At 65.2% G+C, this 55,867-nt stretch carries 52 protein-coding genes, 1 tRNA gene, 1 other RNA gene and 2 pseudogenes (2 of these 56 cut by a window edge); 23 read left to right on the plus strand and 33 right to left on the minus strand.

Translation table 11 applies throughout. From position 1 onward, the window contains the following. Positions 1-242, plus strand: the 3' portion of a protein-coding gene (locus M1E07_RS04010) for a CoA-binding protein (RefSeq protein ID WP_461189000.1). 184 nt of this gene lie to the left of the window's left edge; the window shows 242 of its 426 coding nt (coding positions 185-426); its start codon lies beyond the left edge, outside the window; it ends in the stop codon at positions 240-242. 13 nt (positions 243-255) lie between these two features. Here the strand turns inward: M1E07_RS04010 and M1E07_RS04015 are convergent, their stop codons facing one another. Next, positions 256-1,281 carry an isopenicillin N synthase family dioxygenase gene (locus M1E07_RS04015; RefSeq protein WP_461189001.1) on the minus strand — a complete coding sequence of 342 codons (1,026 nt, stop codon included), beginning with the start codon at positions 1,279-1,281 and terminating at the stop codon, positions 256-258. A 45-nt stretch (positions 1,282-1,326) separates the two neighbouring features. Between M1E07_RS04015 and M1E07_RS04020 the strand changes: the two genes are divergently transcribed. The 4 genes from M1E07_RS04020 to M1E07_RS04035 are packed head-to-tail and all read left to right on the plus strand — an operon-like array spanning position 1,327 to position 2,951. After that, positions 1,327-1,743: an MmcQ/YjbR family DNA-binding protein gene (locus M1E07_RS04020; RefSeq protein ID WP_461189002.1), complete on the plus strand. Its 417-nt coding sequence runs from the start codon at positions 1,327-1,329 to the stop codon at positions 1,741-1,743. Beyond that, on the plus strand, positions 1,740-2,312 hold the full coding sequence (locus M1E07_RS04025; protein ID WP_461189003.1) for a DUF1990 family protein: 573 nt from the start codon (positions 1,740-1,742) through the stop codon (positions 2,310-2,312). Before M1E07_RS04020 ends, M1E07_RS04025 begins: the two co-directional genes overlap by 4 nt. Continuing rightward, positions 2,309-2,626: a putative quinol monooxygenase gene (locus M1E07_RS04030; protein ID WP_461189004.1), complete on the plus strand. Its 318-nt coding sequence runs from the start codon at positions 2,309-2,311 to the stop codon at positions 2,624-2,626. The genes M1E07_RS04025 and M1E07_RS04030 overlap by 4 nt, the downstream gene beginning before the upstream one ends. Before the next feature lie 31 nt (positions 2,627-2,657). After that, entirely contained in the window at positions 2,658-2,951 is a 294-nt protein-coding gene (locus tag M1E07_RS04035) for a DUF503 domain-containing protein (protein WP_461189005.1), read from the plus strand. On the opposite strand, the gene M1E07_RS04040 is transcribed toward M1E07_RS04035, so the two are convergent. From M1E07_RS04040 to purS, 4 genes are all read right to left on the minus strand, one after another. Further along, positions 2,952-3,776: an SGNH/GDSL hydrolase family protein gene (locus M1E07_RS04040; protein ID WP_461189006.1), complete on the minus strand. Its 825-nt coding sequence runs from the start codon at positions 3,774-3,776 to the stop codon at positions 2,952-2,954. A 110-nt stretch (positions 3,777-3,886) separates the two neighbouring features. Beyond that, positions 3,887-6,274 (minus strand): phosphoribosylformylglycinamidine synthase subunit PurL, encoded by a 2,388-nt coding sequence (gene purL, locus M1E07_RS04045; RefSeq protein WP_461189007.1) that lies wholly within the window; start codon positions 6,272-6,274, stop codon positions 3,887-3,889. Beyond that, the gene (gene purQ, locus M1E07_RS04050) at positions 6,274-7,050 is read right to left on the minus strand and encodes a phosphoribosylformylglycinamidine synthase subunit PurQ (protein WP_461189008.1); all 777 of its coding nucleotides are present in this window, start codon (positions 7,048-7,050) and stop codon (positions 6,274-6,276) included. The genes purL and purQ overlap by 1 nt, the downstream gene beginning before the upstream one ends. Before the next feature lies 1 nt (position 7,051). Next, complete coding sequence (purS, locus tag M1E07_RS04055; protein WP_003798434.1) at positions 7,052-7,303, minus strand: phosphoribosylformylglycinamidine synthase subunit PurS; 252 nt, start codon at positions 7,301-7,303, stop codon at positions 7,052-7,054. A 269-nt stretch (positions 7,304-7,572) separates the two neighbouring features. On the opposite strand from purS, the gene M1E07_RS04060 reads away from it, so the two are divergent. Together M1E07_RS04060 and M1E07_RS04065 are read left to right on the plus strand one after the other, a co-directional pair. Then, complete coding sequence (locus tag M1E07_RS04060; protein ID WP_461189009.1) at positions 7,573-7,755, plus strand: hypothetical protein; 183 nt, start codon at positions 7,573-7,575, stop codon at positions 7,753-7,755. Between the two features lie 281 nt (positions 7,756-8,036). Then, positions 8,037-11,141, plus strand: coding sequence for a S8 family serine peptidase (locus M1E07_RS04065; protein WP_461190320.1), 3,105 nt, complete (start codon positions 8,037-8,039; stop codon positions 11,139-11,141). Positions 11,142-11,236: 95 nt separating this feature from the next. On the opposite strand, the gene M1E07_RS04070 is transcribed toward M1E07_RS04065, so the two are convergent. Genes M1E07_RS04070 through M1E07_RS04085 form a run of 4 tightly spaced genes read right to left on the minus strand, consistent with a single transcriptional unit; the run spans position 11,237 to position 13,724 of the window. Then, positions 11,237-11,584: a serine protease inhibitor gene (locus M1E07_RS04070; protein WP_461189010.1), complete on the minus strand. Its 348-nt coding sequence runs from the start codon at positions 11,582-11,584 to the stop codon at positions 11,237-11,239. Further along, positions 11,581-12,534, minus strand: a complete 954-nt coding sequence (locus tag M1E07_RS04075) for a 3-methyladenine DNA glycosylase (RefSeq protein ID WP_461189011.1) — start codon at positions 12,532-12,534, stop codon at positions 11,581-11,583. The genes M1E07_RS04070 and M1E07_RS04075 overlap by 4 nt, the downstream gene beginning before the upstream one ends. Continuing rightward, positions 12,491-13,186 (minus strand): SSI family serine proteinase inhibitor, encoded by a 696-nt coding sequence (locus M1E07_RS04080; protein WP_461189012.1) that lies wholly within the window; start codon positions 13,184-13,186, stop codon positions 12,491-12,493. Before M1E07_RS04080 ends, M1E07_RS04075 begins: the two co-directional genes overlap by 44 nt. A gap of 34 nt (positions 13,187-13,220) precedes the next feature. Then, positions 13,221-13,724 (minus strand): MarR family winged helix-turn-helix transcriptional regulator, encoded by a 504-nt coding sequence (locus M1E07_RS04085; RefSeq protein WP_461189013.1) that lies wholly within the window; start codon positions 13,722-13,724, stop codon positions 13,221-13,223. A gap of 80 nt (positions 13,725-13,804) precedes the next feature. Between M1E07_RS04085 and M1E07_RS04090 the strand changes: the two genes are divergently transcribed. Next, positions 13,805-14,047 (plus strand): hypothetical protein, encoded by a 243-nt coding sequence (locus M1E07_RS04090; protein WP_461189014.1) that lies wholly within the window; start codon positions 13,805-13,807, stop codon positions 14,045-14,047. Positions 14,048-14,172: 125 nt separating this feature from the next. Continuing rightward, positions 14,173-14,388, plus strand: coding sequence for a hypothetical protein (locus tag M1E07_RS04095; protein WP_461189015.1), 216 nt, complete (start codon positions 14,173-14,175; stop codon positions 14,386-14,388). Positions 14,389-14,506: 118 nt separating this feature from the next. On the opposite strand, the gene M1E07_RS04100 is transcribed toward M1E07_RS04095, so the two are convergent. Further along, positions 14,507-15,865: an aspartate kinase gene (locus tag M1E07_RS04100; protein WP_461189016.1), complete on the minus strand. Its 1,359-nt coding sequence runs from the start codon at positions 15,863-15,865 to the stop codon at positions 14,507-14,509. A gap of 243 nt (positions 15,866-16,108) precedes the next feature. On the opposite strand from M1E07_RS04100, the gene M1E07_RS04105 reads away from it, so the two are divergent. Both M1E07_RS04105 and M1E07_RS04110 read left to right on the plus strand, forming a co-directional pair. After that, a complete protein-coding gene (locus M1E07_RS04105; RefSeq protein WP_461189017.1) occupies positions 16,109-17,074 on the plus strand; it encodes an ABC transporter ATP-binding protein in 966 nt (321 codons plus the stop codon). After that, complete coding sequence (locus tag M1E07_RS04110; RefSeq protein ID WP_461189018.1) at positions 17,071-18,204, plus strand: ABC transporter permease; 1,134 nt, start codon at positions 17,071-17,073, stop codon at positions 18,202-18,204. Before M1E07_RS04105 ends, M1E07_RS04110 begins: the two co-directional genes overlap by 4 nt. A 10-nt stretch (positions 18,205-18,214) precedes the next feature. Here the strand turns inward: M1E07_RS04110 and M1E07_RS04115 are convergent. The 5 genes and pseudogenes from M1E07_RS04115 to M1E07_RS04135 all read right to left on the minus strand — a co-directional run. Further along, positions 18,215-18,352 (minus strand): annotated as a pseudogene (locus tag M1E07_RS04115) (GNAT family N-acetyltransferase); the annotation flags it as partial. Between the two features lie 49 nt (positions 18,353-18,401). Then, positions 18,402-19,001: a recombination mediator RecR gene (gene recR, locus M1E07_RS04120; RefSeq protein WP_256249526.1), complete on the minus strand. Its 600-nt coding sequence runs from the start codon at positions 18,999-19,001 to the stop codon at positions 18,402-18,404. Between the two features lie 37 nt (positions 19,002-19,038). Next, positions 19,039-22,587, minus strand: coding sequence for a DNA polymerase III subunit gamma and tau (locus M1E07_RS04125; RefSeq protein ID WP_461189019.1), 3,549 nt, complete (start codon positions 22,585-22,587; stop codon positions 19,039-19,041). Positions 22,588-22,638: 51 nt separating this feature from the next. Next, positions 22,639-22,735, minus strand: an RNA gene (gene ffs / locus M1E07_RS04130) — signal recognition particle sRNA small type. Positions 22,736-22,753: 18 nt separating this feature from the next. Then, positions 22,754-23,104 (minus strand): hypothetical protein, encoded by a 351-nt coding sequence (locus tag M1E07_RS04135; protein WP_461189020.1) that lies wholly within the window; start codon positions 23,102-23,104, stop codon positions 22,754-22,756. 327 nt (positions 23,105-23,431) lie between these two features. Between M1E07_RS04135 and M1E07_RS04140 the strand changes: the two genes are divergently transcribed. Further along, positions 23,432-23,516 (plus strand) — tRNA-Ser (locus tag M1E07_RS04140). A 47-nt stretch (positions 23,517-23,563) separates the two neighbouring features. Here M1E07_RS04140 and M1E07_RS04145 read toward each other — a convergent pair. Next, positions 23,564-24,505, minus strand: coding sequence for an oxygenase MpaB family protein (locus M1E07_RS04145; protein ID WP_461189021.1), 942 nt, complete (start codon positions 24,503-24,505; stop codon positions 23,564-23,566). A gap of 543 nt (positions 24,506-25,048) precedes the next feature. Between M1E07_RS04145 and M1E07_RS04150 the strand changes: the two are divergent. Continuing rightward, positions 25,049-25,402, plus strand: a pseudogene (locus M1E07_RS04150) (M23 family metallopeptidase); the annotation flags it as partial. Positions 25,403-25,716: 314 nt separating this feature from the next. On the opposite strand, the gene M1E07_RS04155 reads toward M1E07_RS04150, so the two are convergent. Then, complete coding sequence (locus M1E07_RS04155; RefSeq protein WP_461190485.1) at positions 25,717-26,139, minus strand: hypothetical protein; 423 nt, start codon at positions 26,137-26,139, stop codon at positions 25,717-25,719. A 257-nt stretch (positions 26,140-26,396) separates the two neighbouring features. Between M1E07_RS04155 and M1E07_RS04160 the strand changes: the two genes are divergently transcribed. Further along, positions 26,397-27,326, plus strand: coding sequence for a phosphodiesterase (locus tag M1E07_RS04160; protein ID WP_461189022.1), 930 nt, complete (start codon positions 26,397-26,399; stop codon positions 27,324-27,326). Positions 27,327-27,336: 10 nt separating this feature from the next. On the opposite strand, the gene M1E07_RS04165 is transcribed toward M1E07_RS04160, so the two are convergent. After that, positions 27,337-28,974, minus strand: coding sequence for a stealth family protein (locus M1E07_RS04165; protein ID WP_461189023.1), 1,638 nt, complete (start codon positions 28,972-28,974; stop codon positions 27,337-27,339). 60 nt (positions 28,975-29,034) lie between these two features. Next, positions 29,035-29,964 carry a hypothetical protein gene (locus M1E07_RS04170; RefSeq protein WP_461189024.1) on the minus strand — a complete coding sequence of 310 codons (930 nt, stop codon included), beginning with the start codon at positions 29,962-29,964 and terminating at the stop codon, positions 29,035-29,037. A gap of 147 nt (positions 29,965-30,111) precedes the next feature. On the opposite strand from M1E07_RS04170, the gene M1E07_RS04175 reads away from it, so the two are divergent. Beyond that, positions 30,112-30,411: a type II toxin-antitoxin system VapB family antitoxin gene (locus M1E07_RS04175; protein WP_461190321.1), complete on the plus strand. Its 300-nt coding sequence runs from the start codon at positions 30,112-30,114 to the stop codon at positions 30,409-30,411. Next, a complete protein-coding gene (locus tag M1E07_RS04180) occupies positions 30,404-31,078 on the plus strand; it encodes a LytR C-terminal domain-containing protein (protein ID WP_461189025.1) in 675 nt (224 codons plus the stop codon). The genes M1E07_RS04175 and M1E07_RS04180 overlap by 8 nt, the downstream gene beginning before the upstream one ends. A 72-nt stretch (positions 31,079-31,150) precedes the next feature. Here the strand turns inward: M1E07_RS04180 and M1E07_RS04185 are convergent, their stop codons facing one another. Together M1E07_RS04185 and M1E07_RS04190 are read right to left on the minus strand one after the other, a co-directional pair. Continuing rightward, a complete protein-coding gene (locus tag M1E07_RS04185) occupies positions 31,151-31,801 on the minus strand; it encodes a TetR/AcrR family transcriptional regulator (protein ID WP_461189026.1) in 651 nt (216 codons plus the stop codon). A gap of 36 nt (positions 31,802-31,837) precedes the next feature. Next, complete coding sequence (locus M1E07_RS04190; RefSeq protein WP_461189027.1) at positions 31,838-32,536, minus strand: DsbA family oxidoreductase; 699 nt, start codon at positions 32,534-32,536, stop codon at positions 31,838-31,840. 225 nt (positions 32,537-32,761) lie between these two features. Between M1E07_RS04190 and M1E07_RS04195 the strand changes: the two genes are divergently transcribed. After that, positions 32,762-33,853 carry a glycosyltransferase family 4 protein gene (locus M1E07_RS04195; RefSeq protein WP_461189028.1) on the plus strand — a complete coding sequence of 364 codons (1,092 nt, stop codon included), beginning with the start codon at positions 32,762-32,764 and terminating at the stop codon, positions 33,851-33,853. 26 nt (positions 33,854-33,879) lie between these two features. Further along, positions 33,880-36,027, plus strand: coding sequence for an amylo-alpha-1,6-glucosidase (locus M1E07_RS04200; RefSeq protein WP_461189029.1), 2,148 nt, complete (start codon positions 33,880-33,882; stop codon positions 36,025-36,027). 31 nt (positions 36,028-36,058) lie between these two features. Here the strand turns inward: M1E07_RS04200 and M1E07_RS04205 are convergent, their stop codons facing one another. The 5 genes from M1E07_RS04205 to M1E07_RS04225 are packed head-to-tail and all read right to left on the minus strand — an operon-like array spanning position 36,059 to position 40,673. Further along, positions 36,059-36,592 (minus strand): GNAT family N-acetyltransferase, encoded by a 534-nt coding sequence (locus tag M1E07_RS04205; RefSeq protein WP_461189030.1) that lies wholly within the window; start codon positions 36,590-36,592, stop codon positions 36,059-36,061. A gap of 17 nt (positions 36,593-36,609) precedes the next feature. Beyond that, entirely contained in the window at positions 36,610-37,605 is a 996-nt protein-coding gene (locus M1E07_RS04210) for a sugar phosphate isomerase/epimerase family protein (RefSeq protein ID WP_461189031.1), read from the minus strand. A 1-nt stretch (position 37,606) separates the two neighbouring features. Further along, positions 37,607-38,749, minus strand: coding sequence for a Gfo/Idh/MocA family protein (locus M1E07_RS04215; RefSeq protein WP_461190322.1), 1,143 nt, complete (start codon positions 38,747-38,749; stop codon positions 37,607-37,609). Positions 38,750-38,787: 38 nt separating this feature from the next. Next, positions 38,788-39,930, minus strand: coding sequence for a Gfo/Idh/MocA family protein (locus tag M1E07_RS04220; protein WP_461189032.1), 1,143 nt, complete (start codon positions 39,928-39,930; stop codon positions 38,788-38,790). Next, positions 39,927-40,673: a sugar phosphate isomerase/epimerase family protein gene (locus tag M1E07_RS04225; protein WP_461189033.1), complete on the minus strand. Its 747-nt coding sequence runs from the start codon at positions 40,671-40,673 to the stop codon at positions 39,927-39,929. Before M1E07_RS04225 ends, M1E07_RS04220 begins: the two co-directional genes overlap by 4 nt. A 154-nt stretch (positions 40,674-40,827) precedes the next feature. Between M1E07_RS04225 and M1E07_RS04230 the strand changes: the two genes are divergently transcribed. Further along, on the plus strand, positions 40,828-42,039 hold the full coding sequence (locus M1E07_RS04230; RefSeq protein ID WP_461189034.1) for an ROK family transcriptional regulator: 1,212 nt from the start codon (positions 40,828-40,830) through the stop codon (positions 42,037-42,039). Positions 42,040-42,066: 27 nt separating this feature from the next. Here the strand turns inward: M1E07_RS04230 and M1E07_RS04235 are convergent, their stop codons facing one another. Then, positions 42,067-43,026, minus strand: a complete 960-nt coding sequence (locus M1E07_RS04235; protein ID WP_461189035.1) for a D-2-hydroxyacid dehydrogenase family protein — start codon at positions 43,024-43,026, stop codon at positions 42,067-42,069. 137 nt (positions 43,027-43,163) lie between these two features. Here M1E07_RS04235 and M1E07_RS04240 point away from each other — a divergent pair, with 137 nt between their 5' ends. Next, positions 43,164-44,360: an MFS transporter gene (locus M1E07_RS04240; protein ID WP_461189036.1), complete on the plus strand. Its 1,197-nt coding sequence runs from the start codon at positions 43,164-43,166 to the stop codon at positions 44,358-44,360. 190 nt (positions 44,361-44,550) lie between these two features. Here the strand turns inward: M1E07_RS04240 and aceB are convergent, their stop codons facing one another. Both aceB and aceA read right to left on the minus strand, forming a co-directional pair. Continuing rightward, a complete protein-coding gene (aceB, locus tag M1E07_RS04245) occupies positions 44,551-46,203 on the minus strand; it encodes a malate synthase A (protein WP_461189037.1) in 1,653 nt (550 codons plus the stop codon). Positions 46,204-46,423: 220 nt separating this feature from the next. Then, positions 46,424-47,740, minus strand: a complete 1,317-nt coding sequence (aceA, locus tag M1E07_RS04250) for an isocitrate lyase (protein ID WP_461189038.1) — start codon at positions 47,738-47,740, stop codon at positions 46,424-46,426. A gap of 149 nt (positions 47,741-47,889) precedes the next feature. Between aceA and M1E07_RS04255 the strand changes: the two genes are divergently transcribed. Further along, positions 47,890-49,404 carry a helix-turn-helix domain-containing protein gene (locus M1E07_RS04255; protein WP_461189039.1) on the plus strand — a complete coding sequence of 505 codons (1,515 nt, stop codon included), beginning with the start codon at positions 47,890-47,892 and terminating at the stop codon, positions 49,402-49,404. A 1-nt stretch (position 49,405) separates the two neighbouring features. Here M1E07_RS04255 and M1E07_RS04260 read toward each other — a convergent pair whose 3' ends face one another. The 4 genes from M1E07_RS04260 to M1E07_RS04275 all read right to left on the minus strand — a co-directional run bounded on the left by M1E07_RS04260 (position 49,406) and on the right by M1E07_RS04275 (position 52,871). Then, positions 49,406-49,612 (minus strand): hypothetical protein, encoded by a 207-nt coding sequence (locus M1E07_RS04260; RefSeq protein WP_461189040.1) that lies wholly within the window; start codon positions 49,610-49,612, stop codon positions 49,406-49,408. A 136-nt stretch (positions 49,613-49,748) separates the two neighbouring features. Then, positions 49,749-50,765 carry a TAXI family TRAP transporter solute-binding subunit gene (locus M1E07_RS04265; protein ID WP_461189041.1) on the minus strand — a complete coding sequence of 339 codons (1,017 nt, stop codon included), beginning with the start codon at positions 50,763-50,765 and terminating at the stop codon, positions 49,749-49,751. Further along, positions 50,758-52,206 (minus strand): sensor histidine kinase, encoded by a 1,449-nt coding sequence (locus M1E07_RS04270; RefSeq protein ID WP_461189042.1) that lies wholly within the window; start codon positions 52,204-52,206, stop codon positions 50,758-50,760. The genes M1E07_RS04265 and M1E07_RS04270 overlap by 8 nt, the downstream gene beginning before the upstream one ends. After that, positions 52,203-52,871 (minus strand): response regulator transcription factor, encoded by a 669-nt coding sequence (locus M1E07_RS04275; protein ID WP_461189043.1) that lies wholly within the window; start codon positions 52,869-52,871, stop codon positions 52,203-52,205. The genes M1E07_RS04270 and M1E07_RS04275 overlap by 4 nt, the downstream gene beginning before the upstream one ends. A gap of 326 nt (positions 52,872-53,197) precedes the next feature. On the opposite strand from M1E07_RS04275, the gene M1E07_RS04280 reads away from it, so the two are divergent. Both M1E07_RS04280 and M1E07_RS04285 read left to right on the plus strand, forming a co-directional pair. Further along, positions 53,198-54,592, plus strand: a complete 1,395-nt coding sequence (locus M1E07_RS04280) for an MFS transporter (protein WP_461189044.1) — start codon at positions 53,198-53,200, stop codon at positions 54,590-54,592. Positions 54,593-54,845: 253 nt separating this feature from the next. After that, a protein-coding gene (locus M1E07_RS04285; RefSeq protein WP_461190323.1) for a serpin family protein crosses the window boundary here: on the plus strand, positions 54,846-55,867 show its 5' portion. Its footprint extends 199 nt past the window's final position; only the first 1,022 of its 1,221 coding nucleotides appear in the window; the start codon lies at positions 54,846-54,848; its stop codon lies off the right edge, out of view.

Here is a 55,867-nt window from a genome sequence, read left to right on the forward strand (position 1 = left end):
CGGGCTATCGAAGCCTCGGTGACATTCGCGCTGACAAGCAGCCCATCGACGTCGTGGACTGCTTTGTGAACTCACAAAAGGTGGGGGACGTGGTGGACCAGGCGATTGCCGTGGGAGCGAAGGCCGTGTGGCTTCAACTGGGCGTCGTCGACGAGGCCGCGGCCGAACGGGCCAAGGCCGCAGGCCTGGACGTCGTGATGAACGTATGCCCGGCCCAGCAGGCCTGGAAATACAACCTCTGACGGGCTCGGCGCTTCAGCGCTGCAGAAGTGCCGGATAATGCCGCTCCGTGACGTCGGGGTGGGCGCGCATCCTGCCCTTGAGCATATTCATCCCGAACGAGGCCAGGAGCGGGTTGGCGGGGTCGTCGGAAATTCCCCTTGCTTCGGCCTTCAGTTCGGGCGGCAGGGGGACGGGATCGATCACGGCATCAAGCCGCGGAGACCAGAAAAACGGGACAGAGTACCTGTCAACACCAGGGGGCGGCGCCTGTACCCGGTGGATGGTGGCCACCAGATAGCCTTCGGTGGCTACCTCCAGCATCTCGCCGAGGTTCACCACCAAGGCGCCCGGGATAGGCTCCACAGGCAGCCACTCCGTGACGCCGGGAGGCTGGACCTCCAGCCCGCCTACCTCGTCCTGCAGGAGGAGCGTAACGAATCCGTAGTCCGCATGGGAGCCGACTCCCTGGTCGCCGGCGGCCTCGACCACGCCACCGACGTAGTGCACCAGTTTGCCCATCCAGGCAGGTGAATCGCGGAAGGGGTCATCGAAGTAGTCCTCGGGCAGTTCCAGGGAAACCGCGATGGCACGAAGGAGCTCCATTCCAACCGTGGACATCAGCTCGGCCCACTCCATCGCCGCAGGCTTGAGCTCGGGGAAGGACTCGTCCGGCCACAGGTTCGGACCCTGGAGCAGCCAGTACGGCTGGTCCGCCGGATAGTCCGTGACGGGCTCACGCTCGGGAGAGTAGTCAATTTGTTCGCGCGCGTCCGCCCTGCCCTGGGTCACCTCGGTGCCCATCCGGGTGTATCCCCGGAAGTGGGGCGACAGGCGGTTGTCCAGCTTCATCCGTTCCTCCAGTGGCAGGCTGAAAAAGCGCCGGATGACGTCCAGCAGCTGCTCGGCCTGTCCCGGGGCGGCACCATAGCCGGTGATTTGGAAGAAGCCCACATTGTGGGTGGCGTACCGAAGCTGTTCAATGAATTCCGGACTGAAAGACCCGTAGGGCTGCCGCGCGGTGCTCAGGTCCAGAACAGGTATCCCCTGATCGTGTGACATCCTCGCAGACTAGCACCGGAGGAGACTGCTTTATAGGCTGACTTTATGGACCCCGACGCGCTGAGGAAGATCTGCCTTTCATTCCCGGGCGCCTTCGAGGATTACCCGTTCGGGCCCGAAACTGCCGTATTCAAAGTCCGCGCAAGCGTTGCCGGCGGGGCCCGGCACGAGGCCAAGCTGTTTGCCTTGTCCTCGATGGACGCCAGCGACTTCTACGTAAACCTCAAGTGTGAGCCCACGCTGGCCGTTCAATTCCGCGCTGCGCATCCTGAGATCAGCGGGGCTTGGCACATGAACAAAACGCACTGGAACGGCGTCCGCCTGGATGGAAGGTTGCCGGACAGCATGGTCCGGGACATGGTGGAGGACTCCTACGACCTGGTGGTGGCAGGCCTGAGCAGGAAGCAGCAGGAGCAGCTCGGGTGGGCCCGCCTGGCAGGGACCAGGGGCGAGAGCCTTTGAAGGCCAAGCGCAAGGCAGGCGGCGATGTGAACTCCCTCGGCGGATTGAGCTACCCCTGCATCGGGGGCACGGAGCACGGTTCGGCGCCGGCGGGCTACGCGACCGTGCTGGAGGAAGTCCATGTGGGCAGCGGCCTAAGTGTCTACCAGCGGGTGGCCGGCGGCATCCTGTCGTGGGAGTTGCAGCGGCGTGCGGGCCTCCGCGTCCGCACTGATTCGCCACGGGTGGTGCCGGGAGCGCGGGTGGCGAGCGGCTTCGGCGTCGGGCCCTTTCGGCTGAATGCGCCCTGCGAGGTGGTGTGGGTCCGTGAGCCGCTGCCGGCCGGCATGCCCCAGTCAGCAGGATTCGGGTACGGAGCACTGCCCGGGCATCCGGCGCGGGGAGAAGAATCCTTTGAGGTGGAGATCAACGGAAACGGCGAGGTTCTGCTTCGAATCCGGGCGTTCAGCAAACCGGGCAACTGGTTCTACGCGGCCGGCGGACTGGTAACGCGCGCGGCGCAGCGCCACGTTACTTCCCGGTACATTGAAGGGGCACGCCAACTCGCCGCGGAAGGACAATCCACGTGATTTTTATCGTCGTCAAATTCAAGGTCAAGCCTGAATGGTCGGAGCGCTGGCCCGATCTCGTGGCCGGCTTTACCCAGGCAACCAGGCAGGAGCCGGGCAACCTCTGGTTCGACTGGTCCCGCAGCCTGGAGGACCCGAACGAATACGTCCTGGTTGAAGCGTTCAAGGATGACGGTGCAGGAGAGCATGTCAACAGTGCACATTTCAAGCAGGCCATGGCTGATATGCCCCAGGCCCTCGCCGAAACACCCCGCATCATCAGCCGCCAGCTCGACGGCGAAGGCTGGGACCGGATGGGCGAACTCACCATCTAGCCCTGCAGCAGGGGGTCGGTAGGCTGAAGCCATGTGGATCGGCTGGATTGAATTCGACATCCTCCTGGGCGACGTTCAAAGCCTGAAGGAGAAGCGCTCCGTCATCAGGCCCTTGCTGGCAGAGATCAAGCGCCGCTACGACGTCTCTGTCGCCGAGGTGGGTGACCACGACCAGTACCGGCGCTCCCAAGTGGGCGCCGGACTGGTGGCAGCGGACCGGGCACACGTCGTGGAGGTGCTGGCCGCCGTCGAGCGCCTTGTAGCGGGACGTCCCGAAATGGAACTGCTCAGCGCAAGGCAGCGGGAGCTGCACAGCGAAGATTGATTACCGGTCCTCCCGGGCGGTCTGCCACGTGATGTCTGCCAGCGTGGCCTGACCTTTGACGCTCGGGTGGAAGTAGTCGAGCCCACTCACGTCGCTTGGGCTGACGGCGTGAGCATAGATCGCCCCACCATCAGTACGGCAGCTCTGGTAGCGGGCACAGGCTTCTGCGAGGATCGCGTTGAAGGCGAGCCCGCGCTGAACCACCTGCTGACGCATCTCCTCAGTGTTGGAAGCAGCCAGCATGGATTGGCAGATCCGGCCTGCGGACCAGGTGTTCTGGGCAGCCGCGTCGCCTTGGAGCACGCTCCAGAGCTGGTACATATCAGGGATGCTGCCGACAAAAACCTGGGGCCGTGGCTGCATACTGTCCAAAGTACCCAGTGCCAGGGTCACGGAGTCCCGGAAGTCCTCGACCGGCGTCATGGTTTCCAGCGACGGTGCGCAAAGATCGTTCGCGCCCACCAGCACAGTGACATACTCAGCCCGTTGTCCGGCAGCTGCACCTGCCTGGCGCGGCAGGTCGGACACCTTTGCCCCGCTTACGGCATTGTTGAAGTTGTTTCCCCTGATGCCGGGCGTCAGCTGGAGCAGCCGTTCGTAGTGACTGGCCACGCCGTCGCTCGCACCGTTACCGGTGGACCAGGACTGTGCAGGATAGTCGCCAGCCAGACAGCATGCATTGTAGGCCTGTGTGATGGAGTCCCCAAGGGCAGCCATGCTTTGGGGGTAGGCAGCTTCCGGCGCTGATTGTGGCGTTGGTGCCGCAGAAATCAGGATCAGGAACAGCAGCAGCGGGACGCTGAGGAGTCTCGCCATCTTGCCCATAGCACGATTAAAGCGGAATTGCGGCGGTTCCGGACATCCACGCCCCTCATTAGAGGAGCGCGGATGTCCGGAACCGCCGCGGCCTTGCGAGCCGGGGGTGGCGGCGGGGACTAGCCGAAGTACTTCGGCAGCGTAGCCTCATGGGCTTCGCGGAGGGCGTCCAGGGACAGGCCGGCCACACCGTTGATCTCCAGGGTGCCGCTGGCTGCGTCCACCACGCCGATGCGGGTGTGGGCGAAGCCGCGGGCGGTGCACATATCCGTGAAGCGGACTTCCTCCGAGCGGGGGACGCCCACAACGGCACGGCCCTGGGACTCAGAGAAGAGCGCCGTGAACAGGTCCACGCCGTCCCGGTCCAGAACGTCCTGCAGGGCGATCCGGGCACCTACGCCATAGCGCAGCGAGGACTCCACCAACGCTGCCGCGAGGCCGCCCTCGGAGAGGTCGTGGGCGGAGTCGATCATGCCGTCGCGGGAGGCATTGATCAGGATCTCACCCAGCGCGCGCTCTGCGTCGAGGTCAACCTTGGGCGGCTGGCCGCCCAGGTGTCCACGCATGTTCGCCCATTCGGAGCCATCCAGCTCGGCAGCGGTGGTGCCTAGCAGGTAAATTGCCTGCCCGTCCTCGCGCCAGCCGGACGGCGTGCGGCGGGCGACGTCGTCGAGCTTGCCCAGCACTGCCACCACGGGGGAGGGGTGGATCGGCGTGGTGCCGGTCTGGTTGTAGAGGGAGACGTTGCCGCCGGTGACCGGGATGCCGAGCACCATGCAGGCATCGGACAGGCCGCGGATGGCTTCGGCGAGCTGCCACATAACGTCCGGGTCCTCGGGCGAGCCAAAGTTCAGGCAGTCGCTGACGGCCATCGGGACGGCGCCGGAGGTGGCAACGTTCCGGTAGGCCTCGGCCAGCGCCAGCTGCGCACCGTGGTACGGATCGAGGTAGGTGTAGCGGCCGTTTGCGTCGGTGGCCAGGGCCACGCCCAGGCCGGATTCCTCGTCCACGCGGACTACGCCGGCGTCATCGGGGAACGCCATGGAGGTGTTGCCGCCCACGTAGCGGTCGTACTGGTTGGTGATCCAGGACTTGGAACACATGTTCGGCGATGCCACCAGCTCAGTGACGGCCTTGGCCAATTCGGCCGGGGCGGAGGGACGGCCGGCGTCCTGCACGGAACCCGTGAAGCTGTCAGCCTGCACGCCGTCCTGCCACTCGGGACGGGCGAACGGGCGGTCATAGACCGGTCCGTCGTGTGCCACGGTGCGGGGATCGACGTCAACAATCACCTCGCCTTCCCAGGTGATGATGAGGCGGCCGCTGTCGGTCACCTCGCCGAGCCAGGCGTACTCAACAGCCCACTTGTCCATGACCGCTTCGAACGCTTCCACGTTCTCCGGGGTGACCACGGCCATCATGCGTTCCTGCGACTCGGACATCAGGATTTCTCCCGGAGTCAGCGTGGGGTCGCGGAGCAGTACGGAGGTCAGCTCGACGGCCATGCCGCCGTCACCGTTGGAGGCCAGTTCAGAGGTAGCGCAGGAGATGCCCGCGGCGCCCAGGTCCTGGATGCCTTCCACCAGGGAGCCCTTGAAGAGTTCCAGGCAGCACTCGATCAGGACCTTCTCAGCGAAGGGGTCACCCACCTGCACGGCCGGACGCTTGGAAGGCTTGGTGTCGTCGAAGGACTCGGAGGCCAGAACGGAAGCGCCGCCGATGCCGTCACCGCCGGTGCGGGCACCGAACAGGACCACTTTGTTGCCCTTGCCGGAGGCGTTGGCCAGCCGGATGTCCTCGTGACGCATGACGCCAACTGCGAGGGCATTTACCAGCGGGTTGCCCTGGTAGACGGAGTCGAACACCATTTCGCCGCCGATGTTCGGCAGGCCCAGGGAGTTGCCGTAGCCACCGATGCCGGCAACGGCACCATGCATGACGCGTGCGGTGTCCGGATGGTCGATGGCACCGAAGCGCAGCGGATCCATGACGGCCACCGGGCGCGCGCCCATGGAGATGATGTCGCGGACGATGCCGCCGATGCCGGTCGCGGCGCCCTGGTAAGGCTCAACAAACGACGGCGAATTGTGCGACTCGATCTTGAAGGTCACGGCCCAGCCGTCCCCAAGGTTGGTCACGCCGGCGTTTTCGCCGATGCCCACCAGCATGTCCTTCTTCATCTCCGGCGTCACCTTCTCGCCGAACTGGCGCAGGTGGTTCTTGGAGGACTTGTAGGAGCAGTGCTCGCTCCACATTACGGAGTACATGGCGAGCTCGGCGCCGGTGGGACGGCGGCCCAGCACCTTGACGATCTCGTCGAACTCGTTCTGCTTGAGGCCCAGTTCGGCCCACGGCAGTTCCGTGTCCGGAGTCTTCTCCGCATGCTCAACGGTGTCGATGTTGAACTTCTTTACCTGGGTGATGGCACCCGGGGCAGCGGTGGGCGAGGCGGCAGCGGTAGCCGTGCCTCCGCCGTCGGTGATCGAGCCTGTCGAGATCCCGGTCATTACTTGCCTCCCACAATCTTGGTCAAAACGGAGGTGAAAAAGCCGAGTCCATCGGTGTCGGACCCGCCGACTCCGTCCAGTGACTCGGGGCCGAAGCCGGCCTCCACAGCGTGCTCGGGGTGCGGCATGAGGCCCACCACATTGCCGGCGGCGTTGGAGATACCGGCGATGTCGCGGCGCGAGCCGTTCGGGTTGAAGCCCACGTAGCGGAACACCACGCGGCCCTCGGCCTCGAGCGCGTCCAGGGTCTTGTCATCCGCGAGGTACTGGCCGTCCTGGTTCTTCAGCGGCACAGTGATTTCCTGGCCCGCTTCGTAGTCCAGCGTCCACGCAGTGCTGCTGTTCTCAACCCGCAAAACCTGGTCACGGCACATGAACTTCAGGTGGTCGTTTTTGATCATGGAGCCAGGCAGCAGGTGCGACTCGGTGAGGATCTGGAAGCCGTTGCAGATGCCGAGCACGGGAAGCCTGGCGTCGCTGTTGGCGGCGTCGATGATCCTGGACATCAGGGGTGCGAAGCGGGCGATGGCGCCGGCGCGCAGGTAGTCGCCGTAGGAGAAGCCACCGGGAATCACGACGGCGTCCACGTCACCGAGCTCTTTGTCGGCATGCCAAAGCTCGACGGCGGTGCCGCCGGCCAGCCGGACGGCGCGGGCGGCGTCGCGGTCATCGAGGGTCCCGGGGAAGGTGACGACGCCGATCCGGGCACCGGCGAGCCGGCGGGCACCAGAAGCGTCGGCGGCGATGGCTTCGCCGATCAGGGGAAGTTCAGTCATGTCAGGCCTCGACGACCTCGACGTTGACGACGTCCTCAATGACAGGGTTGGACAGCAGGGTCTCTGCGGCATCGCGCGCCTGGGCCAGGATGTCCTCGGTCACCTCGCCGTCGACGGTCAGTTCGAAACGCTTGCCCTGGCGGACAGAGCTGAAGCTGGTGAAGCCCAGCCGGGGGAGAGCGCCGACGATAGCCTTCCCCTGCGGGTCCAGAATCTCGGGCTTGGGCATGACGTCAACAACGATCCGGGGCATCCGGTAACTCCTGTGCGTGAGCTTGGGTAAGGGCGCAGCGGAGTGGTGCCGTCTCACGCCGTACCGAGGTGTTGGGGACACACTTGCTTAACCTTGTGGACGGGCGCTCCGCGAGCTTGCTAGTCCATTCTACCGGCCGGAGCGCCTCACCCTGTATTCGGCGGATTCGGCCGGCTCCGCCGGCTCGGAGCTCTGGGCTTCAGGGGTGGCCGCCGGCGGTTTGAGCCCGGGTTCTGGAGTTGAGCCAACACTGTCACTAGGATTGCTGGATGGCTGAGAAACCGAAATCCGTGCTGTTGCCCCTGGTTGCTGCCGCAGTATTCGCCGGGCTGGGGCGCATGGTGCTCCAGAAGATCAAAGCCGACCGGTTTGCCCGGGAAAACCGGGTAGCGGGACCCGTGGATGAAAAGACCAGGCAGTGGATCAGCGACGTGGTCCGCACACCCCGGTAGCAGCGCAGCAGCGCACTCAGTTTGAGCGTGCCCGGGCGCCCTGCGGGGTGCCCTTTTTCATGCCATCCCACCTTCACGACGGAGCCGTGTGACTGGCAAAAAATTAGCGATTGTGTTCTATGTCATATTCAGCTATCAGTCTGTACTCTATGAATCGGCTGGCCAAAGGAATGACAAAATCTGTAATTTCGCCTGCCATGCCAATAGTTTCTGGCCCCCCCATCCGGCCGGGCCGGTACATCGTGAAAGGGTTGCGCGTGAAATCAACTGGAAAGAGCCCCATGCGGGCCGGGGGATTCCGGAAGGCCGCGGCGCTGGCCGTTGGTTTACCTCTTCTCCTCGCCTCGGTGGCCATAAGCCCCGCTGCCGCGGCGCCGGCCGGACAGGACCTGGCAATAGGTGCTAAAAAGACCGCGCCCGCTGAGTTCGAAGACGGCCGTTACATCGTCGTCCTTGCAGGTGCGGCGGCTGCGGGTTACGAAGGTGAAACCCCGGGACTTCGCGCCACCAAACCGCAGAACGGCAGGAAGCTGGATGCCGGAAGCCCCACCTACAAGGCCTACGACGCGCATCTCCGCAAGCAGCAACGGGAGGTCGCTGCCAGCCGGGGCGTCACCCCCGGGAAGCAGTTCACCGCTGCCCTCAACGGCTTCAGCGCCGAACTGACAGCAGCGCAGGCCATGGAGCTGTCCAGGGACAACCGTGTCCTGGCGGTTGCGCCGGACACGGAGAACGCCCCGGACTACACCACTGCCGACTTCCTCAAGCTGACCGGCCCCGACGGAGTCTGGGCCAAGCAATTCGGCGGGGAAGCCAACGCCGGCAAAGGCGTCGTTGTAGGGGTCATCGACTCCGGCTACGCCCCGGACAACCCGTTCCTGCAGGGCGGGCCCGTCCAGCCGCTGAATGGTCCCGCGCAGGTTGGCGAGCCGTACCGCACCGCCGAAGGCCGGATCGCCATGCTTAAGTCCGACGGCACCACCTTCGAAGGCGAGTGCCAAAAAGGGCAGGGGACGGGCGCATCATTCGACGGCTCCCTGTGCAACTCAAAGGTCATCGGCGCCAGGTACTTTGCCGATTCCTTCCTGCAGTCCGTAGCGCCCGGAAACCGGGCGCCCCAAGAGCTCATCTCGCCGGTCGACGTCGGAAGCCATGGCACGCACACGGCCACCACCGCTGCGGGCAACGCGAATGTTGAACAGGTGATCGACGGCGCCGGATTTGGCAAGGGCTCCGGCGTTGCTCCTGCCGCGAAGGTTTCCGTCTACAAGGTCTGCTGGGAGGACACCAACCCTGATACCGGAGGTTGCTACTCCTCCGCTTCGGTGGAGGCAGTGGAAGCCGCCATCAAGGATGGCGTCGATGTCCTGAACTACTCGATCTCAGGCAACAACAACAGCACCACCGATCCCGTGGCGCTGGCCTTCCTCAATGCTGCCGCGGCTGGTGTTTTTGTTTCCGTTTCCGCCGGCAACTCCGGCCCTGCGGTCTCCACCGTCAACCACGCCTCGCCGTGGCTGACCACCGTTGCCGCCTCCACCTTCCCGAGTAACCTGCTCGGCACCGTGAAGGTCTCCGATGGTTCGCTGTACCGGGGAGCATCCATCATGAAGTCTGAAGTGACGGATAAGCCCGTTGTCGTCGCCTCCGCTGCGGCAGCAGCAGGTGCTGCCAATCCGAACCTCTGCGGTCCCGGTTCCCTCGACGCTGCAAAGGTGACCGGCAAGGTTGTGGTCTGCGACCGCGGAGTTGTGGACAGAACGGCCAAGAGCAAGGAAGTACAGGACAAGGGCGGCGTGGGGATGATCCTGGTGAACCTCACCAGCAGCTCCGAAGACGCGGACAACCATGTGCTCCCCACGGTCCACGTCAACGCCCCCAAGAGCCTGGAACTGAAGTCCAAGCTGGAAGCCAATTCCGCTTTGACCGTCAGCCTGGTCAAGGGGGACCTCACGGGTGAGCCCCCTGCCCCGGCGCCGCAGATTGCTGGTTTTTCCTCCCGCGGGCCAAGCCTTGCTTCCGGCGGCGACCTGCTGAAACCCGACATTGCCGCACCGGGCGTGAACGTCCTCGCCGGTGTTTCGACCATCGGCAACAAAGGGGAACAGTTCGGTTTCATGTCCGGAACGTCTATGGCCGCGCCGCACATCGCCGGTTTCGGTGCCCTGGTGCTCAGCAAGCAGCCCAAGTGGACGCCTGCCATGGTCAAGTCGGCCATGATGACCACCGCCTACCCACTGGTGAACGCTGACGGTTCAGCGAACACCGATCCCTTCCAGGGCGGCGCCGGCCACATCGATTCAACCCGGGTCCTGGATCCAGGCCTGGTCTACAATTCAGGCATCAAGGACTGGCTGGGCTTCCTCAATGGCCAGGGCGTCGACACCGGAGCTCCGCAGGCCGGCACCATTGCCGCCCGCGACCTGAACCTGCCGTCCATCGCACTCGGCAGCCTGGTAGGCGAAGTCAAGGTCAAGCGCCAGCTCACTGCTTTGGTGCCCGGTGTGTACCGTCCGGAAGTCACCATGCCCGGCATCAACGTCGAGGTGGAGCCGCAGGTGCTGAACTTCGCCAAGGCAGGCCAGACCCGCGAGGTTACCTTGACCATCAGGAACGTGAGCGCTCCGGTGGGCAGGTTCAGCACCGGCACCCTGAACTGGGAGGGCCCGCGCACGGTGAGCTCTCCCATCGCTATTCGGCCTGTTGATGCGCAGATCGCCCCGTCGTTCTCCTTCAGTTCCGCCACGGGCAGCGGCAGCGGCATCATGGAACTGGTGTCCGGTTCGGATAGCCCCATCCAGGTAGGGGTGGAAGGCCTGGCGCCCCTGAGCCAGACAGCCATCACCAAAACTCCCGGTGCGTATGCGCCGGTAAACGATGCGCACAACGCCCTGCTCCAGGTGGCGGTGCCCGCCGGCGCGACATTTGCCCGGCTGGGTGTCCAGGCGCAATCGAATGACGTCGACTGGGACATGGTGGTTTACGCACCGAATGCTTCAGGCGGCCTGACGGCAACGCAGGTGGCAACGGCTTCCGCCAGCGAGTTCCTGGATCTGGAGTCGCCGCGCGCGGGCACATATTACATCGTGGCCAACCTCTACTCCACTCCCGGCAATGTGGCGGCCAGCGCATCCGTGCAGGCAGCCACGTTTGCAGGGGACGCAGGCAACCTAAAGGTGGAACCGAACCCGATCGTGGCTCCGAACGGTACTGCCACCTCGGCCACGCTGGCCTGGACCGGCTTGGCAGAGGGCGCTTACGTTTCGCGCCTCACCCTGGGCGGGAACGGCATCAGGACCTGGGTCAATGTCCAGGTGGGTGGCGCCTCCGCTGCGCCTTCCGGGGCCCCGCGGGTAGCTCTTGCGGAGGCAGTTCCTGCGGCCTAGCAAACCTGACATGCAGGCAACAGGATCCCCGGACGGCTGAACCGTCCGGGGATCCTGTTTTGTGCCGCCGTGTCCGCCTGGCAGGGGACGTTGCGCTACGTAGCGCCGGAAGCTCCGGCTGTGTTGCCCAGTAGAGGTGCCATCGTTTTCCAGCGTGAGATTTCGCAGCCGTCTGTCCTGGTGAAGACTGCCTCAACTGCCCGCCCGTGGAACATTCCTGTCACCACGGCAACCTGGGGTCCGCCGTACTGCTGTGTACACAGCTTTGGGGGCCCGGGCTTTGGGAAGAAGATGTCCTCGCCGTAGCGTTCCACCGCGGCCAGTGCAGCTGCAGGGTCCGGCAGCGTGCTGTCAGCCGAAAGGTGCCCGGCGTCGGCCACCAGGCGGAATTCGTTCTCGCCGGCGTCCGGGCTCTCCCGCACCCTGATGGTCAGGTCGATCATGCCGGTCCGGTGCCGGACAAGGCGGCGAGTTCCTGGGCCAGCTTTCCACGAAGCCCGGCTGCCTCGGCTGCGAAGGACCGCTGGTGTTCGACGTAGGCGGCCTTGCCCTGCGGGGTTTCGATCGGAATGGCGGGGTAGCCCCACTGGGTGAGGTCATAGGGCGAGGCCTGCATGTCCATGGCCCGGATCCGCCAGGACAGTTCAAAGCAGTCCATGACGAGTTCGCTGGGCAGGGCGGGCAGGAGCTTGTAGGCCCATTTGTACAGGTCCATGTTGGCATGGAGGCAGCCCGGCTGTTCAAGGTGCCGCTGGGTTTCCCGGCTCGGCGCCAGCTCGTTAAGGGGGACGGCATCTGGCGTATAGAAACGGAAGGCGTCGAAGTGGCTGCAGCGGATGCGGTTGTCCTCCACCACCTTGTCCGTGCCTGCCGAACCGAGGCGCAGCTGCAGGTACTCGTGGCGCAGGTCGAACCGGTCCTGGCGGTAGACCATGGCCCATTCGTGGAGTCCGAAGCAGCCAAACTGCGCAGGGCGGGCAGCAGTTCCGCGCAGGATGATCCCGGCGAAGGCGACGGCGTCGCTGCGGTCAGTGACAAAGGCGTCCCGGTCCATGGTCACCGCGGCGGTACCCGGTGGCAGCCCAAGATGCGTAAGTTCACTGTCGTCGAGCATTCGGTAGTGCTTCCACCCGCGGCGGGCGGCTGCTTCCCGGCCAACCAGAACGCCGCCGGCACCGGGGTGCCAGCGGCGGAGCTGGCCGGGTTTTTGGGTGTAGTAGGTGAAGAGGAAATCCTCCACGGGATGCTTCTGCCCTGCAGAACGGCGGGCAAGGTAGGGGTCCGCGTAGCGGCTGACGCGCTGCTGGTGGGCTTCCTCACGGGCCCGCCACTCGTCCGCCGCCAGGACCCTAAGCTGCTCCACCGGCTGCACCAAGGACGTCCTTCGTGGCATCCCAGGTGCTGATTTCGCAACCGTTGGTGCGGGCAAAGGCGGCATCAACAGGAACTCCATCCACCACGCCGGTGACGGCGGCTTCCTGGGGCCCGCCGTACTGCTCGGTGCAGACCTGGTCAGCCCGTTGCGGCGTGGGATTCAGCAGCGCCGCGTTCGCCTTCAGGGCAGAGCAGGCAGCATCCGGGGAGGGGTGCTTGCTTTCGGCATCATCGGGCGCCCCGTTGAGGCAAACGAGGGTGTAATGGACCTCCGGCTCGCCGGCCGAGGGCTTGAGGGTGATGGCCAGTTCGGCGTTGCCCTTTCCCGGGCCGGATGACGGCGCGGCAGGCTCGGGCGCCGGCGCCGGCACCGAAGACTCGGCATCGGGGTCGGGGCTTTCCGAGGGGGCCGGCGTGGCCGGCGGTGCAGGGGAGGAAGCGCCGGCCGTTGGCGATGTGGAAGCATCGCCGGTAGGAGTTCCTCCGCCCTCGTTCGGCGTGCAGGCGGGCAACAGTAAAGCCGCGAACAACAACGCGGCGATACGCAGGTATGGTTTGCTCCTGGACTGCATCGGCCTGGACTGCTTTGGGCGCGGCAGGCCCATCAAGTGCATCAACTGCACTGGGACCTCGGAATGCACACTGGGTCCGCCCCGCGGCCTGTCCGTCATGATGCCATTCTACTGCCGCAGCCCTGCTGGCAGGCTAGGCCTGCTGGGCCCGGGAAGTGGCTGCGATGAGTCCCGTCATGGCCGCGTGCAGGTCGCTGACCTGGTCTCGGGTCAGACCGAGGCGTTCCATCATGGTGCCTGGAACCTTGAGCGCCTCCTGCCGAAGGGCCGCGCCTGCAGGAGTGAGGCCGACGGCGAGGGCACGCTCGTTGCCGTCCACCCGCCGTCGTGAAATCAGGCCGGACACCTCAAGCCGCCGCAGCAGGGGCGAGATGGTGGCCGGCTCCTGCGCCAGGGCATCGCTGATGTTCCGTACGGTGCGCGGGCTTGACTCCCAGAGACACAGCATGACCAGGTACTGCGGGTGGGTGAGGTTCAACTTCTCGAGCACGGGCTTGTACGCTCCCACCACGCTGCGCGAGGCGACAGTCAGGGCAAAGCACAGCTGGTGCTCGAGCAGCAGGTCATTGACCTCCGGGCTGTCCCCGCCAGCGGGTTTGGAGCCGGCTGCGGCGGAAGTGCTGGATGCAGTGGTCATCAGGGCCTCCAATTGTTAGTACGCTAATTATTAGCGTACACTGTTACCAGGAAATGCGGTTCTTTGGAAGGAGCCAGTTCATGGGTAAGGCCAGTCCAGAAGGCAAGGAAAACGCTTCGCAGCGGTTCATGCGTGCCACCGGAAAGCTGCGTGCCATCTTTGGCCCTGCGAACCGTTCCTCCCTTATTCACGACATGACAGAGGAAAACCGCCGGCTCCTGGCCCAGCGCGAAGCTGAAACCCGGCAATGGGAAACCGTCACGCGGCCCGACGGCAGCACCTATGTGGTGCCAAGGAACCCGGACGACAAGTCTCTCCGCTGACGCCTGAGGCGCGGAGCCTTTTCGGGCGCCCGGGCGTAAAATAAGGGCACTGGCTCCGCCAGGAGCAGTGGCCTTATGTGAAATGGCTCTTCTTTCCCCTGAACGCGGGAAGGGGGTGGAAAACAGTGGCACATGTACTCAGCGGGTTTATGAACGCGACCGACAGGCTTCGCTTCTTCTTTGGACCGGCCACCCGCCTGGACTCCAGCTTGCCCGTGGTGCACAAGCATGACGAGTTTGAGCAGGCCTCGGAGGAGGAACTTACTCATTTTGTAGTGGAAACCGATACGGCGGGCCACCACTACGCCGTACGCAGCGACGACCTCGAAAAGGAGACCTGACTTCGGCCAGGCCCGTACGGCATTTCCGAGGCTACACCGGGAAAACACTTAAAAAAATGCACTGGCCAGGAAGTAATTATCCTGCCAGTGCATTCTTTTTGTTCTTGTGCGGCGCCCCTTAGCGGCCGGTGCCGCCGTAGACCGTGGCTTCGTTCTCGCTGTCCAGTTCGAAGGCCCGGTGGATGACCCGGACGGCCTCGTCCAGCAGATCCGCATGGGTAACAACCGAGATGCGGATTTCTGACGTGGAGATCATGTTGATGTTGATCCCGGCGCCCGAGAGTGCTTTGAAGAACGTTGCAGAGACGCCCGGATGGGAACGCATGCCGGCGCCGATCAGGGAGAGCTTGCCGATTTGCTCGTTGTACTCAATGGTCTCGAAGCCGATCTGGTCCTGCGCTGCATGCAGGGCCGCCAGGGCGTCTGCGCCTTCCACAATGGGCAGCGTGAAGGAGATATCAGTCCGGCCGGTGCCGTGCGTGGAAACGTTCTGCACGATCATGTCGATGTTCGAGTGGGCATCGGCGATGACCTGGAAGATCGCGGCCGCCTTGCCGGGGATGTCCGGAACGCCAACAACGGTGACCTTGGCTTCGGAACGGTCGTGTGCGACGCCGGAGATGATTGGCTGCTCCAAGGCAACTCCCTCTTGTGTGGTGATCTTGTCTTCGGCACTGGGGATGACCCAGGTGCCTTCGTGCTGGCTGAAGGACGAACGGACGTGCAGCGGAACACCGAACCTGCGCGCGTACTCGACGCAGCGAAGGTGCAGGATCTTGGCTCCCGAGGCTGCGAGTTCAAGCATTTCCTCGCTGGAGATCGTGTCGATCTTCTGGGCCGAGGCGACAACGCGTGGATCAGCCGTGTAGATGCCGTCGACGTCCGTGTAGATCTCGCAGACGTCGGCTTCGAGCGCTGCTGCCAGCGCTACGGCCGTGGTGTCGGACCCGCCGCGGCCGAGAGTAGTGATCTCGTTGGTGGCCCGGCTCATGCCCTGGAAGCCCGCCACGATGGCGATGTTGCCCTTATCCAGGGCGGTGCGGATGCGGTGCGGATCGACGTCGATGATCCTGGCCTTGCCGTGGATGCCGTCGGTGATCATGCCGGCCTGGGAACCGGTGAAGGACTGGGCGGAGGCGCCCAGTTTGTTGATGGCCATGGCCAGGAGCGCCATCGAGATGCGCTCACCGGCGGACAGCAGCATGTCCATTTCGCGGGCGGGGGCCGAGTCAGTTACCTGGCCTGCGAGGTCCAGGAGTTCATCGGTGGTGTCACCCATGGCCGAGACCACAACAACCACTTCGTTGCCCGCCACCTGGGCGTCCACGACGCGCTTGGCGACCCGCTTGATGCCGTCTGCGTCAGAAACAGAGGAGCCGCCGAACTTCTGCACGATGAGCTGTTTGGTTACGGCACCGCCGGCGGGCAGCTCCTGCGGCTGCGTTGCGTTGTGCACTTCGGTAGTGGGCGTACTCATGCGCGTACCTTCACTGGATCAATTGGAGTCCGGCAAGACAGCCTTGGCGCTGTCTTGGCCCTGACGCTGGGAACTTACGCCGCTGTTGGCGCGATTTCTGGTTCCAGTTTATCGCCGTGCATGGCCGGGCGTTGAATTGTGACCGAATCTCAGCCCATGGAAGGACCTGCGGGGAAGCCGCGCGGGCGTACGCTCAAACTGTAAAAACTGCATCAAAAGACTGTGGGGGACAGGTGCGCATACATGGCAATGATTTCTGAATTACCGGAGGCTGCGGGCAGGCCGGAACCTGACGGGGGCATTACGGCCCGGGCGGTGAGCCGCAGCTTCGGCGCGGTGCGCGCCGTCGACCATATGGACTTCCATGCGCCCGCCGGGAAGGTGACCGCGCTGATCGGTCCGAACGGCGCAGGCAAAACAACGCTGCTGCTGATGCTGGCGTCTCTGCTGGCACCGGATGAGGGCAGCATCAGCGTGGGCGGACTCGACCCGCGCCGGCACCGGGCAGAGGTGCGCAGCCGGCTGGGCTGGATGCCGGACACCCTGGGCGTGTGGGAGTCGCTGACCGCCCGGGAAATCCTCACCCAGATGGCCCGCTTTTATCGGCTCCCCGCCCAGGGCATTGGACAGAGGGTCTCGGAGATGCTCGTACGCGTGCGGCTGGAAGACCTTGCGGAACAGCCGGCGCGGGTGCTGTCCCGCGGGCAGCAGCAGCGGCTCAGCCTGGCCCGGGCCCTGATCCATGACCCGTCCGTCCTGCTGCTCGACGAGCCCGCCTCGGGGCTGGATCCGGGCTCCCGCGTGGAGCTGCGGATCATGCTCCGGCAACTCGCTGCGGAGGGTAAGGCTGTGGTGGTTTCGTCCCATGTGCTCAGCGAACTGGATGAAATCGCCGACGCCGCGGTGTTCGTCAACAAGGGCCGTACCGTTCGGCATCAAACCACCGAGGAAGCTGCGGCCGCCGGCCGCCGGTACGCAATTACCGCCTCTGATGCGGCTGCACTTGCTGCCAGGCTCACGGGGCTGGGCCTAACATTCCGTCGTGAAGACGGCCGGCGTCCGTCTGTCAGCCTGCTGCTGGCAAACGATGGCGACGCCGAGCGGCTGCTGCGCGACCTGGTGCTGGCCGGCGTCGGGGTAAATTCCTTCGCCCCCGCTTCCGGAGCCTTGGAAGAGACCTACATGAGCCTCGAGGGGGAGCGGCTATGAGCCATGTAACAGAAAACCGGCAGCACACGGCCAGCCAGCCACGAGCCGGCGGCTATCTGCCCGGTGTCAGGGACGTGGTGGTCCTGGAGCTCAAGCAGCGGCTGCGGTCCCGCGGCTGGTACATCATGCTGTCCATCTGGTTTGTCCTCACCGGGCTGGTGACCTGGCTGACGTGGGCCAGCTGGGATGCTTCGCAGGCGGCGCAGCGGGATTTCCCGGGCTATATCGCGCCGCCCGTATCGGGGCCGGGGTCCATGATCTTCGAGGTGGTCCTGGCTTTTGTCCTGCTGTTTGCGTTGCTCGTTGCCCCGGCGCTCTCTGCCAACGCCGTGAATGGGGACCGTGCCGGCGGCACGCTGGCCATCCTCCAAGTGACGCTGCTGCAGCCCGGCCAGATCCTGTGGGGCAAGTTTTTCGCGGCATGGGCCGCAGCGCTGGCGTTCCTGGTGGCGAGCACTCCGTTCCTGGTGATCGGGGTGGCGCTGGGCGGGATGACCCCAGGCCATGTGCTGGTGGCGCTGCTGATGCTGGCGCTTGAGGTGGGTGTTGTCTGTGCCATCGGTGTTGGCATCTCGGCGCTCGCCGGCAGGCCGCTGTTCTCCATCGTGGTCACGTACCTGGCAGTGGCGGGGCTGGCAGTCGGCACACTGATCGCCTTTGGCCTGGGCACGGGTCTTACCCAAGGAACGATCATGGCCAACCAGGCGCAGTACCGCGCGTACGAGCCCCTCAGCAACGGGCCGGTGGAACCCGAATACACCTGCTCAGGGCCATTGCAGGAGCAGATTGCGATGCGCACCGAACGGGTGGCTTGGCTGTTGGCCATGAACCCTTACGTGGTGGTGGCTGACGCAATTCCGTATCCGGACCGGACCGGCCAGCAGGGTTTTACATCTGTTGGAGCGATAGAGAGCATCAGCCAGGGCGCGCGTTATGCCATGGCGGGCCCGGAAGGAACCTACCCTTGCGCTAACGGGGAGGTTAAGCCGCGGTACCTGGCGCAGTCCATACCGCTGTGGCCATTGGGCCTCGGCCTGCAACTCGTGCTGGCGGCGCTGCTGATGTGGCTGGGCTGGCGTTCGCTACGGACTCCTGCCCACCGGCTGGCGCGGGGCACGCGTATCGCCTAGTTACAAATCTGGACAGGCCCGATTGCGTGAAGAGCCACTTCACGAGCGCCGCCGCAGCTTCACGGCCGTACCCCTGGTGCTGGTGGTCGGGATGCAGGACAAAGCCTAACGCCGCGTGGCCGGCAGGATGTCTTCCGGGGGCGAGCATGTGGGGCGCGGCCAGCGCAGTGCTGTTCCACGTGCGTGCGTCGCCTACCTCAGGTCAGGGCGTTGCGGCGGCCTTCGAAAGCACGCCCCAAAGTGACCTCGTCTGCGTATTCGAGGTCGCCGCCCACCGGCAGCCCCGAGGCCAGCCTGGTCACGGTAATCCCGATGGTCTTCAGCATGCGGGCCAGGTAGGTGGCTGTTGCTTCCCCCTCCAGATTGGGATCCGTGGCGATGATGACCTCCTGGATGGCGCCATCGTTCAGCCGCGTAAGCAGTTCCCGGATCCGCAACTGCTCAGGGCCGATGCCGGCGATCGGGTTGATGGCCCCGCCCAGCACGTGGTACCTGCCCCGGAACGAACGGGTGCGTTCCACCGCGAGGACGTCCTTTGATTCCTCCACCACGCAGATCACCGCCGGATCGCGCCGGGGATCACGGCAGATGTTGCATTGTTCCTGCTCAGTGACGTTGCCGCAGACGGTGCAGAACTTCACCCGTTCCTTGACGGAGGTGATGGCCTCCACCAACCGCTTCATGTCCTGGGGGTCCGCTTCAAGGATGTGGAACGCCAGCCGCTGTGCGGATTTCGGGCCCACGCCGGGAAGGCGTCCGAGCTCGTCAATCAGCTCCTGGACAGCACCTTCGTACACGTTTTTCCTCTTTAGCTAGGGGTGGACAGTGGTTGGATCAGTAGCGGGGTGTAACGGGGCTTCCGTCGAGGGAGCGCTCTTCGATCAGCTTGCCGCCAAGGATACGTTCCACCGCGGCGCGGCCGAACACCCCGGATTCCTCAATGGTCTCATCGTCGGCACTGGGGATGTCCTGTACGTAGGTGGCAGCTGCGGGAACCGCCCGGGCAGGAGCCTTTGCCCGCCCCGCCTCGGCCTCCGGGCTGTTGGACAGGCGCTGATAAAGGCTCTGCCGGGTGCCCGCAACAGCAGGGGAATTGGCGGGAACAGGAGTGGCTGCAGGAGCAGTGTGGGCGGGCATTGCTGCAGGCGCAGTGGGAGCCGCTGGAGTGCCGGCGGGCGCCGCCGCAGGTGCGGCTGAAGCCATGGCGTACTCGCGTGCCGGTTCGGGCTCGGGACCTGCGGGCAGGGGACTTGCGGAGGCGGTGGCCGAAGGAGCCGTGCCCGGGGCGACCGCCCCAAATGCCGCCGCTCCTGAGGGCACGGTGATTGGGGCGACCGGTTCCGCAACCGTTGCACGAGTACCAGCCTTCGCCTGCGAGGCTGCAGTTGGAGCCAAGCCCCACTCGGCGTCCACGGAAGAACCCGGGTTGGTAACGGGGATGGAAGGCGGAATTTGGGCGGCAGCGGGCTCGTAGCGTGCGGCTGAAGGGGCAGCAACTGCTTCCTTTTCGGGCAGCCCGGCAGGTACGTTCCTGCCCACGTTGCTGGCTTCCCCAACAACCCAAACACCGGGTGCCTGTTCAACAGCGCGGGTCCATGGGTCGGTGGCATCCAGGCCTGGGCTAGCGTCCATGGGAGTCTTGGCAGTTGCAGTTCGGGTGCCCGCCCGGGCGTCTTGTGGTGGGCCCTGCTGGCCGGAGCCGGCGGTGGCGGTGCCACCAGCGGCGGCGGCGGCCGGAGCGGAGCGGTTGCCGGAGCGCGCGGAAGGATCCCAGTCCATGGGAGGTTCCTCTTCCAGCGGCGGTGCGTCCTCGTCCCTGGGCGGTCCCCAGTCGTCGTCCGAGTAGGAATAGTCTCCAGCGGCGCCTTCGTACGGGTCCACTTGGGCCGAAGGGGCTGCCGAAGGGCCGGCCGAAGGGATTGCTGGACGTTGAGCCTGGAAAGGGCTGGCGACTGGCACGGGTACGGCGGGCGAGGGGGCAGTAACGGCTGCGGGCTCAGCTTGGGAAGGCCTGCTGCCGGGTGCGGGCTGACCGCGTCCCGCCAAGGGAGGTCCGGCGGGGGGCGGGGCACTGTGCCCCTGCGGAGATTCGGTTTCCTGCGCTGCACCCTCCTGCGCTGCACCTTCCTGCGCTGCACCTTCCTGTGCTGCACCATGGGCCTGGCCGTGGCCGGAACCAGCCGCAGCGGAAGGTTCGGGTGCATCCGGTGCCGAGGATGTGGCCGCGGGGGCCAGCCCCCAGGCGACATCAGCTGAGGTTGCGGGGGCAGCTGAAGTCACCGAATTAGTTGACGTTGCGGTTGCAGCTGCAGCCGCCGGAACAGCTGACGTTGCCGGTGAAGGCCGGCTAGCGGGTGCTTTTGGGTTTGGCTCAGAGCTCGTTCGGCCGGCGCTGCCGCCGGCAACCGCGTTGATCTGGCAGTCAATACCCACGGTCTTATGGATCGCCTGCCGAAGGTTTTCGGAATGGTCTGCGCGGCCAAAAGCGCCGGCGAGTCCGGATGTGGCGAACGAAAGCGTGACGGTCTGGCCGTCGAAGGCACTGACCTGGGCATTGGGTTCAACCAGTGCCCACGTGCTGCGCTTGATCTTGGTCAGCGTCTGCAGGACATCCGGCCAAGCCCGGCGCAGGACTTCCACATCCCCCATGGCGGCAGGCGCCGCCGCCGGAACGGATCCGGCAGAAGCCGGTTCGGGGCGGGAAGCAACGGGTGCGGCAGCCTGCGCAGCCGGAGCTTGCCTGACGTCCTGTGCCGGAGTCCCGCCCATGGGTCCAACTACGGGCTCTCCTGCAAGTACTGATCGGGCGGGGCGTGCCAGGCCTTGGCGGGAATCCATGCGGGCAGGACCGGAATCTGTGGAATCATCGACCGGCCAGTCGCTGGTGCTGACCCGGGGGGCGGTCAATGGCGTACGACTGTCCGCCTCGGCCGGGCTGCCCGTTGCGGTAGGGGCAGGCGATGGTGCGCGTGCCGGTTCCGGAGCGGATGCCGCCACGGCTTCCTGACTGGCTGCCCTGGCGGCGGCGGACTGCGTGGCCGCCGGCACCGGCTGCGCAGGTTCGGGTGTTGCCGGTTCCACAACCGCCTGCGCGGGTGCGACCGGTTCCGGAGCCGGCTGGATGGAAGCAGCGTGCCCGGCGGATGCAGTGTGCCCGGCCAATGCAGGCTGCTGGGCCGGGGCTGCGGCGGGGGGAACGCCGACGTCGTTCCCGGCGTAGTTGAGCCGCCGCTCTACACGGTCTATCCGTGCAGCCATACCGCGCTCGTTCTGCTCTGAACTGGGAAGCAGGATGCGTGCGCACAGGAGTTCCAGGTGCAGCCGCGGGGAGGTGGCGCCGGTCATTTCGGTCAATGCCGTATTGGTGACGTCTGCGGCGCGGGACAACTCCGCGGCGCCCAGGTTGTGCGCCTGGTTCTTCAGCCGCGCGATCTGGTCCGCAGGCATGCCCCGAAGAATGGTCTGGGCGCTTTCGGGCATGGCCTGGACGATGATGAGGTCGCGGAAGCGCTCCAGCAGGTCCTCGACAAAGCGGCGCGGGTCATGGCCGGTTTGGATGACCCTGTCCACGGCGCGGAAAACAGTGGCGGCGTCCGAGGCAGCAACCGCCTCAACGACGTCATCCAGCAATGACGCATGCGTGTAGCCGAGCAGCGCGACGGCCAGTTCGTAGTCCAGTCCGTTGGGGCCGGCACCCGCCATCAGTTGGTCCAGGACCGAGAGGGAATCGCGGACCGAGCCGCCGCCGGCGCGGACCACCAGCGACAGCACGCCGGGAGCAACCGGAACATTCTCCTGGTTGCAGAGAAGCTCCAGGTAGGCCATGAGCGGCTCGGGTGGCACCAGCCGGAAGGGGTAATGGTGCGTCCGGGAGCGGATGGTGCCGATGACCTTGTCCGGTTCGGTGGTGGCAAAGATGAACTTGATGTGTTCCGGGGGTTCTTCAACGATCTTCAGCAGGGCGTTAAACCCGGCGGAGGTGACCATGTGGGCTTCGTCGATGATGAAGATCTTGTAGCGGTCCCGGACGGGGGCATACGTTGCCCGCTCGCGCAGGTCCCGGGCATCGTCGACGCCGCCGTGGCTGGCTGCGTCAATCTCGATGACGTCGAGGGATCCGGAGCCGCCCCGGGCGAGCTCAACGCAGCTGGGGCAGGTGCCGCAGGGGACAGCGGTGGGGCCCTGGGCACAGTTCAGGCAACGGGCAAGAATGCGGGCGGAAGTGGTTTTGCCGCATCCCCGGGGACCCGAAAAAAGGTAGGCGTGGTTGACCCGGTTTTTCCGCAGAGCCGTCATGAGCGGCTCGGTGACATGTTCCTGCCCGATAACGTCAGCGAACGAGTCTGGACGGTATCTGCGGTAGAGGGCGGTAGTAACTGTCACAGAGAAAACCCTACCAATCCGGGCTGACGGTTCGCCGCCCTGTGGGGGAATAGTAAAGACCCCCCATGCACCCGCCAGAGCCCATTTACCCTTGCTACCTTCCGGTCCTGGGGGAGTTCAACAGGATGACGCCACATGAGGGGCCGCCAGTTACTTTACCCGAACTTCAGGCGTGACTCGAATCGGCGTCCGCCTGCCTCCAGTCCTCAACCCGCCAGCTCATAAAAGCCGGTTCCTCGTAGGGGTGCGCAGCCCGCAACGCAGCCACCACCGCCCGAAGCGCGGGCCGTTCAACCACGCATTCAATCCGGTCCTCCGCCACTTCCTGGGGTGCTCCGACTCGCCCAAGATAAGGGGCGGCGCCGTCGTGCGCAGTGAAGCGCCCGGTTCCAGGCGTAACAAAGGAGCAGTGGGAGTAGTTGCCGATCCTGCCCGCTCCGGCATCGCCGATGGCCTTAAGGACCTGTTCAGTGTGGGTTCCGGGGACGTAAACCACCAGGGCGTGCAGTTCGCTCATGCCTTCCATCGTGCCGGAAGACCCCGCAATTGGGTGGAAATCCATTGCTTATCCAACTGCCACCCCCGATCATGGGTATGTACACCGATTGGGGCAATCTCAAGATTGTGAGCTGTGCGGCCTGGCTGTACGGTGCCGGACCCGGCAGCTCAACGGTGTTCCGGTGGAATGGACGCATTGGGGGCGTCCATTTCCGCTTTAAAGACCAAAGCCCGAACCCGCTTCCAGGAAGGCCGGTGAGCTTATCCGTGCCCGGGCCGGAGCCTCGATTGGGCGAAGCGGAAAAGTTCAGGTACTCTAGTATCTGCTTTTGATTCAGAAGCAGCTGGAGAATTCGCCTAGCGGCCTATGGCGCACGCCTGGAACGCGTGTTGGGTTAACGCCCTCGGGGGTTCAAATCCCCCATTCTCCGCCGGTTAAGAACCCGGCCCCGGCAGTGCCGGGGCCGGGTTCTTTCGTCTACCGCAGGTTCACGAGCCCCGACCCGTCCGCCTCTGCAAGGCCGAGCCGGCGAAGCCGTTCGCGGGCGGCCAGCTCGCTCGGGCCGCGGCGGCCCAGGGCAAGGCGTACGACGCCGAGTACCGCCTTGGTGGCCAGCCTCACCGGCAACGGGAACGGGCCAAGCCGTGGCAGGGACAGCCCGAGCATCCGGCGGTACTTCGGGTCGAGGCTGTATACCGCACCCGCAAACAGGACGCGATAGCCGGGCCGGAGCATGGGGTGCAGCGGCGGATTGCGGATGAACGCCACTGTTTCTGCTACCCGCCTGTCCACGCGCAGTTCTCCCTCGCGGAAAAACAGGTCCAGTTGCGCGCGCATGTCCGCCTCGGAAAGCGGCGAATCCTGCACGCCCATCAGCCTGCCGGCCTGCGCCCATTCACGGACGTACGCGTCAGGGCCGCCGGGGATGGGGCCGCCCCACAACTGGTGGGCAGTGAGGAAGGCATCCGTGAACGCGATGTGGATCCAACTGGCCAGTTCCGGATCGTTGGCGCTGTAGTCGCGCGGCGTTCCCTGGTTGTCCACGAAGCTGCCCTGAACCGGCTCGTGCAGGCGCCGCACCCGCCGCGAAGCCTCCTCAGCGGCAGCCTTCGAGCCGTAAGTAACGGTGAAGATCCAGCGGATGGTGGCAGCCAGCCTGGCCAGGGGATCCTCACGGAAGCTGGAGTGCTCGTGCACCCCTGCAAGGGCTCCGGGATGAAGGGACTGCATCAGCAGTGTGCGGATCCCGGCAACGATCGGCGACATGGAGCCGTGCACGGCCCATACTGCCGAACCTGGCAGGTGGTACCCGGGATCGTCCCCCTCTGCCAGCTTCGGCACCCAGTCGGGCACCTCATCGGCCGTGCCTGTAAAGGTTTTCTTAAGTTCGTCCTGCCATTTTCGAAGGAAACTCCGCATATATCATTGTCGCCCCAAGGAATCCGGCGGCGCAGTGGGAACGTACCGCAAGGTTTTCTCAAGTTGTGACCGGCACGATGAGGTCGGGGTTCACAGGCTACCGGCCCTGTGGTCCCATGGGAGATACCTTCAGGACGCGTTCGGGTGATTACGTTACGGAGACAGGCTTTGGGGACTCATCAAAAATCAGGTAAGCACACAAACGTGCGCCGTCCTAACGTTTCGGTTATGCGCGCCCTGACGGTCACTGGTGCTGTTGCCTTGTCCATCTGGTCCCTCAACCTTTCCGGCGGTGCGGGGGAACGGGAGGCATCAAGCGCCGTGGCTGTTGGATTCGGTGCCGGGACAACCACATCCGGTGACGGCCGCCCGGACGCGCCAACTGTGGACAAAGTTGGCGCCGGGATGCTGCAGGCTGCCTTGACGGATCCAGATGCGGTCGTCCCGTTTCCCCATGCGGCGATAGGCGGTTACCGCGGAGGCAAATCCTCGCCGCTGACGGTGGGGACAACAGGATTCGGCAGGCCGCCGGCCGGATTCCTGATGGCGCCGCTGGCGCAGCTCAATCCGAGCTCGCCCTTCGGTTTCCGGGTGAGCCCGCTGTCCGGCGCCGCCGGTGACTTCCACCTGGGCCAGGACTACGCCGCCCCCTGCGGAACAAGCGTTTACGCGGCGGACACAGGATTGGTGCGTGCTGCGGGCTGGCACCCCTGGGGAGGCGGCAACAGGGTGGAAATCGATCACGGCAACGGCCTGATCACCACCTACAACCACCTGGACGCCATTGCTGTCTCTACGGGCGACGAGATCCTCGCCGGCCAGGTCCTCGGCGAGGTGGGCAGCACCGGATGGTCAACGGGTTGCCACCTGCACTTCGAAACGATCCTCGACGGCCGCCACACGAGTCCGCTGAAGTGGGGCCTGATGGCAGCCCGGCCAGTGGAGGGCAATGCATCAGGGGAGATGCGGAGCTACCTGCCCGGATCCGGTTCCCCCTCCCAAGGGACAATCAGCTGGGCGCTGCCGCTAAGCGATGATCACGACGAATCCCACGAGGGTGGAGTCCACGCAGGATCGCCCGCGACGCCCACCTCCCCGCCTTTCCTGAGGCCCGCGGCAAGCGGGCCTGCGCGCAACCTGCTGACGCCGTCGCCCAGTGCGTCGTCCCCGGCAGGCACACCGAGCGCGTCGTCCCCGACCTCAACAACACGTCAGCCGACGACGTCGAGACCGGCCTCGCCCACGCCGACGCCGAGTGCGCCCTCGCCAACTCCGTCCCCGACCGGGGCGACGCCGTCACCGACGCCGACGCCGTCACCGACGCCCACGCCGACGCCGCCACCGTCGGTAACGCCGACGCCGCCACCGTCGGTAACGCCGACACCTACGCCCACTCCCACGCCGCCACCGACGGAGGTCACGCCCTTGCCGGCTGAACCGACGCCATCGCCTACGCCGTCCCCGACGCCGTCCCCGACGCCGACCTCGACTCCGATTGACCCCACGGAACCGGCGGTGACGCTTATACCGTCGCCCACACAGGCCGAAACCCCCACGGCACCGGCCACCTGCCCTGCAGAGCCGACACCTGAAACACCCAACCCGTCCCCTGATCCGTTGGCGACAGATCCCACCGGTCAACAACTTCCCGGGGACCCCACCTGTGCCCCCCTTGTACGCGATCCCGCGGACCCTGCATGACGGCACCGGTACTGACTTCCGCATGTTCCAAGGCAGGTATTTCCGAATCAGCTCCGGGGAGGCGCAGTTCTTTTATCTTTTTCCACATGGGCTGCAGTGATTTACCCAAAGTTTGCCAAATGTCTGATTGGATAAACATTACTGAAGGGTACAAGGGAAGCGCCGTTTCCCACCGACCACAGAGGTAGCAATGGAGCACATCGAGGCCGAGCACCCCCGGCCGCGCCACTTCCTACTCCACCTGAGCGATCCCCACTTGATGGGAGGTCCGGACCCTCTATACGGCGTCGTCGACAGCGAAGCGCGGCTCATCCAACTCTTCGAAGAGGTGAAAGCGTCCGGGGCGCGGCCGGAGGCTGTCATTTTCACCGGTGATCTTGCCGACAAGGGTGATCCGGAAGCCTATGTGAAACTCCGGGCCATCGTGGAGCCGGCATGCCAGGAACTGGGTGCAGAAGTCATCTGGGCCATGGGAAACCACGATAACCGGGCGAACTTCCGGAAGGGCCTGCTGGACCAGCCCGGCAATGACGCTCCCGTGGACCACAGCTACTTCATCAACGGACTGCGCGTCATCACCCTTGACACATCCGTGCCGGGCTTCCACCACGGTGAACTGAGCGACACCCAGCTGGACTGGCTGTCGCAGGAACTGGAGACGCCGGCTCCGGACGGCACCATCCTGGCCCTCCACCACCCGCCCGTCCCCTCCGTCCTTGACCTCTCGGTCCTGGTTGAGCTGCGGGACCAGGCATCCCTCGCCGCGGTGGTTCATGATTCAGATGTCCGGACCATCCTGGCCGGCCACCTGCACTACTCCACCACGGCCAGCTTTGCCGGGGTTCCCGTCTCCGTCGCTTCCGCGAGCTGTTACACACAGGACCTGAACGTTTCGGTGGGAGGCACGCGCGGGCACGACGCCGGGCAGTCCTTCAACCTGGTCCACGTTTACGAGCACACTATTGTGCACTCGGTGGTCCCGCTGGGCCGTTCGACGACGGTGGGCGAGTACGTTCCGCCGAAAGAGACTGCCCGCCGGCTGGAGGCGGCAGGAATCCGTATCCCGGAGACCACCAAGCAGCGCAGTGGCGCCCGGGCCGAATTATCTTCCGGGCGCTAGTCCGCCTGCCCTACTTTTCCCAGGGCGCCTTAATGGGGAAGTACTTCTCCAGGAAGTCCGTGACCAGTTCGGCGCGCTCGTCCGCCTGCACCTCCGGGAAGCTGCCGTCGTTCAGGCAGAAGAAGTCAATGTTCCGCTTGGACAGCAGCTTGGGCAAATAGTTCAGCCCGGTGCGCATGGTGGTGTCCACGTAGCGGACCTTGGCGGCCGTCTGGGTAACCGCCCGGCCCGTGAGCAGTGCGTAGTAGTGGTAGAACGAGTTGGTTACGGAGATGTTGTCCGCAGCGCGGAACCGGCTGGCCGCAGTCTTGCGGAACTCTTCCGGAAACTCGCGCTCCATCCTGGCCACTACGCTGCGCCGCAGGGGCGCGGCGGTGTGCTCAAGGTGGCGGGTGGTGATCCGCCCGAACCGGTTCCACAGCAGCTTCCGGTTGACCCGTGCGGCGTTCTCAAAGCCGCTGCGTTCCGCCGCGTTCTCGCCCAGGCCGATCCTGGTTTCCGCCTCGATGAACTTGGTGATCCCACCGGGGGTGAAGAACAGGTCCGGACTGACCGGACGGCCAAAGAACATGTCATCGTTCGAGTACAGGAAGTGCTCGGACAGGCCTTCGATGTTGTGCAGCTGGCATTCCACGGCCTGTGAGTTGTGCGTGGGCAGCACGGATGGATCGGAGAAGAATTCTTCGCTGCGGACAATCGTGACCGCGGGGTGGTCTGCCAGCCATGCCGGAGCGGGGGAGTCTGTGGCGATGAAGATCCGGCGGATCCAGGGCGCGAACATGTAGACGGACCGCAGTGCGTATTTGAGCTCGTTGATCTGGCGGAAGCGGGCTTCGTGGTCGTCGCCTTCGCCCAGGACCACATCCTTCTGCTGTGCGCGCCGGGCTGCAATGTACTCAGGGGAGCTGCCGTCCACCCAGGAGAACACCAGGTCGACGTCGAAGCTGATGTCGCTTGCGTGGTCGGCGAACATGTTCTCGATGGTGGGCCAGGTGTGGCCGTAACGTTCCACCGTGCCGCGTACGGCGTCCTGCCGCAGCATGGTCCGGCGGGTCAGGGAGTTCTCGATCGGAAGGATCAGCTGTTCCCCTTCGAAGGACCACAGCTCGATCTGGACTCCGGCCGAGGCGCCAAATTCGAAGCCGCCCACCGGTTCGACACGGGGCCGGTACAGGCGGAAGATGCGGGCCTGCCGGTTGGAGGACAGTTCACCGTCGGCCACCAGCACTGAGGTTTTCTTTTTGGCATCCACCGTCATGGAGTAGACCGGTTCATCCCGGCAGGCCTCCACCAAGGCGGCACGGAGCTTCTTGCGGTCCTTCCAGTCCAGGGCTATGACAGGCCGGTCGTTGTTTCCGCGGACCAGCAGGTATGCGAGGCCGCGGTCCGCCAGGACAGTGCGCAGGAACAGCAGGTCCTCCACCATGGCCTGGTAGGGCGTCCTGTTGTAGTTGATCAGGGCATAGCGGCCCTTATGCCTGATGACGTCGGGGCGGTGCCGAAGGCGCTGCTCGGCCGCCGCAGACGTGACCTCGGCGTGAAATTGTTCCTCTACGGACGCCTGGCTGCCGTAGTAAACCTCGTCCTGTACCGGTGCTTCTGTAATTGTCGTCTCCGTGCTCGTCAAAGTAAGCGTTTCTACCTGCATGATAGCCGCGCGGTGGAAACAACAGGTTTCGGACAGCGCTGCCCGGGATACGTACCGCGGTCAGGCGCCCAGCGTCTCCCGCCAATTGCGCAGGAATGCGCCGCCGGCGTCGTCATGGATCACGGATGTCTCGAGCCCCAGATCCGCGGCGGTCAGGACAGCATACGGCTTGTCCGGAACTCCATCGGCGGGGCGAACATCCACATGTTTCACTGCGTGGTCGTTGTGGTGGAGCCAGTCAGCCATGGCGTAGTCCGTGCGGGAATCACCCACCGTCCGCCAGGCCTGCGGGGTGATGCCCTGGGCAGCAAGCAGCTCCACTGCCCGGCTGGCGCCCAGATCCTTACCCAGCCGCACCGACTCAATGTCCGTGGAGATGATGGTGGGGTCCACGCGGTAGTCCACGTCGTCGTCGGAATTCGGGGCGTGGTGGTCCAGCCGGACCACGCCCAGTCCATGGCGGATCATCAGGTCCATGGCGTCGGCGTCAAAGAGTTTCTGCTCGGCGAGGTAGTCCGCGCTGGGCACGTCGATGTGCTGTTCCACGGACACCATCGCCCGCTTGGTTTCATCGAAGAACATGTGCGCCGAGTAGTCCTCGGCCACCATCCGCCGGACGTCGTCACCGTAGGCTGCGGGCACCGCCAGTTCCCGGTCCACGTGGATGGGGCCGGGCCCGGCAGCCGTGTAACTGAACCAGACTGCGCCCTTTTCGCAGACGGCGTGGATGATGGTGCCGGCCGGGATGCCTGCCGCGATCATCGGTTCCATCACCTGCTCGCGGATGAACGCGTCGGAGCGTCCGGTGTTGAAGATGACGGGAATGCCGGCAGCGGCCAGCGCCACGAGATCATGGATGATCTCCTGTTTAACATCGCGCGTCAGGGGGCTTGCCACCGGCCCGTCCACGTCCAGCAACAGCGCGAGGGGAGGCGTGGCCGGGTGGCGGTCCCCGGATGTGGAGGTGGCAAGGAACTCGGATGCTGTCATGGCTCCATTCTGTCAGCAGTGCTGTGAACTCCAGGCGACGGGCGGCGAGGGTCACCGCGGATGACAGTTGGTCACTGTTTGGCTACAACCTGCCCCACGGTGTGCCTGCTACTTTCGCTGGGACCGTGGGATGCCTAGGGTGGCATGGTGATATTCAAAGCTGTGGGCGAGGGCCGCCCTTACCCTGACCATGGTTACAACACTCCCAAGCAATGGGCTGCGCTGCCCCCGCGTCCGGTCAGGCTGGACGAGCTGGTGACTACCAAGCGCACCCTTGACCTGGAGGCGCTCCTGGCTGAAGACTCCACCTTCTTCGGCGACCTTTTCCCGCATGTGGTGCAGTACCAGGGAACCCTTTACCTTGAGGACGGCCTGCACCGCGCCGTCCGGACCGCCCTGCACCAGCGCACGGCGATCCACGCCCGCGTGTTGGTCATAGATGGCTAGGAAAAAGCAGCAGGACGCACGCGTCCTCCACGGCCACCGCGTTGTCAGCGGCCCTGATCTGCGGGCCACCTTCGAAGCGGAGCGCGACGCCGACGGCACGGCGCGGGTGCGCCGCCGAGTGCTGCATGCAGTGGTGCTTGTGGTCCTCATCGGGCTGATCGTTGCCGCCATTATCACCGCGCTGGCCATCATCAACGGGCGCCTGAGGATCCCCGCCGCCGAGCCGGCAGAGGAGACTGTCTCCACCTGCCCCGCTGCCACCTTCGACTACACCCCCAACGACAAGATCAACCTCAACGTCTACAACTCCACCAGCAGGCCGGGCCTGGCGCGGTCAGTCGCGGACGACTTCCTGGCCCGGAAGTTCGTGGTGGGGGCAGTCTCCAATGTTGACGCCGGCTACCGCGGTGTTGCCGCTGTGGTGTCCGGGGCCGCGGGCCAGTCCGCGGCGTTCAGTGTCCAGCGCAACCTGCCGGGGGCGGACTACTTCCAGGACGGCAGGACGGACGGCAGCGTGGACGTGATCCTCGCCCAGGACTACCGCGCGCTGGCCCCGCCGGAGCTCGTTGACCAGACACCGGGCACCCTTAGCTGCCCCCGCGAAAGCCGCCGGATTGCCGACGACGACAAGCGGCCGGTCATCCCGTCGGCGACGCCCGCCTCCTGAGTCCTTTCCTGTGGATGCGCTATCAGACCGGCTTGCTCAACCGGCCTGATAGGGACCAAAGGTGTAGGCAACTCAGCTGGCAACGGCGGGAAGCGGGGCAAGCCGGACAGGGCGGCCGGCGTCGTCGAACCTTGCTCCGGCACCCAGCTGGATAAAGCGCACGGTCCTGGCTACCCGGGCTTCCAGCTCCGCGGGCTCGTCGCTGCCCCTGGCCGCGCTGGAGGACAGTGTGCCAAGGATCAGCTGCGCCTGCTGGCCGATGTTGGCCACCGGCAGGTAGCCCTGCTCCATTCCGTCGTGCAGGATGCCCTGCAGCAGCACGCTCAGCTCGCCCACATGGTCGGCGAGCTTGGCAAAGGACGACGGCGACAGCACCGCTCCCATGGCCGGCCCCGGCGGCAGGTGGCGGCGGCTGAGGTCCACCACTTGGGCGCGCACGTACAGCGCCAGCCGCTCCACCGGATTGTCCAGGCGGCCGAGTGCCTCGCGGAGCTCGGACAGGAACTTCTCCGTCTCCTCCAAGGCATAGGAGATGAGGAGCTCTTCAATGTCCGCGTAGTAGTTGTAGACGGCGGTCCTGCCCACTCCTGCGTGACGGGCCACGTCAGTCATGGTCAGCCCGGGAAGGCCATGGGAAAAAAGGAGCTCGCCAAAGGCAGTAAGGATGCGGCGCTGTGTTTCTGCGCGCTGCTCGGCGTTGCTGGCCGCTGAAATCCTGGGCATGTAGACACTTTACCGCGAAGTGTCACCAAACTGGCGCTACGCGGGGCAGCCGTCCGGGCCGCAGGCGTCACCGTCGCTGGAGTTCACCAGCACCAGCGGGTTGGCATCCTGCCAGGCCTGGGTAAGCGCTGCGGTGAACGTTTCGGTGGGCTGGGCGCCGGAGAGGCCGAACTTGCGGTCGATGACGAAGAAGGGCACGCCGCTGATTCCCAGTGCACGGCCTTCCTCGAAATCGAAACGGACGTCGTCGGCGTACTTCTCCGTGGTGAAGAGTTCCTCCACCTCGCCTGCGCGGATGCCAAGATCCAGGGCGAGCGAGGTCAGGTACTCGCGTCTGCCGATGTCCTTGCCGTGTTCGAAGTGGTCGCTGAGCAGGCGCTCCTTGGCTTCATCCTGCTTGCCGTGGGCGGCCGCAAGGTGGATCAGGCGGTGCGCCGTGAAACTGTTCGCCACCACCACGGAGCCGAACCGGTAGTTGAGGCCCTCGCCCTTGGCCTGCTCCGTGACGTGCTCAAACATCTGTGAAACCTGCTGCTGGGGCATGCCCTTGCGGCTGCTGAGGTAATCCAGTTCCGTCCCGTCATAGTGCTCGGGCAGGGCGGGATCCAGCTGGTAGCTGCGCCACGACACTTGTACCGAATCGCGGTGCTCGAAGGTGGAAAGGGCTGCCTCGAAGCGGCGCTTGCCGATGTAGCACCACGGGCAAGCGACGTCTGACCAGATCTCGATCTTCATGCTGTGGAGAACCTCGAAGCCTGGCCGGGCATTCCTGGGCACCTTTGTTAGATACCCCACAGTAGGGCTTGTCGTGTGGTTGAAGGTGCGCAATAGTCAGAATGTCGGTCCATGCCAGGGCCGGCCGCACACTCCTCATAACAACCGCGAACCGGAGCAGGTTACGCGGATAGAACTGCCCGGCCAGCTGGGAGCCCGGCCCGTCATTCTCCTTGGAGGCCAAGGATGCGGATAGGACTGGTTGCGGGACCGTGGATTCCCATTCCACCGGTGACTTACGGCGGCACCGAAAGGGTGGTGGACAGCCTGGCCCGGGGTTTCGCGGCCGCGGGGCACGACGTACTCCTGGCGGCACCGACAGACAGCATGTGTCCGGTGCCGAGGGTTCCGGGCATGCGGGCCTCGGTCCCGGACGGGTTGAACCTGACAATCTCCGAACTCAGCCACGTGGCACGGGCTTACGAAGGCCTGGAAAGTGCGGACATCATCCACGACCACACGATGGCCGGCCCCCTGTATCTGCACCGGCCGAAACAGATACCGGTGGTGACCACCATCCACTGCCGTCTGGACCGTGAAGCGGCCGATATTTACAAAGCCATAGCGCGCAACGCGGCGGTCATTGCCATCTCGCGCAACCAGGGATCGCACGCGCCGGACGTTCCCATCACCCGGGTGATCCATCACGGGATGGACGTCTCCTCGGTCCCCGTGGGATCGGGCAGCGGGGGCTACCTGTGCTTTGTGGGGAGGGCGTGCCCGGACAAGGGGCTGCTGGAGGCCGTCATGATTGCCCGCCAGGCGGGCATGCCATTGCGGATAGCGATGAAGATGCGCCAGCCGGACGAGGTTGGCTTCTTCCACGAGGTGGTTCAACCGATGCTGGGGCCGGATGACGACGTCGTGGACGAACTGGACGACGCCAGCAAGTACCGGCTGATGGGGGAAGCGTTGGCGTTCCTGAACCCGATCCAGTGGCCGGAGCCCTTCGGGCTGGTCATGATTGAGGCGCTGGCCACCGGAACTCCGGTGATCGGAACCCCCGCCGGTTCGGCACCCGAGATAGTTGAGCACGGACGGACCGGATACCTGGGGGATATCGGGCAGCTGGCCGGCTTCGCTGAAATGGCAGGCGGCATCAGCCGCGCGGCCTGCCGAAAGGCCGTGGAGGAGCGGTTCAGCGAGGAACGGATGGTGAACGAGCACCTGCAGCTTTACACCGAACTGCTGGAAGGGAGAAAGCCCGAAGGGGTTCCGGATAGCGATCACGTGGACCAGAATCTTAAGGGGCGAGCGGTGTTCCGATCCCCGGCATGATGGCCGCCCAGTAAAGGAGCCCTTCTGTGACCGCATGGAACGCCGATACAGAGGCAGCCGCATCCGAATCGGGTTCGGTCACGGTGGTGGAAGGGTCCTCATTCTGCATTTCGTCCGGAGGCGGGGACATCAGTTCTGACGGTGGCACAAACGGCGCGTTCTTCCAGGACACCCGCATCGTTTCCCACTGGGTGCTTCGAATCAACGGTTCCCTGCGTGAGCCGCTGGCAGCCCAGCGGCCCAAGCCCTTTGAAGCCACATTTGTGGGCCGGGCCAAATGGCGGGACGGCTGGTTCGACAGCCCGCTCGTGGTCCGGCAGGTCCGGCATATCGGCCCGGGTTTGAGGGATGACATATCGCTTGAGAATTACTCGGCCGAGGCGGTGGACTGCGATATCGAACTTCTGGTCGACGCCGACCAGGCGGACCTGTTCGACGTCAAGGGCGGGCGGACGTCACGAAGGGCAGAAACAGTCCGCACCGTCCGCGACGGTGAACTCATCATCGAAAGCTCCCGCGACGGGCAGCAGCGCGGAACGGCCATCCGTGCCCGCGGCGCCTCTCTGAGTTCAGACGGTCTCCGCTTCCGGGCGACGGTCCCGCCCCGCGGAAAGTGGGCCACCAGCGTCATCGTGGTGCCATTGATCAACGGGCAGGCACCCGCCGAGCCCTTCACCGAAGAGGGGCTTCCGCACCACAGGGAGGGGGTTCGCCGGCACCGCCACTGGGAGCAGAACGTTCCCCGGATCAGCGTTATGGACAGCAGTCTGCAGGCAACTCTGAACCGGAGCCAAAGCGACTTGGGCTCGCTGCGGATTTTCGATCCGCACCACCCGGAACGGGCAGCCGTGGCGGCCGGTGCGCCGTGGTTTATGGCACTCTTCGGACGGGATTCCATTTTGTCCTCCTACATGTCCCTGATGGTTGATCCCAACCTCGCGGCCGGTACCCTGCAGACCCTGGCCGGCCTGCAGGGGAAAAAAGTGGACCCGGATTCCGAGGAAGAACCCGGCCGAATTCCGCACGAGGTGCGGTTTGGGATCACGGCCGGCCTATCGCTGGGCGGCACCGCCTATTACGGAACAGCTGACGCCACCCCCCTCTTCGCGGCACTTCTGGGCGAACTGAGCCGGTGGGGGCTGTCGGAGGACATCATCGATTCATTGCTGCCGCACGCTGACCGCGCCCTGGAGTGGATCGAGCATTACGGCGACCGCGACGGTGACGGGTTCGTGGAGTACCTCCGGCCCAATGAGCACGGACTCATCAACCAAGGGTGGAAGGACTCCTGGGACGGCATCAACTTCGCCGACGGAACCATCGCCGAGGCGCCCATAGCCCTTTGCGAAGTCCAGGCTTACGTCTACTCCGCCTACATCGGCCGGTCGCTGCTGGCCCGCTGGAGCGGCGATACCGCGCTGGAACAGCATTGGGCAGAACGCGGCGCGGCGCTGAAGGCCGCATTCAACGAAAAGTTCTGGCTGCCGGAGAGAGGGTACTTCGCGGTGGCCCTGGACAAGGACAAGCGCCCCGTTGACGCCTGCACCTCCAATATGGGCCACTGCCTTTGGCTGGGCATCGTGGACGAAGATAAAGCCCAGTCCGTGGTGGAGCACCTGATGTCACCCCAGATGTTCACTGGCTGGGGAATCCGCACCCTGGCCTCGGACATGGGTGCCTACAACCCCGTGAGCTACCACAACGGTTCGGTGTGGCCCCACGACTCCGCCCTGGTGGCCACCGGCCTGATGCGCTACGGATATGTAGAGGAGGCCCGGCGGCTAGCCACTGCCCTTTTCGAGGCAGCCGAACATTTTGACGGCCGGCTGCCCGAATTGTTCTGCGGCTTTGATCGGGGTGAGTTCCCTGGACCCGTACCGTATCCCACCGCATGTTCACCGCAGGCCTGGGCGGCGGCAGCGCCCATCCAATTAGTCCGTGCGCTGCTCCGCTTCGATCCCGTCCACACCCGCGGCTTAGTGCACCTGGCGCCCATCCTGCCCGAGGGCATGGGCGACTTCCAGGCCGAGAACGTCCTGATGGGCTCCACCCGGATCACCATCAGGGCGCATGGGACACACGGCAGCATTGACGGGCTTCCGCCAGGAATCAAACTCCTGGCGGATCCACGTCCACCCTTGGCCTACCCACCGGGGGCTCCCGCGAAGGCATGATGTCACAGCGGGCAGTGCGGGAGCCAGGCGGTCAGGGGACGGCGCGTTCCAGCACGAAGTCATGCTCAACCGTGCTGCCGAGCCGGAACGACTTGGTGCCCACCTTGGCGAACCCTGACTTTTCATAAAAGCGGATGGCACGGGCGTTCTGGCTGTTGACTCCCAGCCAGACGCCGCGTCCGCCGGCCTCCGCAGCCCCCTGGAGGCTGGCGTGCATCAGCTCGGCGGCGGCACCGAGCCCGTGGTGTTCCGGGTGCACGTAGCATTTGCTCAGTTCCACCGACGGCAGGAGCTGTAGCGCGGAAACGACGTCCGGGTCCTCTGCAGGCCGGTTCACGAGCAGGCTGTAGCCCCGCAGGTTACCGCGGGCGTCGATCACCAGGATGGTGACGTCGGGGTCGGCGAGGTAGGCCTGGAAGTGGCGTTCGCTGAGCGTGTTCGCCAGGTGCGCCGCGATGTCCTGGGGCGACGACGACGGCGGGCAGGCCAGCGGAAAGGTGACGGCCGCCAGCGCAGCCAGCGCGCCGGCGTCGTCCGCTATTGCCTTACGGATGGAAGAGGTCATGCAGGGATTTTATGTCCCTACTGCTGGAAGGCGGCGTCGAAGGAAGTGCTCGACGGCGCGAAGTCGAACTTCTTCAGGGCGGCGAGGGCTTCAGGTGCGCCGTGGAGGCGGTCCATGCCGGCGTCTTCCCACTCAACGGAAATGGGGCCGTCGTAGCCGATCGCCGTGAGGGCGCGGAAGGATGCTTCCCAGGGGACGTCCCCGCGTCCGGCGGAGACGAAATCCCAGCCGCGGCGGGGATCGCCCCAGGCGAGGTGGGAGCCCATCACGGTGTTCCGGCCGGTCTGGCGGACCTTGGTGTCCTTGCAGTCCACATGGTAGATCCGGTCCTTGAAGTCCCAGATAAAGGAAACGGGGTCGATGCCCTGCCACATCATGTGGGACGGGTCCCAGTTCAGCCCGAACGCTTCGCGGTGGCCGATCGCTTCGAGGGTTCGGACGGTGGTCCAGTAGTCGTAGGCGATTTCGGAGGGGTGGACTTCGTGGGCAAAGCGGACGCCGCATTCGTCGAAGACGTCCAGGATGGGGTTCCAGCGGTCGGCGAAGTCCTGGTAGCCGGCGTCGATGACTTTTTCGGGGACGGGCGGGAACATGGCCACGTACTGCCAGATGGAGGAGCCGGTGAACCCGACGACGGTGTCCACGCCGAGTGCTTTGGCGAGCCGGGCGGTGTGCTTCATTTCCTCGGCGGCGCGCTGGCGGACCCCTTCGGGGTCGCCGTCGCCCCAGACCTTGGCTCCGACGATCGCTTCGTGGCGGAAGTCGATGGGGTCATCGCAGACGGCTTGGCCCTTGAGGTGGTTGGAGATGGCCCAGACCTTCAGGTTGTATTTCTCCAGGAGGGCGAGTTTGGACTCGACGTAGCCGGGTTCGTCCCAGCGCCACGCGTCCAGGTGGTCGCCGGAGACGGCGATTTCGAGGCCGTCGTAGCCCCAGCCGGAGGCGAGCCTGGCGACTTCCTCGAGCGGAAGGTCGGCCCACTGGCCGGTGAACAAGGTGTAGGGGCGGGGCATGTCAGGCTCCTTTTGTAGTGGCTGCAGTCCGGGTTGCGGGGGTCAGTTGGATGGTGGAACTTTTCGCGGCCGCGGACTCCTCAACGGCGGCCAGGATGCGCTGGACTTCCAGCCCGTCCTCGAACGACGGCGAAGGTTCGGTCCCGCCGTCGACGGCCAGCAGGAAGTCGCGGACTTCGTGCGTGAAGGTGTGCTCCCAGCCGATAATGTGGCCCTGCGGCCACCAGGCGTCCAGATAGGGGTGCTCGGGTTCGTTCACGACGATCCGGCGGAAGCCCTGCTCGCGGGCGGGGGCCAAGGCGTCAAGGAACCGGAGTTCGTTAAGGTTTTCCAGGTCGAAGGTAATGGCACCCTTGTCGCCGTAGACCTCCAGCTGCAGGGAGTTCTTCCGGCCGGTGGCCACCCGGGAGGCCTCCACTGAGGCGACTGCCCCGGAGGCGAGGGTCAGCGTTGCCCAGGCGGCGTCGTCGACCGTAACCTCTTCGAGCCCGTCGGCTCCCGGCCTTTGGTTCACGAAGGTCTGCAGGCGGCCCGAAACTTCGGTGACCTGGCTGCCGAGCAGGAAGAGGACCTGGTCAATGGCGTGGGAGGCGATGTCACCCAGAGCCCCGGAGCCCGCGGTGTCCTTCGTCAGCCGCCAGGTCATGGGAGCGGATTCATCAGCGAGCCAGTCCTGCAGGTAGGCCGCGCGGACCTGGCGGACGGAACCGAGCCTGCCTTCGCTGATCAGTTCCTTTGCCAGGGCCAGGGCTGGAACGCGGCGGTAGTTGAATCCCACCATCGACTGCACGCCCCTGGCCCTGGCCGCCTGCGCTGCGGCGGTGATGGCCTCGGCTTCGGCCAGGGTATTGGCCAGCGGCTTTTCCAGCAGCACGTGCTTGCCGGCCTCGAGGGCGGCGATGGCAATCTCGGCGTGCAGCCAGCCCGGAGCGCAGATATCCACGATATGGATGTCGTCCCGGTCCAACAGCGTACGCCAGTCCGTGGCCGTTTCGCTCCACCCGTACTTGGCGGCGGCCTCCGAGACTGCGGCGGCGTCCCTGCCCACGAGGAGCTTCTGCTCGAACGCGGGGACGTCAAAGTAGCTTGCCACGTTCCGCCAGGCGTTCGAGTGTGCCTTGCCCATAAAGGCGTAGCCGATCATCGCCACGCCCAGCGGGCCCTTGGTGCCTGTTTCCCGGCTCACGCGTTACCGCCAAGGGTCAGCGTTTCAGGGGCCCAGTCCTCAGGGAGGGGAGCCGACGCCGGCGCGGAGCTTTCGACGTTAACGAACGTGCCGGACTCCATGGACTCGGAGATGGAGACCATGCTGTCCAGGACGTGGTAGGCAAGGTTCCCGGTGGCGCGGTGGGGGACACCGGCACGGATGGAGCGGGCCATGTCCAGAACTCCCATGCCGCGGCCGTTCGCCGGTCCGGTGGCCGCAATGGTGGTCCAATCCTCGTCGCCTGCGCGCCAAAGCCTGATGTCGCCGTCGAAGTAGTTTGGATCGGGCAGGGACAGCGTGGCCTCGGTGCCGGTGATCTCCACGAAGCCCATCCGCTGGCGGGGGGACTCGAAGGAAAACACGCTGTGCGAGGACGCCCCGCTTTCGAACTGGGCCATCGCGGACACGTGGGTGGGCACCTCCACAGTGAACTCTTCGCCGGCTTTGGGGCCGGAACCGATGACGCGGACATTCTTGGCCTTGGACCCGACAGCGGCCACCTTGCGGATGGAGCCGAAAGCCTGGACCAGGGTGGTGAGGTAGTACGGGCCCATATCGAACAGGGGGCCGGCGCCATGCTGGAAGAGGAAGGCCGGGTTGGGGTGCCAGGACTCCGGGCCAGGGGTCTGGAACGTGGTCATGGCGGTGAGGGGTGTGCCGATATCACCCCGCTGGATCAGCCGCAGCGCGGTCTGCAGGCCGGCGCCGAGGAAGGTGTCCGGGGCGCAGCCAAGGCGGATTCCGGCGGCATCAGCGGTTTTGAGCAGGCCCAGGCCGGACTCGCGCTCCAGCGAGAAGGGCTTCTCGGTCCAGACGTGCTTGCCGGCGTTCACGGCGGCAGTGGCAACCTCGACGTGTGCGGCAGGAATGGTCAGGTTGACGATGATTTCGACGCCGGGGTGGCTCAGGGCCTTCTCAACCCCGCCCCACTCGGCGACGCCGTATTCCCTGGCACGGGCTTCCGCCGCTTCCTCAAACAGGTCCGCGATGACGTGGACTTTCAAATCCGGGAACGCGGTGAGGTTGTCCAGGTACTGCTTGCTGATGTTGCCGGCGCCGATGACACCAACACCCACCGGACCGTGGCCCGGGGACGATACAGACGCAGCGGTGCTCATGCCTTGATCCCTTCGCCTGATGCCAGCAGGAACGAAAGGCTCTCTGTGATTCCCGCAAAGATATCGCCGGCGTAATCGTCGAATTCCACGACGCCCACCTCCATTGATTTCGCGGCTGCAATGACATCCACCACGGGGAGCTTGCCCTGGCCCGCCGGCTGTTGGGCCCTGGTGTCGGTAGTCAGCGGCCCGTCCTTAATGTGGATGAACTTCACCCGGTCGCCGAGCTTGGTCAGGATGTCCACCGGGTCCTGGCCGGCGACGGCCACCCAGTACGTGTCTACTTCCAGGACCAGTTCGGGGTCCAGCAGGTCCGTGAAGTATTCCAAGGCGGTCCGGCCCTCGATGGTGGACTCCAGCTCCCACTGGTGGTTGTGGTACCCCACCCGGATGCCGTACTCGGCACCCTTGCGGGCTGCTTGGTTCAGCTTCGCGGCCGTGGCCTGGACGTCCTCCGCCGTTTGCCAGCGGTCGGCCGGGATGAAGGGCTCAATGACGGTGGTGATCCCGAGTTCCTTGGCGGCGGCGAAGATCCCGTCCTGGTCCTGGCTCAGCAGCGGGGCATGGCCGGAAGGTGCGGTCAGGCCATTCCCTCGCAGTGCCGCACCAAGTTCCTTTGCAGTGGCCACAAAGTTGTACGGCTCAACCTGGGTGAAACCAATGTCTGCGACCTTTTTGATGGTTGCGGGAAGATCTTCCTGGATCGCATTCCGCAGCGTATAAAGCTGGAGGGAGTAGGACATGTGGCCTCCTGAGGTTGGGACTCGGTTTCAGGCTGCAGGGTGTGGCCTTGCCCGCAACTCTTTTGGTCTACTGCAAAGCTAGGGCCCCTTTTGCTGTCCGTCAAGCAAAAGTTGTTAGCGTGACATGCAGAAGTGGCCGTGCTATCCATGTTTTATGACCAACACCGCAGGCAGCAGTATCCCGGTATCAGAGCCTGCCGCACGCCAGGGCGGAGCCGGCGTCCTGTTCCAGCTCCTCCGCGACGGTAAGGCGCGAACCCGGGCTGAACTGGTGCTGACCACCGGTCTGGCACGGTCCACGGTGGCAGCGCGCATCGATGCCCTCATCGCGTCTGGTTTGGTGGGCCCGGCCGGTGAGGCGACCTCGAGCGGTGGCAGGCCGCCGTCGCGCTTTGCCTTCAACCCGGCCGTGCGCGTTGTGTTGGCGGTGGACGTCGGGGCCACCCACGCGACAGTCGCCGTCACGGACCTCAACGGCCAGGTCCTCACCCAGCAGCGACTGGCGCAGGATGTGGCGGACGGGCCGGAGGCCGTGCTGGGCAGGGTGGTCAAGGAAGGGGCGTCCCTTATTGCCAAGGCCGGACGCAGGGTGGCTGACCTGGCGGGCGTCGGGATTGGTTTGCCGGGGCCGGTGGAGCACGCCAGCGGGCACCCGGTCAAGCCACCCATCATGCCGGGTTGGGACGGATTCGACGTCGTCTCCTACGTTCAGCGTTCCCTGCCGGTTCCCGTGCTGGTGGACAACGATGTGAACATCATGGCGCTGGGGGAGTGGACCGCCCACTGGCCCGGGGACGAGAATTTCCTGTTCATCAAGGTGGCTACCGGAATCGGCTCCGGAATTATCAGCAGCGGGACATTGCAGCGCGGTGCCAACGGTACCGCGGGCGACCTTGGCCACGTGCGGGTCCCACGCGGGGATGACGTGCTGTGCCGCTGCGGCAACCATGGCTGCCTTGAAGCCCTGGCATCAGGTCCGGCTCTGGCAGCTGAACTGGACCGGCAGGGAGTTCCGGCTGCCAGGGGCAGTGACGTGCTGCGACTTGTGGCGCAGGGGAACCTGCAGGCGATCCAGGTGCTGCGGCAGGCCGGCCGGGACCTGGGCGACGTCCTGGCCACCGTGGTCAACCTGCTCAATCCGTCTGTTGTTGTGATCGGCGGAAGCCTGGGCCAGGCCGGAGAGCACCTGATGGCGGGCGTGCGGGAAGTGGTGTACCGGCGCTCGCTGCCGCTGGCCACGGCCCACCTCCGGATTGCACTGTCCGTGGCCGGCGACCGGGCGGCCATCCTGGGCGCGAGCCAGATGGTCACGCAGCATGTGCTCTCCCCGGCATCGATTGAGGCCACGCTTCAGGCAACCGGCTAGATCTCTGCCGCTGTTAGCCGAACCCGGTCAGGCGGAAATCAGCCGCACGGGCGCGCCTGCCAGCCAGGCCTTGACGTCTTCCAGCGCCCCGCCGTAAAACTGCCGGTAGCTTTCCCGCGTGACGTAGCCCAGGTGCGGAGACAACACCGTGTTGGGGGCGGTCAGGACAGGGTGGCCCGCCGGCAGGGGTTCGGGGTCGAAGACGTCCAGAGCGGCACCGGCAATCCAGCCTTCGGACAGGGCCCGCACCAGGGCATCCTGGTCAACCAACGGGCCGCGTGCGGTGTTCACCAGGACGCCGTTGGGGCCCAGGAGTTTCAGCTCCGGCTCGCCCACGATGCCTTCCGAACGGGAAGACAGGCGCAGGTGGAGGGTGGCGACGTCGGAATTGCGAAAGAGCTCTTCCTTGGTTACCTTCCGCACCCCTGCCCCGGCGGCAGTCTCGTCCGTCAGGTTCTGGCTCCACGCCAAAACCTCCATGCCGAAGGCTTGTCCGTAGGCGGCAATCCTGCGGCCAATTTTGCCCAGGCCCACCACTCCCAGCGTCTTGCCGGCGAGTTCGAACCCGACAGTGCTCTGCCAGGCGCCCGAGCGGAGCGAAGTATCCTCGGCGGGGATATTGCGCGCCAGTGCCAGGAGCAGCGCCCACGTCAGTTCCGGGGCAGCCGTGGGCGAACCGGGAGTACCGCATACCGTCATCCCCAGCTCAGCTGCCGCCGCCACGTCAATGGACGCATTCGCCATTCCGGTGGTGACCAGGAGCTGGAGGCCGGGCAGCTTCTCCAGCACCTCCCGCGGGAAGGCAGTCCGCTCCCGCATCGCAACGATGATGGTTACCCCTGCCAGGGCGGACACCAGTGCGTCCTGTGACGCGAACGGCTCCCGGTACGCGGTGACCGTGACGCCGTCGGCCTCCAGCGAGGACCAGTCAGCGAACCCATGCGCAACGTCCTGGTAATCGTCGAGGATGGCAAGGCGATGCTGCATATCGTGTCCTTCGTCCCGGAGTCAGCGGCAGTGATGTTCATCGTAAGGCAGGAGCGGCCCGCCGCCGCCGTGACCTGCCGCCTGCCCGTGATAGCAATGAGGGTGATGAGAAAAGATTCAACACCCAAGCCCTGCAGGTGAGCGGCCGTATCTTTGCCAGGCTTCCTCACACCTGGATCCTGCTGGCCTGCATCGGGCTGCTGGCGCTGAACCTTCGCGGCCCATTCGTGGCTGTCGCCCCGGTGGTGGATATCATGCAGGCCGACTTGGGCTTTTCCCCTGTGGTGCTGGGCCTGCTGACCAGCATCCCGGTCCTGTGCTTCGCGCTTGCGGCCCCCCTGGCGTCACTCGCGGCACGCGGGTATGGTGCCGAGTTCGCGGTGACCCTCACCATTCTGGGCGTGCTGGCCGGCGTCATTATCCGGTCCTCGGGCGGTCCGGCACTGGTGCTGGCCGGGACGGTAGTGATTGGCCTTGCCATCACCATCGGCAACATCGCCGCACCCCTCATCATCCGCCGCGACTTCCCGCCGCTGCGGCAGGGAACCGCCATGGGCATCTACACCGCCGCGCTGAACATCGGGTCCTTCCTGACCTCGATGGTCACGGCACCGCTGGCCGAACTGGTGGGCTGGCAGCTCGCGCTCGCGTCCGTCGGGATCTTCGCCATAGCGGCGATCGTGTGCTGGGTGCTCGCCGTCGGACTCCGCGCTGCTTTTGTCCCCTCCGCCGCTGTTGCTCCGGACGGGCCGCGGGATGCAGCCGTCGCCGGCTCAGGGTGGACCACGGCCGGGCTGACGGCTGCGTTCGCCGGACAGGCCTTCTCCTACTACGCGGTCACGGCCTGGCTGCCCAGCTACCTGAACGACGAACTCGGCATGTCCGCTGCTGCGGCCGGAGCTGGGTCCTCCCTTTTCCAGGTGTTCGCCATTCTGGGCGGCCTCGGTGTGCCCTTCGCGGCCAAATACTTCAGTACGACGACGGTGGCGGTCACCTTGGGCCTGTTGTGGACTGCCGTGCCTGCCGGTCTCCTGCTGGCCCCGGAACTGTGGTGGCTGTGGTCCGTCTTTGGCGGGGTTGCCCAGGGCGGCGGGATCACGCTGATCTTCATCGCCATCATCAAGCTGGCCCGGGACCAGGTTGCCGCCGGCCGGATGTCCGCCACCGTCCAGGGGCTGGGTTACTGCTTCGGCGCGGTGTCACCTCCGCTGGTGGGTTACGTGCACGACGCTTCGGGATCCTGGACGCCCGCCCTGCTCGTAATTCTGGCGTCTGTGCTGACGTTCTTCCTCGCCGCCACCCTCTCGGTGCGGCGGGTGCCCAAGGGGCGGTAAGGGACGACGCCGGCCCGCCGCCGGACGCGAGATGACATTTAACGGCAGTGCTTTCCTTGAACATTGCCGTTAAGTGTCATCTCGCGAGGGATGTGTCCCGTCGCCGGGCCGGCCCTCCGGATTTCGGAGGTGCCTGTTGCGAAAGAGCGTGCCGGCCCGGCGGACGGAAGTTCTGGTGTCGTTCTGCTGGTTATGCCGCGGCCAGCTCTTCCACCGATGCCCGTTCGCGGGCTTCGGTGAGGTAGCGGGCGTAGGCGGGAAGCGTGAGGAAGGACGGGAAGTCCTGGGCCAGTGTGACTTCCTCGAAAATGTCGCGGGCGTCCTCGAAGCGGTCGCCGTCGAAGCGTTCCAGCCTGGCGAATTCCTGGTCCAGGAGCTCTTCGATCCAGTGGTGCGTGATGATTTCGCCGTGGTCGGTAATGGCGCGGGCGTAGATCCACTGCCAAAGCTGGGAGCGGGAGATTTCGGCGGTGGCGGCGTCTTCCATGAGGTTGTGGATGGCGACGGCGCCGTTGCCGCGGAGCCAGGATTCGATGTAGCGGATTCCCACTTCGATGTTGTTCCGGATGCCCTTCTCGGTGATGGTGCCTTCGGTGGCGGCCACGTTGATCAGGGCTCGGTCGTCCGGGGTGACGTCCTCGCGGAGCCGGTCCAGCTGGTTGGGCTTCTCGCCGAGGATGCTGTCGAACACCTCGCGGCAGACGGGCACCAGGTCCGGGTGGGCCACCCAGGAGCCGTCGAAGCCGTCGGTGGCTTCGCGGGCCTTGTCCGCGCGGACCTTCTCGAGGGCGTTGGTGTTGGCTTCGGGATCTTTGCGGTTGGGGACGGCTGCGGCCATGCCGCCGATGGCCATGGCGCCGCGCTTGTGGCAGGCCCGCACGAGCTGTTCGGTGTAGGCGCGCATGAAGGGGGCGGTCATGGTCACCTGGGCCCGGTCCGGGAGGACGAAGCGGGGACCGCGGGTGCGGAAGTTTTTGATCAGGGAGAAGATGTAGTCCCACCGGCCGGCGTTCAGGCCGGAGGCGTGGTCGCGCAGTTCGTAGAGGATTTCCTCCATTTCGAAGGCTGCGGTGATGGTTTCGATCAGCACGGTGGCGCGGATGGTGCCCTGCGGGATGCCGAGGAGGTCCTGGGCGAGGATGAAGATGTCGTTCCAGAGCCGGGCCTCGAGGTGGTTTTCGATCTTGGGCAGGTAGAAGTACGGGCCCTTGCACTGGGCCAAGAGGCGGCGGGCGTTGTGGAAGAAGAACAGGCCGAAGTCCACGATCCCGCCGGCGATGGGGCTGCCGTCGATGAGCATGTGCTTTTCGGGCAGGTGCCAGCCGCGGGGGCGGACCACGATGGTGGGCAGTTCCCCGGCCGGGCGGAGTTTGTATTCCTTGCCCTCTTCGGTGGTGAAGTCGATCCTGCGCTCCAGGGCGTCGGTGAGGTTCAGCTGGCCCTTGATGACGTTCCGCCAGGTGGGGGTGGAGGAGTCCTCCATGTCCGCCAGCCACACCTTCGCGCCGGAATTCAGGGCGTTGATGGTCATTTTCTTGTCCACCGGCCCGGTGATTTCCACGCGGCGGTCCTCCAGCCCCGGCGCCGGCGGAGCGACCCGCCACGACGGGTCGTTCCGGATGCTCTCGGTTTCCCGGAGGAACCGGGGATCAGCGCCGCCGGCGATCTCAGCCCGCCGGGTACGCCGGGCCTGCAGCAGTTCCTGCCGCCGCTCAGCAGTTGCCCGGTGCAGCTTGGCCACGAACTCCAGTGCGTCCGGAGTAAGAACCTCGTTCTGCCGGCACACGGGTTGAGCAGTGAGAGTGATGCCATTAATCGTGAAGCTATCGGTGAAGCTGTTCATCTCAGTCTCCTTAAAGACAAAAGGGAAGTTCGACGGCGGGTGGCGGCAGGGCGGCGACTGAGGCACAAGGCCGAGGAGCCGGTGTCGCGGCAGCCTGCGTAAAAGGGGCCCTGTGCCCGCCCCCGACCGAGTTCTACGAGGTCATGGGGCGGGCATGGGGAATAGCAGGCCGAGCGATGCCGGTCCGAAGGCCGGAGGCGACAACCGCCGTCGTAAGTGGTTAGTGGAACTGGCCTTCTTCGGTGGATCCCACCAGGGCAAGGGTGGATGCGTTCGGGTTGAGCGCGGTGGCGATGTCGTCGAAGTAGCCGGTGCCGACTTCGCGCTGGTGCTTGGTTGCGGTGTAGCCGCGGGATTCGGAGGCGAATTCCTTTTCCTGGAGTTCGACGTAGGCGCTCATGCCTTCGCGGGCATAGCCGTGGGCGAGGTCGAACATCGAGTAGTTCAGGGCGTGGAAGCCGGCCAGGGTGATGAACTGGAAGGTGAAGCCCATGGCACCGAGTTCGCGCTGGAACTTCGCGATGGTGGCATCGTCCAGGTGCTTGCGCCAGTTGAACGACGGCGAGCAGTTGTAGGAGAGCATCTGGTCCGGGAACTCGGCCTTGACGGACTCGGCGAACTTGCGGGCGAGTTCCAGGTCCGGGGTGCCGGTCTCCATCCAGATAAGGTCCGAGTAGGGGGCGTAGGCCTTGGCGCGGGCGATGCAGGGTTCGATGCCGTTGCGGACCTTGTAGAAGCCCTCAGCGGTACGCTCGCCGGTGATGAATTCCTGGTCACGCTCGTCCACGTCCGAGGTGATCAGGGTTGCTGCCTCGGCGTCGGTGCGGGCGATGACCACCGACGGGGTGCCGGCGACGTCGGCCGCGAGGCGGGCGGCGTTCAGGGTCCGGACGTGCTGCTGGGTGGGGATCAGGACCTTGCCGCCCAGGTGCCCGCACTTCTTCTCCGAGGCGAGTTGGTCTTCCCAGTGAACGCCTGACGCGCCGGCCTGGATCATGGATTTCATGAGTTCGTAGGCGTTCAGCGGCCCGCCGAAGCCGGCCTCGGCGTCGGCGACGATCGGGACCAGCCAGTCCTCCACGGTCTGAACGCCTTCGGAAAATTCGATCTGGTCTGCCCGGAGCAGTGCGTTGTTGATGCGGCGGACCACGGTGGGGACGGAGTTGGCCGGGTAGAGGGACTGGTCCGGGTAGGTGTGACCGGAGTTGTTCGCGTCTGCGGCAACCTGCCAGCCGGAGAGGTAGATGGCCCGCAGCCCGGCCTTGACCTGCTGCACGGCCTGGTTGCCGGTCAGCGCGCCCAGGGCGTTGGTGTACTTGCCTTCCTTGTGCTCTTCCGTGAGCTGCTTCCACAGCTTCTCGGCGCCGCGGCGGGCCAGGGTGTGTTCTTCGGAGACGCGGCCCCGGAGGCGGACGACGTCGGAGGCTGAGTAGTCCCGGGTCACACCTTCCCAACGGGGGTTGGCGGCCCACTCGAGCTCCAGGGCTGCGGCCTGCTGTTCGGGCGTCTGCTGGGTGGGCTCAAATGCTGCAGTCATCGTTGATCTCCTTGATTGAGCTCCGGATGGAGTAGGTGGGAACCGCGTCGTTGGGGTTCCCACCAGCTTTTCCGGTGCGGTGTTTCTTTCCGTAGCAACTACTTTTCTGCACTTTCAATCCCCTTTCTAGATAAAAACTCTGGAAAGAAATGCACTTCTTCACGTATTCTTCAAAAATGTCACCTTCAAGCTGGAACAGGGAAGTTTCGCAGCCTTCGTCGTCCACCGCCACTGCGGAACTGGACGTGATATCGCTTGGCCGCCGGGTACGTCATCTGCGCAAGCAGGCCGGCCTGACACTGGACGACCTGAGTGCCGCCGTCGGGACCGCGCCCAGCCAGCTGAGCCTGATCGAGAACGGCAAGCGTGAACCGAAACTGACCCTGCTCCAGCACCTCGCGCGGGCACTGAACGTCACCATCGACCAGCTGCTCGGGGCCGAGCCGCCGAGTCGCCGGGCCGCCCTGGAAATCGAGTTGGAGCGTTACCAGCGCGGTCCGCTCTATGAGTCCCTGGATCTGCCCAAAATCCGCATCAGTTCGCGGCTTCCGCTGGATGTGCTCGAGGCCCAGGTGGGGCTGCTGCACGAGCTTGAACGCAAGATGAACGAGCAGGTGGCCACCCCGGAAGAAGCACGCCGCGCCAACGGTGAACTGCGGGCCATGATGCGGGAGCGTGGCAACTATTTTCCGGAGTACGAAGCCGAAGCGCAGAAGGTCCTCCAGGAGGTGGGTTACACCACCGGGCCTCTGAGCCAGCACGTGATCGCGGACATCGCCGAGCACCTCGGCTTCACCCTGCATCATGTTGGCGACCTGCCGCATTCAACCCGCTCCGTCACGGATTTGAAAAACCGCAGAATTTACCTGACCCAAAGTCAGCGGCAGGACCATGATCCCCGCTCGGTGCTGCTGCAGGCCTTGGGCCACTACGTGCTGGGCCACGAAACGCCCCGAAACTACGGTGATTTCCTCGCCCAGCGTGTCGCCACTAACTATTTCGCGGCAGCGCTCCTCCTGCCGGAACAGGCAACCGTGGAATTTTTGCAAAAAGCCAAGGCGGCAAAGGAAATCGCTGTCGAGGACATCCGGGACGCGTTCGCCGTGTCCTACGAAACTGCGGCCCACCGCTTCACGAACCTGGCCACCAAGCACCTGGGTATCACGACCCATTTCCAAAAGACGCACCAGAGCGGCATTATCTACAAGGCCTACGAGAACGACGGCGTGAACTTTCCGCAGGACCACACCGGAGCCATCGAGGGGCAGCCGTCGTGCAAGGCCTGGACGTCACGAGCCGTGTTCGATGTGCCGGACAAGTTCAGTGCCTACAGCCAGTACACCGATACGGCGTCCGGTACGTACTGGTGCACCGCCCGCACCGAAAGGTCGGCGAGCGGTGAGTTTTCCCTGAGCATCGGGGTGCCGTACCAGCACGTGAAGTGGTTCCGGGGGCGGGAGACGACAGCGCGGGCTACTTCCAACTGCCCGGATCCCACTTGCTGTAAACGTCCGCCGGAAGCGCTCACCTCCGAATGGGCCGGCAACGCGTGGCCGTCAGCCCGGGCCCATTCCCACCTCCTGGCCGCCATGCCCCCGGGCGCGTTCCCCGGCGTCGACGAAACCGAGGTGTACAGCTTCCTGCAGGCCCACTCGGGAAACTGATCTATCCGGACTTGCCGCTGATACCCGCCGTTGTCACCTGCGGGTTGCCGAGGGCCCAATTCAGGTCGAGCACGATGATCTCACGCAGGAAGCCAGAAACTCCCCGGTAAGATTCCTGGCTGCCGGTCCACAAGCCTGAGTCCCGGAGAAACAGCAGAAATTCATGCAGACAGATGGTAGCGATGACGCCGTCGTCGACAGAGTCCAAAATGAGAGTAGCTTGCTCTTTCTGGCCACATTGATCCCCACCTTTGGTTGCCGGTGATTGCCTCTAGCCAAGACGCTACGGAGGGAACCCGGCCGGCCGCTATGGCGGCGGAGCGTATGTGGACAACGCGAAGGCGTTACCCGTGCAGCGCCCGGTATGCGTCTGCCGCCGCAGGGTGTAAGGAAATGCCTGCAGTGTTGATGAGGGTTTCCGGGCTCAGGAACTGGACGCCCAGGCTGGAGCGGGGAATCAGTTCCCCGGCGCGGCCCACCAGCAGCTCAACTGTCCTTGAAACGGTTAACTCATCCAGGTCGCTCCGGCACAGCAGCAGGTTGGTCACGCCGACGGTCCAGACGGCGGGAAGTCCTTCGTAGGCCCCCTCGGGGATCAGCACCCGGTCATAAAAAACGCCGTACTTTGCCCGCAGCGCCGGGAGCAGCCCGGAGAGGTCCAGGAAGTTGAACCCGGCGTCGCTATGGGCAGTGGCGATGGCCGCCGTGGGAACACCGCCGGACCAGAACAAGGCGTCCACTGCTCCCTCCCGCAGCGCCGTCAGTCCATCATTAAGGCCCAGATTCAAAACGGTGACGGCCTGTCCGGCAGGGCCGGCAGAACCTGCGCCGGCAGCGATGGAGCTTAGCCCGGCGGCGTCGATCAGGCGCGGAGTGGTCAGTGAAGTTCCCGAGCCTGGCTCGCCCACGGCAACGGTCCTGCCGTTCAGTTCGGAGACGGTCCGAATGCCGCTGGCCTTCCGGACCATGCAGTGGACATAGTTTTCGTATACTCTCCCGAGGGCGGTGATTCGGGCGCCGGATGCGTTGTTTTTCGCTTCGCTTTGGGCCGCGGCATCTGCGAGGGCGATGGCGAACGTGGCTTTCCCGCTCAGGAGCTGTTCAAGGTTGTCCAGGCTGCCGCCGGTGGTCAGTACTGTGGCATTTCGCGCCACGCCATTGTGCTTCAGGGATGCGGCCAGCAGGGTAGCGAACTCGAGGTAGAAGCCGCCCGGTTCGCCCCCTGCAACGGTGACGGAATCCGGCCGGTCGTCCGCAGTGCAGGCGGCCAGCGCCGGCAGCAGCAGGCCGGCGGACGCTGCGGCCACACCGGCTTTAAGTGCCCCACGCCTCGTCAGCTTGATTGGCGTCAGGTCAGTCATGCGGTGCCTCTTTGGCTTGCGGCGAGAGGCCCTCAGGAGTGCGCGGAAACTCCAGGGAAACGGTCAGCCCGTGGGGCTGTGCCTCGCCAAGCAGAAGGCGCCCCCCGTTCGCGGCGGCAAGCTTCTCCACGATGGTCATGCCGAGACCGTTGCCGCTGATGTCCCGGTGCTGCGGCGAGCGCCAAAACCTGTGTGTGGCAGCAGCCCTCTCGTCGGACGAAAGCCCGGGCCCGTCGTCGGACACTTCAATCACCACGGTGGCGCCCCGTACGTGGACGGCAACGGAAATGCGGGCCCGCCCCGCGTACTTGATGGCATTGTTCAACAGTTCTCCCACCATTTGTGCAAGGTGGTCCGGGTTGCAGGTGATGTGCGCGGGCTGCCCGGGCGCGCTGCCGAGGAGGATTGAAGCCCCGGCGAGCCGTGCTGCGGGTCCTGCCCGTTCGGCTTCTTCCTGCACAACGGCGAAGGGGGCAATAGACGCCTGGTCCCTTTGGGAAAGCTTGTTGGGCGGGGTGCCGGCTGAATCCTCGAACGCCCGGTGCTCTGCCGCCGCCAGCCTTAGTACGCCGTCAAGGATCTCTTCCACGCGCTCGAGTTCAGTTACGACGGCGGCTGCCGCGGCCCGTTCCCGCGCCGTTTGCAGTTCCAGCTGCAGCAGGTCGATCCGCAGCCGCAAGGCGCCAATGGGATTGCGCAGCTCATGGGAAGTGTCAGCAATGAGCTGGCGCTGCGCTTCGATACTGTCGCTGACGCTCTGTGCCATCGCAGTGAACGAGCGGCTCAGCTCCCTCAGTTCCGGCGGCCCTTCCGCCGGAAGCCGGCTGCTGCGGCCGGTGGTTTCAAGTTCCGCGACGGCGGTGTTGAGGCGGTGGACCGGGCGCAGCACCCAGCGGGTCACCCGGGCAGCGCCGAGGAGGAGCATGGCCGTGAGCGCGGCAGCGGCCAATCCGACGGCGAACCAGCGTTCCCGCAGTTTTTGCCGGGCAACGTCCGGGTTGACCTCCAGAACGGCAGCGCCGAGCACCTGGCTGGCGCTGCCGAAGGAACGGGACATCACCTCGGTTCCGGTACCGAACGGTTGGAGCGGGGTCAGGGTGGTGTCACTGAGGCTCAGGTTCGCCCTGGCAAGGGCGACCTTCACGTCCGGCCTGTCCTCGCTCAGGCCGCCGGAGCGCAGCGTGCCCTTCTGGAGCCGGACCAGGATTCCTTCCCCGTAGAGCTCGGAGTACCTGTCCATTTCGGCTTGAAGCTGCGCGGAACCGCCATCGCCAGTCCCGGCGTCGAACGCAACCTGCGCAAGCCTGTTGAGGGCCGCGGCCCTGTTGATCTGAAGTTCCTGGGTGAGCTCCCGGCTGGCCGAGGCCAGAATGGTGTAGGAAGCGATGAGCACCAGGAGGATGGCCAGGATGCTCAGGACTCCGAGGACCCGGAGCTTCACGCGGGATCCGCCTCGACGCGGTAGCCAACGCCACGGACGTTGATGATGAAGCCAGGCATCTGCAGCTTGGACCTCAGGCCGGTCAAATGCACGTCAAGCGACCGCGAGGAGGCCAGGAAGGCGTCGCCCCACAACGCGTCCAGGATCTGTTCCCGTGTCACAACTGAACCGGCGTGGCTGGTCAGGAGCGCGAGCAGGTCGAATTCCGTGGCCGTCAGGGGTAGGGGCTGATGACCGAGGACGGCCACCCGGCGCTCGAGGTCCACTTCGAGCTCGCCCAGCAAGATGCGCCGCTGCCTGGTGTCCCTGGTGCGTCCCGTCCGCCTGGTGACGGCTTCAATGCGGGCAAGCAGTTCAACCAGCTTTACAGGCTTGACGAGGTAGTCGTCGGCACCCGAGCGCAGGCCCAGCACCACGCTGCGTTCGTCGTCACGGGCGGTGAGGATCAAGATGGGAACAGTCGTGACCTGGCGAAGCTTGCGGAGTACCTCGAGTCCGTCCATATCGGGAAGCCCCAAATCCAGCAGGATGACCTCAAACCGCCGGTGCTCGAGGAGTGCGTCGGCGCCGCGGGAGACCCTGCCGGACGTATGCCCGGCTGACACCACAGCCGCGCCAAGGGCGGACGCCATGGCGTCGTCGTCCTCGACGATGAGCACATCCATTGCCAGTTCCTGTTCCGTCTAAGCTGCTGCCTGCCTTTGGAGGTTACCCCTTCCGCCGGTTCTCAGTCCTGCCGGGGGCGCCAGTCCTCCGGGGCGCTCCGCCGGGACAACTCCGCTTGGAGCGCGCGGGGAGGAAAACCTAAGGAAGTGTTAGGAAATCGCCTTCCGCTTGGGCTGTGCCTTGCATCACCAATAGTTTTGATGAGTCCTCAGGCATCCCGGGGACGTCAATGTCGAGGAGGAACCGTGAGCAATGTTGCCATGGACAGCACAAAAGTAGGGCCTGAGCAGATCCCGGGGGCCGCGCAGCCAAGGAAGGTTCAGCGATGAGCAACCAGCAAACCGCAGTAGTGAGCGAGGCTGCCCAGACGCGCCGCGCAGTGAGCAACATTCTCAAGGGCTCGGCGGGCAACCTCGTCGAGTGGTATGACCTCTACGTTTACACGGTCTTTGCCGCCTACTTCCAGTCCCACTTTTTCAACTCCAAGGATGATCTTCAGGCCGGCCTCGAGGCAATGGCGGTCTTCTCGACGTCGTTCCTGATGCGGCCCATCGGAGCCTGGTTCTTTGGACGCTATGCCGACCGCAAGGGCCGCAAGGCCGCGCTGACCCTCAGCGTCACCCTGATGTCCGCCGGTTCCTTTGCCATCGCTGTCCTGCCCACCACCCAGCAGGTGGGCGTTTGGGCGCTGGTCCTGCTCATCCTGATCCGCCTTATCCAGGGTTTCTCGGTGGGCGGCGAGTACGGCACCAGCGCCACTTACATGTCCGAGGCCGCAACGTCCAAGCGCCGCGGCTTCTTCTCCAGTTTCCAGTACGTCACCCTGATCGGGGGCCAGATGCTGGCCCTGCTGGTGCTGGTGATCCTGCAGAACGTTATGCCCAAGGGCGACCTCACCGAGTGGGGCTGGCGGATTCCCTTCGCACTGGGCGGCGTCGCGGCGCTTGTGGTCCTCTGGCTGCGGAGGTCCATGGAGGAGACCGTTTCGGAGGAGCAGGTGCAAGCCGCCAGGACGCCTGCCGCAGCAGGAGTTGCCCAGCCCGGCACCATGAAGCTGCTGTTCACCCAGTACTGGAAGCCGCTGCTGATCTGCATCGGCGTCACGCTCGGCGGCACGGTGGCGTTCTACACCTACACCAACTTCATCCTGAAGTTCATGAACGATACCTCGGGCATCGCCAAGACCGACACCTCCGTGATCAACTTCTGGGCTCTGTTCATCTTTATGCTCCTGCAGCCCGTGTACGGCATCATCTCGGACAAGGTGGGCCGCAAGCCCCTGTTGCTATGGTTCGGCATCACGGGTGTCCTGTTCACCTGGCCCCTGCTCTCCACCCTTGCCGGTACCAAAGACCCGTTCACGGCCTTCCTGCTCATGATGGGCGGCCTGTTGATTGTGGGAGGCTACACCTCCATCAACGCTTTGGTGAAGGCTGAACTCTTCCCGGCCTCCATCCGGGCCCTCGGCGTCGGCCTGGGCTACGCGATCGCCAACTCACTGTTTGGTGGAACGGTCCCGCTCATCGGTGCGGCCTTCCAGAAGGCCGAGCGGGTGGACCTGTTCTTCACCTACGTCACGGTGGCCATCGCCATCTCGCTAGTGGTTTACATCTTCGCGTTGAAGAACAAGAAGGCAACCCACCTGGACCGCGAACAGGGCCACGCCTGGGTGCAGGGCCACAAAACCGGCGACAAGGACAAGGACCTCGTAGACGCTTAGCGTCCAGAGGAACCATGGAAGAACGACGGCGGGTGCGCACCCGCCGTCGTTCCTCTTTTGTTGGGAACGGCTCCGGGAAGCCGAACCCTCAGGCGCGCGCCGGCGAAACCTAAATGAGTGCAAAGCGTGACCGTACCGGCATCGCCTGATGCCGCCGTCGCTGCTTCACTGGGAGGAGGCGGATTCCCGCCGTGTGCCGGGGGAGGCAACAGAGGTGTTTCGTTTTCAGCGAATGGTGGCGTTGGGCGCTGTGATGGGGCTGGCAGCGTGTGCAGCCCCGGCGGCGCCGGAGTTGCTCACGGCCGACGGCGTGGAGCGGGCCGCAGTGGAACGCGCCGCTTTTCCGGATGAACTGGCATTGTTCCGCGATTCCGCCTTGAGGCTGGGCGACGCACTCCTTGCGAGCGAAGAGGGGAACGTCATCGCATCGCCGGGCAGCCTGCTGATTGCCCTGGCCATGCTGCGCGCCGGCGCGTCGGGGGAGGCCGCCGCGGAGATGGACGCCGTACTGGGACTCCCGGAGGCTGACCGGGACGAAGCAATGAACGCGCTGCTGGCGGCCCTGGAAGAGTACGACGGCGACCCCGGCTCAGTGGACGAGGACAACCCGCCCGCCAAACCCCTGGTGCATACGGCCAACGGCCTGTTTGTGGACAGCAACGTCCCCACCGGCCGGGGCTACCTGGACATGCTCGCGAAGCACTACGGGACAGGCGTGCATCCCGTGGATTTCCGGGACGAGGCTGTCACCAAACCCGCGATCGATGCGTGGGTCAGCCGGAACACTGGCGGCCGGATCGAGAAAGCGCCGGCGCCCTATGATCGCAATAACACCTTCAGCCTGCTGAACGCCGTCTACTTCGCTGCCGCGTGGGACATTCCATTCAGTGCGGAGGCTACTTCGGACGTGCCCTTCTCCACCGCAAGCGGCCCGGTTAACGTCCCCATGATGCACGGCACGCAGGAAATGGCCTACGCCGAGGGCGTCGGCTGGCAGGCCGTCGACCTTCCGTACGGCGAGGGCTTCGTGATGCGGCTGGTGCTTCCTGCCGAGGATTCCGACGGCGGTGCCGGCGCCCTCAAGGCCGACCGGCTGGCGGAGGTGGCACGTGCCCTTGAGGCTGCTGACCCCGGGGAGGTTGACTTGGCACTGCCCACCTGGGACCACAGGAGCCATTTTGACGTCCGGGCCGTCCTCGAACAGCTTGGACTGCAAAAGACTTTGAGCACCAGCAGTGATTTTGACGCAATCCAGCCGGGACTGATCATCACCCA

Source organism: Arthrobacter sp. Z4-13, assembly GCF_054792705.1.

Coding starts and splice junctions, on each gene's coding strand:
- M1E07_RS04015 (WP_461189001.1), bottom strand. CDS start 1,281: ATGTCACACGATCAGGGGATACCTGTTCTGGACCTGAGCACCGCGCGG.
- M1E07_RS04020 (WP_461189002.1), top strand. CDS start 1,327: ATGGACCCCGACGCGCTGAGGAAGATCTGCCTTTCATTCCCGGGCGCC.
- M1E07_RS04035 (WP_461189005.1), top strand. CDS start 2,658: ATGTGGATCGGCTGGATTGAATTCGACATCCTCCTGGGCGACGTTCAA.
- M1E07_RS04040 (WP_461189006.1), bottom strand. CDS start 3,776: ATGGGCAAGATGGCGAGACTCCTCAGCGTCCCGCTGCTGCTGTTCCTG.
- purL (WP_461189007.1), bottom strand. CDS start 6,274: ATGACCGGGATCTCGACAGGCTCGATCACCGACGGCGGAGGCACGGCT.
- purQ (WP_461189008.1), bottom strand. CDS start 7,050: ATGACTGAACTTCCCCTGATCGGCGAAGCCATCGCCGCCGACGCTTCT.
- purS (WP_003798434.1), bottom strand. CDS start 7,303: ATGCCCCGGATCGTTGTTGACGTCATGCCCAAGCCCGAGATTCTGGAC.
- M1E07_RS04060 (WP_461189009.1), top strand. CDS start 7,573: ATGGCTGAGAAACCGAAATCCGTGCTGTTGCCCCTGGTTGCTGCCGCA.
- M1E07_RS04065 (WP_461190320.1), top strand. CDS start 8,037: ATGCGGGCCGGGGGATTCCGGAAGGCCGCGGCGCTGGCCGTTGGTTTA.
- M1E07_RS04070 (WP_461189010.1), bottom strand. CDS start 11,584: ATGATCGACCTGACCATCAGGGTGCGGGAGAGCCCGGACGCCGGCGAG.
- M1E07_RS04075 (WP_461189011.1), bottom strand. CDS start 12,534: ATGCCACGAAGGACGTCCTTGGTGCAGCCGGTGGAGCAGCTTAGGGTC.
- M1E07_RS04080 (WP_461189012.1), bottom strand. CDS start 13,186: ATGACGGACAGGCCGCGGGGCGGACCCAGTGTGCATTCCGAGGTCCCA.
- M1E07_RS04085 (WP_461189013.1), bottom strand. CDS start 13,724: ATGACCACTGCATCCAGCACTTCCGCCGCAGCCGGCTCCAAACCCGCT.
- M1E07_RS04090 (WP_461189014.1), top strand. CDS start 13,805: ATGGGTAAGGCCAGTCCAGAAGGCAAGGAAAACGCTTCGCAGCGGTTC.
- M1E07_RS04100 (WP_461189016.1), bottom strand. CDS start 15,865: ATGAGTACGCCCACTACCGAAGTGCACAACGCAACGCAGCCGCAGGAG.
- M1E07_RS04105 (WP_461189017.1), top strand. CDS start 16,109: ATGGCAATGATTTCTGAATTACCGGAGGCTGCGGGCAGGCCGGAACCT.
- M1E07_RS04110 (WP_461189018.1), top strand. CDS start 17,071: ATGAGCCATGTAACAGAAAACCGGCAGCACACGGCCAGCCAGCCACGA.
- M1E07_RS04135 (WP_461189020.1), bottom strand. CDS start 23,104: ATGAGCGAACTGCACGCCCTGGTGGTTTACGTCCCCGGAACCCACACT.
- M1E07_RS04145 (WP_461189021.1), bottom strand. CDS start 24,505: ATGCGGAGTTTCCTTCGAAAATGGCAGGACGAACTTAAGAAAACCTTT.
- M1E07_RS04160 (WP_461189022.1), top strand. CDS start 26,397: ATGGAGCACATCGAGGCCGAGCACCCCCGGCCGCGCCACTTCCTACTC.
- M1E07_RS04165 (WP_461189023.1), bottom strand. CDS start 28,974: ATGCAGGTAGAAACGCTTACTTTGACGAGCACGGAGACGACAATTACA.
- M1E07_RS04170 (WP_461189024.1), bottom strand. CDS start 29,964: ATGACAGCATCCGAGTTCCTTGCCACCTCCACATCCGGGGACCGCCAC.
- M1E07_RS04180 (WP_461189025.1), top strand. CDS start 30,404: ATGGCTAGGAAAAAGCAGCAGGACGCACGCGTCCTCCACGGCCACCGC.
- M1E07_RS04185 (WP_461189026.1), bottom strand. CDS start 31,801: ATGCCCAGGATTTCAGCGGCCAGCAACGCCGAGCAGCGCGCAGAAACA.
- M1E07_RS04190 (WP_461189027.1), bottom strand. CDS start 32,536: ATGAAGATCGAGATCTGGTCAGACGTCGCTTGCCCGTGGTGCTACATC.
- M1E07_RS04195 (WP_461189028.1), top strand. CDS start 32,762: ATGCGGATAGGACTGGTTGCGGGACCGTGGATTCCCATTCCACCGGTG.
- M1E07_RS04205 (WP_461189030.1), bottom strand. CDS start 36,592: ATGACCTCTTCCATCCGTAAGGCAATAGCGGACGACGCCGGCGCGCTG.
- M1E07_RS04210 (WP_461189031.1), bottom strand. CDS start 37,605: ATGCCCCGCCCCTACACCTTGTTCACCGGCCAGTGGGCCGACCTTCCG.
- M1E07_RS04215 (WP_461190322.1), bottom strand. CDS start 38,749: ATGATCGGCTACGCCTTTATGGGCAAGGCACACTCGAACGCCTGGCGG.
- M1E07_RS04220 (WP_461189032.1), bottom strand. CDS start 39,930: ATGAGCACCGCTGCGTCTGTATCGTCCCCGGGCCACGGTCCGGTGGGT.
- M1E07_RS04225 (WP_461189033.1), bottom strand. CDS start 40,673: ATGTCCTACTCCCTCCAGCTTTATACGCTGCGGAATGCGATCCAGGAA.
- M1E07_RS04230 (WP_461189034.1), top strand. CDS start 40,828: ATGACCAACACCGCAGGCAGCAGTATCCCGGTATCAGAGCCTGCCGCA.
- M1E07_RS04235 (WP_461189035.1), bottom strand. CDS start 43,026: ATGCAGCATCGCCTTGCCATCCTCGACGATTACCAGGACGTTGCGCAT.
- aceB (WP_461189037.1), bottom strand. CDS start 46,203: ATGAACAGCTTCACCGATAGCTTCACGATTAATGGCATCACTCTCACT.
- aceA (WP_461189038.1), bottom strand. CDS start 47,740: ATGACTGCAGCATTTGAGCCCACCCAGCAGACGCCCGAACAGCAGGCC.
- M1E07_RS04255 (WP_461189039.1), top strand. CDS start 47,890: ATGCACTTCTTCACGTATTCTTCAAAAATGTCACCTTCAAGCTGGAAC.
- M1E07_RS04265 (WP_461189041.1), bottom strand. CDS start 50,765: ATGACTGACCTGACGCCAATCAAGCTGACGAGGCGTGGGGCACTTAAA.
- M1E07_RS04275 (WP_461189043.1), bottom strand. CDS start 52,871: ATGGATGTGCTCATCGTCGAGGACGACGACGCCATGGCGTCCGCCCTT.
- M1E07_RS04280 (WP_461189044.1), top strand. CDS start 53,198: ATGAGCAACCAGCAAACCGCAGTAGTGAGCGAGGCTGCCCAGACGCGC.